This is a genomic window from Vreelandella songnenensis, assembly GCF_003002925.1.
Taxonomy (GTDB): Bacteria; Pseudomonadota; Gammaproteobacteria; order Pseudomonadales; family Halomonadaceae; genus Vreelandella; species Vreelandella songnenensis.
In genome coordinates this window covers 56,904-113,429 of the sequence record NZ_PVTK01000001.1, presented here as the reverse complement: position 1 = coordinate 113,429, position 56,526 = coordinate 56,904, and the positions used below count along the sequence as shown (strand labels likewise).

The following is a 56,526-nucleotide window of genomic DNA, read 5'->3' as shown; positions in this document are numbered from 1 at the left end:
GGTATCTGGCGTCACCTTGAACCGCTTTTTTGCCCTGCATGTCATCGCGCTGCCGCTGGTGATTCTGCTGCTGGTGGTGCTGCATATCGTGGCGCTGCATGAGGTGGGGTCGAACAATCCAGAAGGTATCGAGATCCGCGAGCATACCGATGCCGAAGGCAGGCCGTTGGATGGTATTGCGTTTCACCCTTACTATACGCTCAAGGATTTAGTGGGTGTGGCAGTCTTTCTGTTCGTGTTCTGCGGCGTAGTCTTCTATTTTCCTGAAGGGGGCGGCTTCTTCATCGAAGCGCCGAATTACGCGCCGGCCGACCCGTTCACCACGCCCGAGCATATCGCGCCGGTGTGGTACTTCACGCCTTTTTACGCCATCTTGCGCGCCGTCAACTTTTCTCTTCTGGGGCTGGATGCGCGCTTTCTGGGCGTTGTGTTCATGGCGGGTGCCATTGCCGTACTGTTTGTCTTGCCCTGGCTTGATCGTAGCCCGGCCCGCTCCATGCGCTACAAGGGTTGGGCGTCAAAAGCCATGCTCGGGCTTTTCGTTGTAAGTTTCGTGGCGCTGGGTGTGTTGGGTATACTGCCATCGACGCCTGTTCGCACGCATTTGGCGCAGCTGTTTACCGCGACCTACTTTGCCTATTTCCTGCTGATGCCATTTTATACCCGCTGGGAGAAGACCAGGCCCGTGCCTGAAAGGGTGGTTGGCCGATGAAGCGTTGGATGCTGGTGCTCTGGCTTTTGTTGATGCCTTTGGTGGCGCTGGGGAGCGATGCGCGCTCGGTATCGCCGGACCTGAACGATAAGGCGTCGCTTCAGCGTGGGCTTAAATTTTATGTGAATTACTGCCTTGGCTGCCACACGCTTGAGTACCAGCGATATTCGCGCACAGCGGCAGATCTGGATATTCCTCAAGCGCTTATGGAAGAGCACCTCGTGTTCTCTTCGGCGCAGGCGTTCGATGACCCTATGGTCAATGCGCTGAAGGAGGAGGAGGCGCAGCAGTGGTGGGGCGTCCGCCCGCCGGACTTGACGCTTGCCACCAAGCATCGCGGCGTTGATTGGGTTTACGCCTATCTGCTGGGGTTTTATGAAGACCCAAGCCGGCCGCTTGGGGTCAACAATATCCTTGTCGAGTCGGTGGCCATGCCCAATGTGCTCGAGCCTCTTCAGGGTGTTCAGGTGATGGGCTGCCCGCAGGGTGCCTCTCGGGTGCTGAGCAGGCCCGAGGAGTGCCGTGAACTTGCATTGGCGCGCCCAGGCTTGCTGTCACCCGCCGAGTTTGAGCAGGCAGTCTTCGATATTACCAATTTTCTAGCCTATGTCAGCGAGCCCTCCAGGCTGAAGGCGCAGGGTGTGGCGCCTGGGGTGATGATATTTGTGTTTGTCTTTGGCGTGATGGCGTATCTGCTTAAACGTGAATACTGGCGGGATGTGCGTTAGTCCGGTGGTGATGAAACAAGCGGTAACCCTAAAACAGGCTGCCTTACCATAAGGTAGCTTTGGCGTGTTATTATCCATAATTGTTTTGATGCGAGGATGCTTTCATGGGTGTTGTGGCCAAGCGGTCGTCGATGATTTTTTACTCTGGTAGTGATGATCATTTCAGTCATCGTGTGCGCATTGTTCTGGCTGAGAAGGGGGTCGCTGTTGATATCGTTGATGTGAACGAGGAGCAGCCGCCGGAAGATCTGGCAGACCTCAACCCGTATAACAGCGTACCGACGCTGCTGGATCGTGATCTGGTGCTGTATGAATCCAAGGTCATGATGGAGTACCTGGATGAGCGTTTCCCGCATCCGCCGTTGCTGCCCGTTTACCCGGTCGCCCGGGCGCAGAGTCGTCTGTGGATGCACCGGATCGAGCGTGAGTGGTGCCCCATGGTGGATCTGATTCGCAGCGGTGGGAAGAAAGAGGCAGAGAAGGCGCGAAAAGAGCTGCGTGAAAGCCTGATCGGTATCTCGCCCATCTTTGAAGATATGCCTTTCTTCATGAGCGAAGAGTTTACGCTCGTGGACTGCTGTCTTGCGCCTATCCTCTGGCGCTTGCCGGAGCTTAATATCGAGCTGCCCGAAAAGCAGGTCAAGCCGCTTTTGAGCTACATGTCGCGGGTATTTGAGCGCGAAGCGTTCAAGGCGTCCCTGAACGAGCGTGAAAAAGAGATGCGTGCTTGAATTTACCTGACCCTGCCCTGGTGGCGGGGTCTAACTTGTCAGGAGGAGGGAGTCTTATGAAATCGAGTCGCCCCTATCTCGCCCGAGCGCTCTACGAGTGGTTGCTGGATAACGAATTGACGCCCTATCTGGTCGTGGATGCGACTCAGCCGGGAGTAGAAGTACCGCGCCAGTTTGTTCAGAACGGTCAGATTGTGCTGAACGTGGCGCCGACGGCCGTGCGCGATCTGTTCATGGAAAACCAGGCGATTGGTTTCAACGCGCGCTTTGGTGGTCAGCCCATGCAGGTGATGGTGCCAATACCGGCCTTGATTGCCATCTACGCTCGCGAAAATGGCGTGGGGATGGTATTTGGTCACGAGCCGGAACTCAGTGAAGAAGGCGATGACGAGGAGCTCTTTGAAGAGGTGAGTGATACACCTTCAAAGCCCGAGCTCTCGGTGACCGAGCCGGTGCCTGACGAGGAGTTGGGTGATGAGGCCAAGGCACCCAAGACCGCATCGAAATCGAAGAAAAAGCCTACGCTCCGCGTCGTCAAGTAACTCGGTGGCCAGCACGGCGCGCATTAAAAAACCTCGCACGGTAACGTGCGAGGTTTTTTTTACGGCGATTGATCGATCAATCGATATATTCAAACACCTTTACGATGCGCTGAATGCCGCCTACCGAAGAGGCGGCATTGACGATGCGGTCGGCTTCTTCGTGAGTGACCATGCCCATCAGGTAAACGCTGGCGTTTTCAGTGGTGACCTTGAGCTTCGATGAATCGATGCGGTCATTGGTGGCAAGTGTGCTGACCACGTTGGTGGTGAGCCAGGTATCGGTCAGGCGCTGGCTGGCCGGGAGTCGAGCGGCAATGGTCAGCTCGTTATGCACCTGATTGACGCCGCGCAGGTTGCGGGCCACATCGCCTGCCTTGGTGCGCAGCTCTTCACTCGGCACCTGGCCAACCAGCAGTAGCGCGCCATTGTAGCTGTGGGCGCGAATGCGGGCATCACCCAGGCGGGCGTCAGCGCGATCAAGGGCGCGCTCGGCTTCACGCTCGATGGTGGCATCCACTGCCTGAACATCGTCGCTGCGCTGGCCGTAATTGGAAGGGTTGGAGGCGGTGTTGGTTGCACAGCCGCTGATTAGCGCAGCGGTAAACAGCGTAGCCGCCACAAGCTTGCGAGAAGAAAAGCGCAGGGCCATGGTGAATGACTCCTTATCCGGTAAAAAGTAAAGACGCGTCTGCTTGATCAGGCGGCGCCAAACAGCTGTTCATCAATAAGATCGCACAGGCAGTGAATGACCAAAAGATGGACTTCCTGGATTCTGGCGGTCGAGGTGGCCGGCACACGAATTTCACAGTCGTCCTGGCCTAGCAGGGAGGCCATGTTACCGCCATCGCGTCCGGTCAGGGCAACTACCGTCATTTCACGGTCGTGAGCGGCTTGAATGGCCTGCACGATGTTGGCCGAGTTGCCGCTGGTCGAGATCGCCAGCAGTATGTCGCCCGGCTGTCCCAGCGCGCGGATCTGCTTGGAAAACACTTCATTGTAGCTGTAGTCGTTGGCAATCGAGGTCAGCGTCGAGGTGTCGGTGGTCAAGGCAAGCGCTGGGAGGCTTGGCCGCTCGCGCTCGAACCGGTTGAGCAGCTCCGATGAAAAGTGCTGGCTGTCGCCGGCACTACCGCCATTGCCGCAGGCAAGGATCTTGCCTTCGCTGACCAGGCACTGAACCATCATCTGGCTGGCAACTTCAATGAACGGTGGCAGTACTTCGCTGGCGTAGGTCTTGGTGTCAATGCTTGCGTTGAAGTGGTCGAGAATGCGTGCTTGAAAGTCCATCAGGGCTTCCTGGTTGAAATAGAATCAATAGGCGTCAAAAGCCGCTTTCTCCCACTGGAAGACGAGATCAGGCGGCGTGCCGGTAATGGCAAGAATATCAAAGCGGCAGGGAGATGTAAGGCCGTATCTTCCAATATACAGCGTGGCGGCTCGCACCAGGCGCTTTCGCTTCGTAGGTGTGACGGTTTCCAGCGGGTGGCCGTACTGGGTGGTCACGCGGTGTTTGACTTCGACAAACACCAGCGTTGCCCCGTCACGCATTACCAGGTCAAGCTCGCCACCTTTTACGTGGTGGTTCTGGGTGACGAGCATCAATCCTTGCGCTTGCAGCCACCTTGCAGCTAGCTGCTCGATGGCTGCGCCGCGCTTGCGTGCTGTCTGGGCGTTATTCGTCACTGTCACTCTGGCCGGGGATCAGAATGGGGGTCGGCGTACCGTTCTGGAATTTGGCCCAGGGCAGTTCGCGGTAGATGCGACCATCGCCGGTCAGGTAGAGCGTCCCGGTGCTGCCGCGCATGCCGTCAAGCGAGGCAATGTCGGACAGGTGCGTGGCGATTTCGTAGGCATCTACGCCCATGGCCATGAGGCGGAACATGGAGGCGTCGGACTCTTCGCGCAGGCGCTGGTAAGTGGGGTAGAACGGCAATACCTCTTCACCACCCACGGCGGCATCCGGGATCTGCCAGGGAATATCTACGAACATGACATCGTTGAGGTCCTGGTCGCGACGGGTCTGCAGTCGGCCTTCATGCAGATGCGAGGTCGCGTAGATCGGCAGGTTGGGCGCGTAGTAGTAATCCATGGTGGGCGGTACCTGACGCGCGTAGTCAGGCAGGGCCAGCAGGAAGAGCGCATCGATATTGCCTAGCTGTGCACGCTCGCCACTCACGTTCAGGGCCGTCTTGACGGCGTTGGAAACCGAGCTTTCGGGGTTGTAGCGTACGGCGTTGGTAATCTCGCCGCCCTGACGGTGCCACTCGTTCCAGAACGCTTCGCCTACACGGCGACCCCAGTCGTTGTCAGGTACCATCATCGACATCTGGCGATGGCCGTCCTGATAGGCGCGGCGTGCGGCCTGGCGGGCTTCATCTTCTGCAGAGAGGCCGTACTGGAACAGACGTGCGGCGTTGTTCTGCTCACTGCTGCCGTAATTGAGCGCAAGCGTGGGCAGCGGTACGCTGTCGCGCTGCTCGAGCTGGGTTACCTGGTCCTTGGCCAGCGGGCCAATGATCAACTGGGCATTCATCTGCTCGGCGCGCTGGTAAAGCTCATCCATGGAGTACTGAGAGGCGTCCAGGAAGCTTAGCTCCACGTTATCGCCGCTGACTTCATGGTGGCGGCGCATGGCGGTGGCCAGTGTGTTGGCCACGCTGCTGAGCGGGCCGGATTCCGGCAGGGCAACGACGATGCGGCGTATTTCCTGGCCTTCCAGGCTTGGCAGCGCCAGAAGCTCCGGGTCGCCTTCGTTCAAGGCATTACGCGCCCAGCGCTGGCGCTCTTCCAGCGTTTCGCGCTGGTCGTCCTGCATGGGCAGGTCATCGTTCAACACCTGGGTTGCTCGCAGCACGGCGCGAGGGTCGTCCATGGCGCGTGCAAGCTCCGAGAACAACAGCGCCCAGCGAACGCGGTCGGCTTCGGAGAGAAGCGCAACGTCGATATTGCCTGCCGCTTCGAAAGCGTTATCCCGCTGGCCTTGCTGGGCCAGGATGCTGGCAGCTTCCAGGCGTGTCTTGGCGGCTTGATCCGGGGCCTGCTGCTCTGCCTGGCTCAGCAGGCGGCCGGCATCGCGGTCATCGGCGCGGTCGACCACGCTGGGCGACTGCATCGCACAGCCGGTTATCAGAAGTGCTGTGAGGGCAGTGGCGAATACGCCACGCAGAGAGTGTTTCATGTATCCTTCCTTAGTTTTCATTTGCGCTGTCGCCGCTGGTCAGCGTTTCGTTGTCCTGGCACAAGCATAGCGCACCGTCAGAGCAAGCCATTAACAAATCGGGAGTCACGATGACACACCATAATCCGGGCACATTGTACGTGGTTGCCACCCCAATTGGGAATTTGGACGATCTCACGCCGCGTGCAGCCCGGGTATTAGCCGAAGTATCGCGCATTGCCGCCGAAGATACGCGCCATAGCGGGCGTCTTCTGGCCCATCTAGGGGTCAGTACGCCGATGCTTTCGCTGCATGAGCATAACGAGGCACGCCGTGTGGATACTCTGGATGGCTACCTGGCCGCAGGCGAGAGTATCGCACTGATCAGCGATGCCGGCACGCCGCTGATCAGCGACCCGGGCTTCGTGCTGGTGCGCGAGCTTCGCGCGCGCGGGCGCCATATCGTACCGATCCCCGGCGCCTGTGCGCTGATCGCGGCGCTCTCGGGTGCGGGGCTTCCCACTGATCGGTTCGTCTTTGGCGGCTTTCTGCCGGCCAAGCCCGGCGCGCGGCGCCAGGTGCTGGAAGACTGGAGCACGCGGGAAGAGACGCTGGTGTTCTACGAATCTCCGCACCGCATCATGCATACCCTTGACGCCCTGAAAGAGAGTTTCCCCGAGCGCGCGGTGGTGCTGGCCCGGGAGCTCACCAAGACCTTTGAAACATTTTTACAGGGCACGCCCGAGGCGCTTATCACCCAGCTGACGGAAGATCCCAACCAGGCGCGCGGGGAATTCGTGGTCATGGTCGCTGGCGCGCCGCCGGTCACCGAGCGCGAGCATCAGGATATAAGTGCCGATGAGCTGATGAAAACGCTGCTGGATGAAGGGGTGGGTGTCAAGCAGGGCGCGGCGATAGTGGCCCGAATGCTGGGTGGGCGCAAGCAGGAGTGGTACGCGCGGCTGCAAGCAATTAAAACCGAGCATTGAGGCAAAGCAAGGGCGCTGGTATGCTTGCCGCCGGAGTTGGCCAGACAGTCGCCGCTTGCCCATCTTTGGATGGGCGAGGGGAGGAAAGTCCGGGCTCCATAGGGCAGAGTGCCAGGTAACGCCTGGGCGGCGTAAGCCGACGGAAAGTGCAGCAGAGAGTAGACCGCCTAAGCCCCTTGAAATAAACCTCAAAGGGCCGGTAAGGGTGAAAGGGTGCGGTAAGAGCGCACCGCGCGCCTGGCAACAGTGCGTGGCATGGTAAACCCCACTCGGAGCAAGACCAAATAGGGACCCAATGGCGTGGCCCGCGCTGGGTCCGGGTAGGTTGCTTGAGCGCTTTGGTGACAACGCGCCTAGAGGAATGACTGTCCACGACAGAACCCGGCTTATCGGCCGACTCCCCATTTCCATGAAGGGGCTCGCATCAGCGCGCCCCTCTAATTTTTGTGTGAGAGTACCATGCCTTCTCCTGACGCTGACCAGGTCGTTTCCCCGTTTCACCACACCAGCGTATTACTGGAAGGGGCTGTCGATACCCTTGTACACGACAAAAGCGGCATCTACCTGGACGGCACCTTTGGCCGGGGCGGTCATTCGCGGCTGATTCTTTCCCGCCTGGATGAGCAAGGCCAGTTGATGGCCATGGACCGTGACCCTCAGGCGATTGCAGCCTCGGCTGGCATCGACGACGCCCGTTTTCAGATTACCCAGCGTGAATTTGCCCATCTGGCAGACTACGCCCGCGAGCAGGGTGTCTACGGCAAGCTTTCCGGCGTGCTGCTGGATGTCGGCGTCTCCTCTCCGCAGTTGGATGATCCCGAGCGCGGTTTCAGCTTCATGCGCAACGGCCCGCTGGATATGCGCATGGACCCGACGCAGGGCGAAAGCGCGGCGGAATTTCTGGCCCGTGCCAAAGAGGCCGATATTGCTCACGTCTTCAAGGCCTACGGTGAAGAGCGCTATGCCAAACGCCTGGCGCGTGCAGTGGTCGAGCGGCGCGCAGAAACACCATTTACCCATACGGTGGACCTGGCCGAGGTGTTGAAAGCCGCGCACCCCGCCTGGGAAAAAGGCCGTCATCCGGCAACCAAGGCGTTCCAGGGACTACGAATTTACCTCAACGGCGAACTTGATCAGCTTGACGCTGCCTTAGACGCAGCGCTTGAGGCGCTGGCGCCCGGCGGTCATCTGGTGATCATCAGCTTTCACTCCCTGGAAGACCGGCGCGTAAAACGCTTTATTCGTCACCACGTGCGCGGCGATACCCATCTTCCCCGCGGTGTGCCCATTCGTGATGATCAGTTAAACCGTCGTCTTGAGGCCCTGGGCAAAGGCGTACGTCCAAGTGATGAAGAGGTGGCTGGCAACCCGCGGGCGCGGAGCGCCGTTATGCGAGCTGCCCGTAAACGGGTATAACCATGAGCATGGATCGGATTGAACGTTGGGCTTCAACGTTACGCGCCGAATGGCCTTTCAAGCTGCGCCTGCGGGCGTGGCCTATCGCTATTTGCCTGCTGTTTCTGGCCTGTATTGCAAGCGGTCTGGCGATCGTCATCATTACGCACACGACACGAGTCCAGTATGCCCAGCTCCAGCAGCTCGAGCAGGAAAAAAACCAGCTGCAAACCGAATGGGGGCAGCTGCTTTTGGAAGAGGGCGCCTGGTCGACTCCGGCCCGTATCGAACAGATTTCCACTGAACGCCTGGATATGCGTATTCCCGATGTTCATGATGTCGAGGTAATCCGGCCATGAGAAGCGAGCGTCGGGGAGGGATGTCCCGTCAGGCACCCGTGGCGCCACCGCTGGGTGGCGGCCGCTTTCTGTTCATTCTGATTATAGTGGGCCTTGCCTCAATTACCTTGATGGGGCGAATCACCCTGCTCCAGGTGATTGATCGTCCGTTTCTGCAAAGTCAGGGCGACGCGCGCACCCTGCGTCACGAGGCCATTCCTGCCCACCGTGGCATGATTACCGACCGCAACGGCGAGCCGCTGGCGATCTCGACGCCAGTCGTTACCCTATGGGCCAACCCGCAGGAACTACCCACCGACGGCATTCAGCTTTTCATGCTGGCCCAGGCGCTGGGCATGACGCCAGACGACTTCGCTGCGCGTATCGAACGCTACAGCGGGCGCGAGTTCATGTATCTACGTCGCCAGATGACTCCGGAAGCCGCTCAGCGCATTCTTGATCTGCGCACGCCGGGCGTTTATCCCCAGCGTGAGTACAAACGCTACTATCCGGCCGGCGAAGTGGCCGCTCAGCTGTTGGGCGTGACCAACGTCGATGACGTCGGGCAGGAAGGACTCGAACTCTCCTACCAGCCTTATCTGGCAGGCCACCCGGGTCAGCGTCGGGTCATCAAGGACCGCCGTGGGCGGCTGGTGCGCGAACTTGGCATCATGCGCGATGCTCAGCCCGGCGGCGATCTGGTGCTGTCGATCGATCAGCGCATTCAGTACATGGCGTACCGCGAGCTGCGGGCGGCCGTAGCGGAAAACGAAGCCGATGGCGGCGTGCTGGTCATGATGGATGCACGCACCGGTGAGGTGCTCGCCATGGCCAATCTACCCTCCTATAACCCCAACAACCGCACCGGACTTGATCCCCGCGGCCTGCGTAACCAGGCACTGGTAGATGTGTTCGAACCGGGCTCGGTCATGAAGCCATTGGCCATGGCGGCGATCCTGGAAAGCGGCATCGTGAACCGTGATGCTGTGGTGGATACCTCGCCGGGTTGGATGCGCATCGATCAGTTCACCATTCGTGATATCCGCAACTATGGTCAGCTCGACCTGCCGGGCATCCTTGAAAAATCCTCGAACATCGGTATGTCGCGCCTGGCGCTTCAACTGAGCGACACGGCGATCTGGGAAAAGTATAACCAGCTGGGCTTTGGTCAGTCACCGGGTACGGGCTTTCCTGGAGAGTCGACCGGCAGCCTGCCGGCTCCCGTGCGCTGGTCGCGCAGTGAACGCGCCGCGCTCTCCTATGGCTACGGGCTATCGGTGTCGGCGATTCAACTGGCAAGCGCCTACACAGCACTTGCCAACAACGGCGAGCGGTTGCCGCCCTCATTGCTGCGCCTGCCTCAAGCGCCAGCGGGTATTCCCGCCATTTCGCCAAGCGTGGCCAATGACCTGTTGGACATTCTGGAAACGTCGGTCGGGCCAACCTCCGGCGGCAGGCGTGCGCGCGTGGAAGGCTACCGCGTGGGCGGCAAAACCGGTACGGTGCGTAAATCAGGCCAGGGCGGCTATGCCACGGACGCCTATCGCAGTGTGTTTGCCGGGATTGCGCCCATCTCGGACCCGCGTATCGTGACCGTGGTGATGATCGATCATCCCAAGGCAGGCCAGTTCTACGGTGGCGCCGTTGCCGCCCCGGTGTTTTCAAGCGTCACGGGCAACGCCTTGCGCTTGCTTGATGTGCCGCCAGACCATGAGGTCGACGACGAATAGCATGACTAAGGAGATGGCATGACGTTGACGCCCACCCAATTGTGGGACGCGCTTGGCAAGGTATGGCCGAGCACTTCCCTTGATCAGATGCCGGCGTTGCCCGACTCGCTGCGCTTGGTGAGCGACTCGCGCACGTTGAAGACTGGCGATGTTTTCGTGGCCGTTCCCGGTAGCCAGCGCGATGGCGGCGAATTTATCAAGACCGCGCTTGAACAGGGCGCCTCACTGGTACTGGCGCAGGCACGCGACAGCGACGCCGCCTTGAAAGAGCGGGTGCTTTACCTGCCTCACCTGGGCATGCGCCTGGGCGAGCTGGGTAAACGGCTTTATGACGTGCCGGATGATCTGGACGTTATCGGCGTTACGGGCACCAACGGAAAGAGTTCGGTGACTCATTATATCGCGGCGCTGAGCGAGGCGCTGGGAACGGCCGCTGGCATCGTAGGGACGCTGGGTGTGGGGCGCCCCGGCCAGCTTACGGATACTGGCCTGACCACCCCCGGGCCGCTGGCGCTACAGGCGGCGCTTGGCGAGCTTGCGGCCCAGGGCATTCGACGCGTGGCGCTCGAGGCCTCTTCTCATGCGCTGGATCAGCAACGTCTGAACGCCGTGAATATCACGACCGGCGTATTTACCAATCTTACCCGCGACCATCTGGATTACCACGGCAGCATGGCCGCCTACGCGGCGTCCAAGGCCAAGCTTTTCAGGCGTGGAGAGCTTGAGCTTGCGGTCGTCAATGCCGACGACCCGCTGGCACGACTGATGCTGGCAGGTATTGATGCCCGTGTGCGCGTACTGGCGTCCGGCCAGGATGAGGCGGTCACGCTGCGCGTGATGGATGTTCAGTCGAGCGAGACGGGGCAGCAGGCGATGATTGCCACGCCGGACGGCGAGCGGATGCTCACGCTTGGCCTGGTAGGGCGTTTCAACCTCGACAACGTGCTGCTGGCCATGGCCGTGCTGTACGGATTGGGAGAATCCCTGGATGCCCTGTTCGAGGCCGCCGCCGCGCTTGATCCCGTGCCGGGACGCATGGCGCTTTATCATTCGCCTGCCGCCCCCAGCGTTGTCATCGACTACGCGCACACTCCGGATGCGCTCAATAACGCGCTTGAAGCGCTGCGCGCCCATGTAAGCGACGCCGGAAAGCTGTGGTGCGTGTTTGGCTGCGGCGGCGATCGGGATACCGGCAAGCGGCCCGAGATGGCCAAGGCCGCCGAGCAGTGGGCGGACGTCGTGGTAGTGACTGATGACAACCCGCGCAGCGAGTCTGCCGAGCTGATTCGCCAGCAGATCATTGAAGGGCTGTCTGCCGACGCCGCGCCGCTGGATATCGGCGATCGCCGCCGCGCAATCGATCATGTCATCCGTCAGGCCAGCGAGAGCGATATTGTGCTGATTGCCGGCAAGGGTCACGAGGCCTACCAGGAAATCAGCGGCGTGCGCCATGCCTATAACGATGAAGATGAAGTTCTCAAGGCGTTTGCCGTGCGGAGAAGCGGCCAATGACCTGGACACTTGCAGAGGCGGCATGCGCGCTGACTATCGAAGTGCCTGAAACAAACGCCGCTCTTGAACTGAGTGCGGTGGTCACCGACACGCGCAATATCGTTCCTGGCTGTCTGTTCGTGGCGCTCAAGGGGCCGCGATTCGATGGCCATGATTTTGTCGAACAGGCGCGGCGCGAGGGCGCCGTTGCCGCCCTGGTCGAGCGCCCCGTCGAGAGCGTGCTGCCACAGCTGGTGTGCCCGGATACCCGCCTGGGACTCGGGCTTCTTGCCGGTGTCTGGCGTCAAAAGCACCAGCTGCCGCTGGTGGCCGTCACCGGCAATAGCGGCAAGACTACGGTCAAGGAGATGACCGCGGCGTTGCTGGCGCCGCTGGGCAGCGTGCTGGCCACGACCGGCAATCTGAACAACGATATTGGCGTGCCGCTCACCCTTTTACGCCTCACGCCCGAGCATCAGGCTGGGGTTATCGAGGTAGGGGCCAACCACCTGGGTGAAATTGCCTGGTCAGCCCGGCTGACACGGCCGGATGTAGCGGTCATCACCAACGTCACCGGCGCTCACGTTGGCGAGTTCGGCGGTATGGGCCACATAGCCCAGGCCAAGAGCGAGCTGCTTGAAGGGCTTGGTGCTGACGGTATGGCGGTACTCAACCGCGACGACCGTTACTATTCGCTATGGGCCGCCTGTGCCGCGCCGCGTCGCGTGATCAGCTTCGGATTTGATAGCCGAGCGGATGTCCACGCCGCGGCACTTTCCTGCGACTCCCAGGGGCGGTATGCTTTCACGCTTGTCGAAAATGGCCGGGCGCTGGGACGCGTGCAGCTTGCCATGCTTGGCAAGCATAACGTCAGCAACGCGCTTGCCGCAGCGGCTGCCGCGCTTGCCGCGGGCGTTGCTCCTGATGCTGTGGTCAACGGCTTGCAAACTATGGCGGCGCTCAAGGGACGGCTAAGCGTGGTGCCTGGATTGAACGGTGCCACGCTGCTGGACGATACGTACAACGCCAACCCTGGGGCGGTGAAAGCGGCCCTTGAGACGCTGATGCAGTTTCCAGCACCGCGCTGGTGCGCGCTGGGCGCGATGGGGGAGCTTGGCGCTGACTCGCACGCCCTGCACGCCGAAGTGGGCCGCCACGCGGCCGAGCTTGGCATCGACCAGCTGCTCACACTGGGTGATGCAGCGCGGCCCGCCGGTGATGCCTTTGGTTGCGGGCAGCACTTTGACAACCACGAGACGCTCGCGCGTCATATCATTAATACTTTGCCGCCCGGCACCACGCTATTGGTGAAAGGGTCGCGCAGCGCCGGCATGGAGAACGTCATTGCCGCGCTACGCTCGGATGAAATAAGGTAAACGCCGTTCATGTTACTTTACTTGGCGAACTTCCTGGCCCAGTACCAAACGGGCTTTCAGGTCTTCAACTATCTGACCCTGCGCGTCATTCTGGCTGCGCTTACCTCATTGATGCTCTGCCTGTGGCTGGGGCCGTGGGTCATCCGCCGCCTGGTAGACGGCCAGATCGGTCAGGCCGTGCGCGACGACGGCCCACAGTCGCATCTTTCCAAGGCGGGTACCCCCACCATGGGGGGCGTGATGATTCTGCTGGCCATCGCCATCAGTACCTTCATCTGGGGTGATCTTTCCAATCATTACGTCTGGGTAGTGCTGGCCGTCACGTTAGGGTTTGGTGCCATTGGTTGGGTGGATGACTATCGCAAGGTGGTCGAGAAGAATCCCCGAGGCCTGCCCGCCCGCTGGAAGTACTTCTGGCAGTCCGTTGTCGGGCTTGGCGCGGCGCTGGTGCTCTACTTCACGGCAGCGACGCCTGCGGAAACCAGTCTGCTGGTGCCGCTGTTCAAGGATATCGCGCTGCCGCTTGGGGTGTTCTACATCGTGCTGACCTACTTCGTGATCGTGGGCAGCTCGAACGCGGTCAACCTGACCGATGGCTTGGATGGTCTGGCCATCATGCCTACGGTACTGGTCGCCATGGGGCTTTCGGTATTTGCCTACGCAAGCGGCAATGCCGTATTTGCCAACTATCTGCATATTCCGTTCATCCATGGTACCGGCGAGCTTGCCATCTTCTGCGCTACCATCGCCGGTGCGGGGCTTGGCTTTCTGTGGTTCAACACTTACCCCGCTCAAGTATTCATGGGCGATGTGGGGGCGCTTGCCCTGGGCGCAGCGCTTGGCGTGGTAGCGGTAATCGTGCGCCAGGAAATCGTGCTGTTCATCATGGGCGGCATCTTCGTGCTCGAAACCGTGTCGGTCATCCTGCAGGTCGGTTCGTACAAGTTGACCGGGCGGCGCATCTTTCGCATGGCGCCGCTGCATCACCATTTTGAATTGAAGGGCTGGCCCGAGCCGCGCGTGATCGTGCGCTTCTGGATCATTACCGTTGTCTTGGTGTTGCTGGGGCTTGCGACACTCAAGGTTCGTTAACCGGCGCAGTGACGATGGCCGTTGCAGCCTTGAGCGTAGAACGCAAAGGAGCCAGACATGGGGCAAGTGCCTATTCAAGTACCTAGCGGCGTGACCGTGGTTGTCGGTCTGGGCGTTTCCGGGCTTGCCATCTGCCGCCATCTGACGCGTATCGGGCGGCCGTTCATGGTGGCGGATACCCGCGCCGTTCCGCCGGGCCTTGATGCGTTTTATCACGCCTACCCCGGTGTTGACGTGCACTGCGGCCCGCTTCACGCGCTGGACTTCACTCGTGCCTTTGAAGTAGTGGTAAGCCCGGGCGTCGATCCTCGCTCGCCCGGCCTTGAAGGCTTGATCGATACGCTGAACCCAGAAACCGGCGAGCCCCGGCTTGTGGGCGAAACCGCGCTGTTTGTGCGCGCCAAGCGCGCCGGGGGCAATGCCGCACCGATTGCCGCCATAACGGGTTCGAATGCCAAATCCACGGTAACCACGCTGCTTGGCGAGATGGCGAAAGCCGCTGGCGTGAGCGTTGCGGTGGGCGGAAATCTGGGCACGCCCGCACTCGATCTGCTGGCCGATGAGCCGGATGCCGAGCTATACGTGCTGGAGCTTTCAAGCTTTCAGCTGGAAACCACGCCGACTCTAGGCGCAACCGCGGCGGCATTTTTGAACCTGAGCGATGATCACCTGGATCGGCATGGCGACATGCAGGATTATCGCCTGGCCAAGCAGCGCATTTTCAGTCAGGCGCAATACGCCATCGTCAATCGTGATGATCCGCTGACCTGGCCCGTTCAAGACGGGCCGAAGGTCGTTTACTTTTCGGTGACTCCGCCGGGTGAACACGAGTGGGGCCTGGTATGGCAGGGTACCGAACTATTGTTGATGCAGGGGCAGACCCGCTGGGTAGCGGCCAGCGAGCTACAGCTTGCCGGGCAGCACAACTACGCCAACGCCTTGGCCGCGCTTGCCCTGGGGCAGGCGCTGGGGCTTCCGGCCTCTGCCATGGTCGAGGCGCTCAAGGCATTTACCGGCCTTGCCCATCGTAGTGAAACCATTGCAACCCTTGGCGGTGTTACCTGGGTCAACGACTCGAAGGGTACCAACGTCGGGGCAACGCTTGCCGCGATCAGCGGTCTGGGCGCCACTCTTGAAGGGCGACTGATCTGGCTGGCAGGCGGGGTAGGCAAGGGGGCGGATTTCACACCGCTTGCCGAACCTTTAGCCAGGTGCGCTCGCCTGGCGCTGCTGTTCGGAGAGGATCGTGGGCGGATTGTCAAGGCACTTTCGCCGAAGGTGACGGTGCGTGAGGTGGAGAATCTTGTCCAGGCAATGGAGGCAGCGTTTGCAATTGCCAAGCCCGGTGACTGCGTGCTGCTGTCGCCGGCGTGTGCGAGTTTTGATCAGTTTTCTGGCTATCAGGCCCGCGGTGAGGCGTTTCGTCACTGGGTTGAGCATAAGGCAGCGGAGGCATCGCCATGAGCCGTCTACAGCGTTTTCACCAGGCTGTTACCACGCGTAATTTTCCCTGCGATATCTGGCTGATCGTTGCGGCCGTATCCCTTGCCGGGCTTGGCTGGGTCATGGTCAGCTCGGCCTCCGTTGGCCTTCTGGACAACAGCTTTTACTACTTTCGCCAACACGGCATATTTCTGCTGCTCTCCTTTGTAGGCTGTATTTTCATGATGAGCGTGCCGCTGGAAGTATGGCGGCAGAATGCGGCGCTTATCCTTTTGATCAGTATCGTGCTGCTGGTTGCGGTACTGTTGTTTGGGCAGGAGATCAACGGCAGTAAGCGCTGGATCAGGCTCCCTGGTCCGTTACCCAGCCTCCAGGTCTCCGAGCTTGGCAAGGTCGGGCTGATTTTGTACATGGCCATGTTCATGTCGCGTTTTGCCTACGAGTTACGTCAGCGCGCCTTTACACTATGGCGGCCGATTGCGGTGCTTGCGGTGCCTGCAGGGCTTCTGTTTCTGGCACCGGATTTTGGCGGCATGGTGGTGTATACCACCTGCGTGATCGGCATGCTGATGATGAGCGGGGCGTCACTGGTGCTACTGATCGGCAGCGGCGGGCTGCTTGCCTCGGGTGCTGTCATGCTGGTGGTGCTGGAGCCTTACCGCCTGGCGCGTTGGACCAGCTTTCTCGACCCCTGGGCCGATCAGTTTGCGACCGGCTATCAGCTGACCCAGGCGTTGATTGCCTTTGGCCGCGGCCATGTGACCGGCACAGGGCTTGGCAACAGCGTGCAGAAGCTTCACTACCTGCCCGAAGCGCACACCGATTTCATCTTTGCGGTCATTGCCGAAGAGCTTGGCATGATCGGCGCCATCGCCGTCATTTTGATGTTTACGCTGTTGATCGGCCGAGCCATGTGGATCGGGCGCAAGGCCGAGCTTGCCGGCCACCTGTTCGGCGCCTACGTAAGCTACGGCATCGGCTTTGTTATCGCCTCGCAGGCGTTTATCAACATGGCGGTAAGCTCGGGGCTTTTGCCCACCAAGGGGCTGACTCTGCCGCTGATCAGCTATGGTGGATCGAGCCTGCTGGTCATCGGCATGATGATCGGGCTCTTGCTGCGCGTCGATGCAGAGACGCGGCATCGTCCGCGCCGCGCGCCGACCCCCTACAAGTCACGTCGCGAACCGCGATTATCGTAAAGCATAAGGAGTCGTGTGTGACCACGATCGCACCTCAACGCGTTTTAATCATGGCGGGCGGAACCGGGGGACACGTGATTCCCGCGCTTTCACTGGCGCGCGCGCTGAACGCCCAAGGCGTTGAAGTGGAATGGCTGGGTAGCCCCCGCGGCATTGAAAACCGCCTGGTGCCCGAGGCGGGCATCAAGCTGCACACGATTGCGGTAAGCGGGCTGCGCGGCAACGGTGCGGCCGGCTGGCTGAAAGCGCCGGTAAATCTGAGCCGCGCCGTGCTCCAGGCGCGGCGCGTCATCAAGCGCTTCAAGCCGCAGCTGGTGGTGGGTCTTGGCGGCTTCGCCAGCGGCCCGGGCGGGCTTGCCGCCTGGCTTTCGCGAATCCCGCTGGTCGTTCACGAGCAAAACGCGGTGGCCGGACTGACCAACCGCGTGCTGTCTCGGCTTGCAACCCGCAGCTACGCCGCGTTTGTCGAGGCCTTTGGCGAGCGAGCGGAGGTGATCGGCAATCCGGTGCGCGAAGAGATCGCTGCGATCGGGGATGCACCACGCTGTGCCGAAGAGCTGGCAGGGCGTCCGCTGCGTCTGCTGGTGGTGGGTGGCTCGCTCGGGGCGGTGGCGCTTAATGAGCGCCTGCCCCAGGCGGTGGCTGCGTTGCCGTTGGAAAAACGCCCGGAAATACGCCATCAGGCGGGAAAATCGCGCGAGACGCAGACGCTTGAAGGCTATAGCCGGTACGGGGTGCCTGCAGAGGTGACCCCGTTTATTGATGACATGGCGGCCGCCTACGCCTGGGCGGATCTGGTGGTTTGCCGGGCAGGGGCCTTGACGGTCGCCGAGCTTGCCGCTGCGGCAAAACCATCCCTTTTGGTGCCTTTTCCGTTTGCCGTTGATGATCATCAGCGGGTCAACGCCGATGTGCTGGTCAAGGCGGGGGCGGCACTTTGTGTTGTCCAGTCGGCGCTTACCCCTGAGCGGTTGACCCACTATTTAAGCGATCTACTAGAGCCCGCAACGCTTGCGCTGATGGCTTCCAGGGCGCGCCAAGCGGCCCATCTGGATGCCACGGAGCGACTAGCCGAAGGATGCCTGGCGATACTCAATAAAGGAGAAGCAGTGTGACCGACTCAGTAACCCAACCCCGAGCGCCGCGCCTGAGCCCGAGCGGCCCGGGTATGCGTCGTATTCAACGTATTCATTTCGTGGGGATTGGCGGCGCGGGTATGTGCGGTATTGCCGAAGTGCTGGCAAATCAGGGTTACAGCGTCAGCGGGAGCGACATGAAGGCTTCATCCGTCGTTGAGCGGTTACGCCAGTGCGGTATTCGAGTGGAGATCGGCCATGCCGAGTCAAACGTTACAGGCTCTGATGTGGTGGTGGTTTCAAGCGCCGTGGATGAGACCAATCCGGAAATTCGCTGGGCGCACGAGCACCGCGTACCGGTGGTACGGCGTGCAGAAATGCTTGCCGAGCTGATGCGTTTTCGCCACGGTATCGCCGTAGCCGGTACGCACGGCAAGACCACGACCACCAGCCTGACCGCAACGCTTCTGGCCGAAGGCGGCCTGGACCCGACCTTCGTGATTGGCGGTCGCTTGACCAGTGCCGGTGCCAACGCCCGCCTGGGCGAGGGCGACTACCTGGTGGCCGAAGCCGATGAGTCTGACGCCTCGTTCTTGCATCTTCAGCCCATGGTGTCGATCGTCACCAATATCGACGCTGATCATATGGCGACTTACGGCGGCGACTTCGAACGACTGAAAAGCACTTTCATCGAGTTTCTGCACAACCTGCCGTTCTACGGACTGGCCGTGCTGTGTATCGACGACCCCCACGTACGCGTGCTGTGCGAACAGGTCAAGCGCCAGTTCGTGACCTACGGATTTGATGCCGATGCCGACTACCGTATCGTCGACTTTACCCAGCAGGGCGGCGAAGTGAGCTTTACCGCTCTGCGTCCGGCCGGTGCGGCACCCCTTGACGTTCGCCTGGCCATGCCGGGGCGTCACAACGCCTTGAATGCCATGGCGGCGATCGTGGTGGCAACCGATGCTGGCGTCAGCGATGACGCTATCCTTCGAGGGCTTGCAAGCTTTGCCGGGGTCGGGCGGCGCTTTCAGGTGCATGGCCATTTTCCGGCACCCAAGGCCCCCGGTGAGATCATGCTGGTGGATGACTATGGCCACCACCCGCGGGAAGTGGACATGGTGATTCGTGCGGTGCGTGCTGGCTGGCCGGAGCGTCGGCTGGTCATGCTTTATCAGCCTCACCGCTATAGCCGCACCCGCGATCTGTATGAAGACTTTGTCCGGGTGCTGTCCCAGGTTGATACGCTGGTGCTGCTGGATGTGTACAGTGCCGGCGAAGCGCTGATTCCCGGTGCAGATGGCCGGGCGCTGGCAGGCTCGATCCGCCAGCGCGGCGAGGTCGACCCGTTATTTGTCGAGCACAAGCAGGAGCTCCCTGCGCTGCTGGCCAATGTCCTTAGGCCCGACGATATTCTGATTACCCAGGGCGCAGGCGATATCGGCGGTATATCCCTTTCCCTCGCGCAGGCAAAACTGGCATTGAGCGAGGTGGCGCTATGAGCACCGATTACGCCTCTAAAGGTCACGTGGTCGTGGTGTACGGTGGCTCATCCGCCGAGCGTGAGGTGTCGTTGAAAAGCGGTGCGGCGGTTCTCGAGGCGCTCAAGCGTCAAGGCGTCGATGCCCAGGGCTACGATCTGCGCGACAAGGGGTTGGCCGGGCTTGAGGCGCTGGCGCCGTCAGCAGTGTTCATCGCCCTGCATGGCCGGGGCGGTGAAGATGGCACGCTGCAAGGTGCGCTCGAGCTTTTGAACATACCCTACACCGGCAGCGGTGTGCTTGCCTCGGCGCTGGGCATGGACAAGCAGCGCACCAAGCAGGTGTGGCAGGCCTCTGGACTGCCTACGCCGCAAAGCATCATGCTCGATGATGATGCAGATTGGGACGGTGTCGTGGCAACGCTTGGTCTGCCGATGATGGTCAAGCCAGTGCACGAAGGCTCCACCCTCGGTATCAGTATTGTCAAAACTCGTGAGGCGCTAAAAGCCGCTTACCACGAAGCTGCCCAGTTTGATGCCCGGGTCATGGCCGAGCGGTTTGTGGTTGGCGATGAGTACACGGTGGCATTGCTCAATGGACAGGTGCTGCCGGCCATTCGTGTGGAGGTGCCCGGTGGCTTTTACGATTATGAAGCCAAATATATCTCCAACACGACCCAGTACCACTTGCCCTGCGGGCTTTCAGCATTGGATGAAGCCGAGCTTGCCAAGCTCTGCCGTGAAGCGTTTGCGGCGATCGGCTGTGAGGGCTGGGGGCGGGTAGACGTCATGCGCGATGCAAATGGCCAGTTCTGGCTGATTGAAGTCAATACGGTGCCGGGCATGACCGACCATAGTCTCGTTCCCCAGGCGGCTGCCCATGCGGGCATTACGTTTGATGAACTGGTAGTGCAGATACTTGAGACGGCTGGAAAGCAGGGCGTGTCATGACGAGGCCGTATGAAAAAGCGTAATGCCTGGTTCGGCATCATTTTACTGGTGCTGCTGGTAGGTGCCGGAGGGCGCGCACTCTGGCTCTGGCTTGATCGGCCCATCGAACGTGTCTCCATTCGTGGTGAGTGGGAGTACGTGAGTGCCGATTACCTGCGTACCCAGCTTGCACCGCTGGTACAGGGGGCAACCTGGCTGTCGGCGGATCTGGGCGTGTTGCGTAACCGGGCCATGCAGATAGGCTGGCTGCACGAAGTGCGTATCTCGCGCGAGTGGCCGAACGCTTTAGTGTTTGAGCTGGTAGAGCAAGAGCCGGTAGCCCGCTGGAACGACGACTTTCTACTTAACCCTGAAGGCGAGCCGTTTCCTTTCGCTCCGCTCGACGTGCCCACTGGGCTACCGGACCTTGCCGGCCCCGAAGGGAGCAGCGAAGAGGTGCTGGCCTACTATTACCGGTTGACGCCACATTTTGAAAGTCTGGCACTGGGGCTTTCGCAGCTTCGCCTGGAGCCACGCGGCGCGTGGCGCTTGCAGTTGAATAACGGCACTTGGGTAATGCTGGGAAGGCGTGAGCATGAAGTTCGCTTAGCGCGCTTATCGGCTTCCTGGCAGCGCGAACTGGCGCGGTTTGGCGAACATATTCGCTATATTGACTTGCGTTACCCCAACGGCGTTGCGGTTGCCTGGCATGGAGAGAGCGATTTCGAAACGCCCGAAGAGTAAGGGGCGGTCTGGCCGCTCTCTTTTTGTCGATGTGAGTAGTCGCCAACGCTGAAAAACCCGTATCCGGGGTTTAAATTACTCGCTAAGCCCATTATTGTGGGCTTGAACTAGTCGTATTCGAGCGATTGTTTCTATACTATGGGCGTTTGAAGATTTGCCCTGGATTTAAACTTTTTCAGCGGTGTTTAATGATAGTTAGCCGTTAACGCTAATTGGCTGCTAAGTTGTATCCCGAGTGATGGGTTAGTTTACGTTTATATACCCCTGTTTATTTAATTATTAAGAAGATTACAAGGAGAATTCCCGACTCATGGCAGGCTCACCCAATGCATCTAATATGGTGGTCGGGCTGGACATCGGAACGTCCAAGGTCGTCGCAATTGTCGGGCAACCTACTGACGATGGCGGCATAGAGATTGCCGGTATCGGCTCGCACCCTTCACGTGGCATGAAACGTGGTGTGGTGATCAATATTGAGTCAACGGTTCAGTCCATTCAGCGGGCCGTCGAAGAGGCCGAGCTGATGGCCGGCTGTGATATTCACTCGGTCTATGTAGGTGTGGCCGGTAGTCATATCAGTTCGATGAACTCCGATGGTGTAGTCGCCATCAAAGAGCGCGAAGTGACCCCCTCCGACATAGACCGCGTGATCGATTCCGCCAGAGCGCGGGCCATTTCCGAAGGCCAGCGCGTGCTGCACGTACTGCCGCAGGAATTCTCGATCGACGCTCAGGGCGGCATTCGCGAACCCTTGGGCATGTCCGGGGTGCGTCTGGAAGCTCAGGTTCACCTGGTAACGGCGGCACTCAATGCCGTGCAGAACATAGAAAAATGTGTGCGGCGCTGCGGGCTGGATGTCGATGCCATCATTCTGGAGCAACTGGCGTCCAGCATGGCCGTGTTGACAGAAGACGAGCGCGAACTCGGCGTCTGCATGGTAGATATCGGTGGCGGCACGACGGATATGGCAATCTTCACCGAAGGCGCGATTCGCCATACGGCAGTCATCCCGATTGCCGGTGATCAAGTCACCAATGATATCGCCATGGCGCTGCGTACACCGACCCAGCACGCTGAAGAAATCAAGGTCAAGTACGCCTGCGCGCTGACCCAGTTGGCTGCAAGCGATGAAATGATCAAGGTTCCCAGTGTGGGCGATCGTCCGGCGCGCGATCTTTCGCGTCAAGCGCTGGCTGAGGTGGTCGAGCCACGCTATGAAGAACTGTTCACACTGGTAAGAGACGAATTACGCCGTAGTGGTTATGAAGACATGGTTGCCGCGGGTGTGGTGCTCACCGGCGGCACCTCACGTATGGAGGGTGTAAGCGAGTTGGCAGAGGAGATTTTCCACATGCCCGTTCGTATTGCCTGTCCGCAAAACGTTAGAGGTTTGGCGGACGTAGTGCGTAACCCCATCTATGCGACAGGTGTCGGCTTATTGCATTATGCGTTGCAAGAAGTGCGGCATGGGCAAGGTCTAGAAAGCCACGGGGGAGTGGTTGCCGCTCATAAAGGGCGCAACGAGCTTGCCCGGCGTGATATCAAGGAAGGCCATTCGGCGCTGGCGAGAATCAAAGGCTGGTTCAAAGGAAATTTCTGACAGGGCCGCAAATGCGGTTCAGGAGACGGGGCTTATGTTCGAATTAGTAGATAACGCACCCTCGAGTAGTGCGGTCATAAAAGTAGTCGGGGTTGGTGGCGGCGGCGGTAATGCGGTCAACCACATGGTGGAAAGCAACATCGAAGGCGTCGAGTTCATCTGCGCCAACACCGATGCCCAGGCGCTCAAGCGCGTATCCGCAAAAACGGTTCTACAGCTGGGTGGTGAAATCACCAAAGGGCTGGGCGCTGGTGCCAACCCCGAAGTGGGGCGCCAGGCCGCCATGGAAGATCGCGACCGGATCGCCGAGCTGCTGGAAGGCGCCGATATGGTCTTCATTACCGCCGGTATGGGCGGTGGTACCGGTACAGGCGGTGCGCCGGTTGTCGCGCAGGTAGCCAAGGAGCTGGGGATTCTGACGGTGGCGGTCGTGACACGTCCCTTCCCGTTTGAAGGCCCCAAGCGTATGCGCGCCGCTGAAGAGGGCATGAAAGAACTCTCCCAGCACGTTGACTCGTTGATCACCATTCCCAACGAGAAGCTTTTATCCGTGCTGGGTAAAAACGCCACTCTGCTTACCGCTTTCAGCGCTGCCAACGATGTGCTTCTGGGCGCGGTTCAGGGTATTGCCGAGCTGATCACGAGCCCCGGTATCATCAACGTCGACTTTGCCGATGTACGCACCGTCATGTCTGAAATGGGTATGGCCATGATGGGTACCGGCGGCGCCACCGGCGAGAACCGCGCTCGGGAAGCCGCTGAGAAGGCTATTCGCAGCCCGCTGCTCGAAGATATCGATCTGCATGGCGCGCGCGGCATTCTGGTCAACATCACCGCTGGCCCTGATCTGTCGATTGGCGAATTCAACGACGTAGGCGCCACGGTTCAGGAATTTGCTTCTCAGGAAGCGACCATCGTTGTCGGAACTTCCATCGATATGGAAATGTCCGATGAGCTGCGTGTTACTGTCGTCGCCGCTGGTCTTGACGGTAATAAGGCCAAAGTGGCTGCTCGCGAGCCGGCGCGCCGTTCAGCCGCCGAGTCATCGGATTACCGAAAGCTGCAGCAGCCTACCGTAATGCGCCAACAGGCCACCGCCCGTGCTGAAGCGCCGGAGCATGCGCCCAAACCGCGTCAAGAGAAGAGTCGCGCGGCTGACGCCGACGATTATCTGGACATTCCTGCATTCTTGCGCCGTCAGGCGGATTGAAGCATCCAGCGGGTTCACGCGGCCAGCAAACGAGTGTTTTATTGATTAAAACGCTCGTTTGCTGTTAAAGTGAACGCTGTTCGATAACTTCTTTTCTTCCTTGCGGTACTTCCGTTATTAGAGTTCGACCACTGCCCATGATCAGACAACGCACCCTACAAAATGTTATCCGCGCCACTGGAGTGGGTCTGCACTCCGGCAAAAAAGTCCATCTGGCTTTGCGCCCGGCGCCGGCAAACACCGGGATTGTGTTTGTAAGAACCGATCTGGATCCTGTGGTTCACGTACCCGCCCGTGCTGAACTCGTTGAAGACACCAAGCTTTGCACAGCGCTCTCCTATGAAGGTGTTAAGGTAGCGACCGTTGAGCATCTGATGTCCGCCTTTGCAGGCCTTGGCATCGATAATGCCTACGTTGATCTGAGCGCACCTGAAGTACCCATCATGGATGGCAGCGCCAGCCCGTTTGTCTTCTTGATTCAGTCCGCGGGTATTCTCGAGCAGGATGCGCCGAAGAAGTTCATTCGTATCAAGCGGCGCGTATCGGTAACGGATGGCGATAAAGAGGCGGTCTTTCTGCCTCACCAGGGCTTTAAAGTCTCGTTTGCCATTGATTTCGATCACCCGGTATTCGAGCAGCAGAAGCAGACGGCGCAGATCGATTTTTCGACCACTTCGTTCGTCAAGGAAGTCTCCCGAGCGCGGACCTTCGGATTCATGAAGGACCTGGAATTCTTGCGCTCCAATAATCTGGCGCTGGGGGGTAGCCTGGACAACGCCGTCGTGGTGGATGATTACCGTATCGTCAACGAAGGTGGCCTGCGTTACGAAGATGAATTCGTCAAGCACAAGGTGCTGGATGCGATCGGCGATCTATATCAGCTGGGTCACAGCTTGATTGGCGAGTTTCATGGCATAAAATCTGGTCATGCGCTCAACAATCAGCTGTGCCGTGAGCTGATGGCGCAGCCGGATGCTTATGAAATCGTTACCTTCGAGGGCGAAAAAGCGGTTGCTCCGATCTCTTACGCGGCATCAGCAATGGCGTAACGGATGGTTTGACTTGCCTGTCCTGAATAAAAAAAGCACCGCTTAGCGGTGCTTTTTGCGTTTAGGGCAGCCAATTGGCTTATTGGCTAGGCGCGTGGGAAGCGAGCCGCTCCAGGGCCTTGCGTAATGACGGGTTTTGAGTGTCGCTGGCGCATTCTGCCAGGGTCTTTCCGGCATCGGCTGAAAGGCTGCGCGTATTGCGCAGCGGCACTTGAACCGGGCGCACCGGGCGTACCTTGAAGCTAAACCCGCTGACTGACTCAAAGCCAGGCAGTTGATGAAGCAGTGTCAAGAGTCGGCGCTGTTCGAAGCGCAGCCAGGTCAGCCAGCTTGCCTGGCCGCTGATCAGCGTCAGCCGACCCTCCTTGAAGCCGCCCACAAAGATGTAGCTGCGCATTTCTTCGGGCAGATGGGCCCTCAAGTGAGACTGGGCCTGATCGATCAAGCGGGATTGGCGCATAAGATTGCCGATATCCCCGGACTTGTTGAGCAGTCGGGAGATGGGCTGTGCGTGAGAACGCTTAACCTTTATACTCATACGCTTGATTCCTAAGATAACCCTTTTAATTTCTTGATCAGTAACCATATACATCGGATCGCGTTACTGGATGCAGAGCCTAACATGCCAAGGAGCCAACCCACAGTATGTCATCAACGCTTAATGAATTTTCAGCCATGCCGCGGCGTCAGCGTCGTCATGGCCTAGCGCGTTGGTGGCTGGCCGGGCTTCTGGTGAGCTGCCTGCTACCCAGCAGTTTAGTTCCTTCCGATGCCTTTCGCGGTGCCGAGCGCGGCGCCTGTGTCTGTTTCTGGGTACCCGCCATCCTGCGCGCCAAGTCACTCTGGATCGCCAGGCGCAAGCGCGCGCTTAAGCGCTGGTCCCGTCGCATCAAGCGCATCGCGGCATTACGCCTTGATCTGCCTGAATCCCGGGTTGCCCATCGCCGGGTAGCCGCCCGGGATGTGCTGACCCAGCGTGGGCCGCCCAGTACCTATCCGATTTTCTGATACCTCCCTCTTTTGCCTAATACGGAACAGGGCGAAACCCTTCGGGTCGCTCGTGATGATGTGGAAATTTCATGATTAATAATTTGTTACGCAAAGTTGTCGGCTCCAAGAACGACCGTGAAGTAAAACGCATGCACAAGAACGTGCAGAGCGTGAACGTGCTGGAAGCCGAGCTTGAAGGGCTGTCGGACGGTGATCTGCAGGGCAAGACGTTTGAGCTACGCAAGCGCCTGAAAGAGGGCGAGGCGCTGGACAATTTATTGCCTACCGCCTTTGCCATCGTGCGCGAGGCCAGCAAGCGCGTAATGGGCATGCGCCATTTCGATGTTCAGATGGTTGGCGGCATGACGTTACACCGCGGTCGCATTGCCGAAATGAAGACCGGTGAAGGCAAGACCCTGGTGGCAACGCTTGCTGTCTATCTCAACGCGCTGCCCGAGAAGGGCGTTCACGTGGTAACCGTGAATGACTATCTGGCCCGCCGTGATGCCGAGTGGATGCGCCCGCTGTACGAATTTCTGGGCCTTAGCGTCGGGGTCATCTTTGCAGGCCAGACCGGTGAAGAGAAGCGTCACGCTTACAAGTGCGATATTACCTACGGCACCAATAACGAGTTCGGGTTCGACTACCTGCGCGACAACATGGCGTTCTCGCTGGATGACAAGGTACAGCGCGGCCTGCACTATGCCATTGTCGATGAGGTGGACTCCATCCTGATCGATGAGGCCCGCACGCCGCTGATCATCTCCGGTGCGGTGGATGAAAACACCCATCTTTATAACGTCGTCAACGGCCTTGCCCAGAAGCTGGAGAAAGGCGAAGTCTCGGAAGATGAAGACGTGCCCGCCACTGGCGACTTTCTGCTCGACGAGAAGCAAAAGCAGGTTGAGCTGACCGAGCAGGGGCATAATCGGGTCGAGGAGCTGATGCAGGCCGAAGGGTTGCTGAAAGAGGGCGAGTCGCTCTACGCTGCTCAGAACCTTAACCTGCTTCAGCATGTTCACTCTGCATTGCGTGCCCGTTACCTTTATCAGATTGATGTCGATTACATCGTATCGGAAGGCCAGGTGGTCATCGTCGATGAGCATACCGGCCGCACCATGCCCGGGCGGCGCTGGTCGGAAGGCCTGCACCAGGCGGTGGAGGCGAAAGAAGGCGTTACCGTTCAGCGCGAAAGCCAGACCCTGGCTTCGACCACCTTCCAGAACTACTTCCGTCTATATGAAAAGCTGGCCGGCATGACCGGTACGGCAGACACGGAAGCCTTCGAATTCCGTCAGATTTACGGTCTCGACGTTATCGTCATTCCGACCAACCGGGCGCTGGCACGTAAGGATCTCAACGATCTGGTCTACCTGAGCGCGGAAGAGAAGTACGAGGCGATCATCAAGGATGTGCGTACTGAAACCGAAGCCGGGCGCCCCGTGCTGGTCGGTACGGCCTCCATCGAGACTTCTGAATACCTGGCGCGCCTGATGCGCGATGCGGGCCTCAAGTTCAACGTCCTCAACGCCAAACAGCACCAGAGCGAAGCGGAGATCATTGCTCAGGCCGGGCGCCCCGGCGCGGTTACCATTGCAACCAACATGGCCGGCCGGGGTACCGATATCATGCTGGGCGGTAACTGGGAAGCGGAAGCCGCCAAGCTTTCCAACCCGTCTCAAGCGCAGATCGATGCCCTGAAAGCCGAGTGGCAGAAGCGTCACGATGACGTTCTGGAAGCGGGCGGTTTGCACGTGATTGGCTCGGAGCGCCACGAATCGCGGCGTATCGATAACCAGCTGCGCGGCCGCGCCGGCCGCCAGGGTGACCCGGGCTCCACCCGTTTCTTCCTGTCGCTGGAAGATAGCCTGATGCGCCTGTTTGGTTCAGACCGCGTGAAGCGTCTCATGCAGGCATTAGGCCTTGAGCGCGGTGAGGCTATCGAGCACAAGATGGTCTCCAACGCCGTCGAGCGGGCGCAGAAGAAGGTCGAAGGGCGCAACTTCGATATCCGCAAGCAGTTGCTTGAGTATGATGATGTGGCCAATGACCAGCGCCGCGTGATCTATGAACAGCGCAACGAAGTGCTCGCATCTGACGATATTTCCGAAGCGATTATCGGTATCCGCGAAGAAGTGATGGAAGACTCCATCAGCGACTACGTGCCGCCTCAGAGCCTGGCCGAACAGTGGGATCTGCCGGGGCTGGAAGCGCATCTTAAAACCGAGTTCAACCTGGACGCGCCGGTTACCCAGTGGGCCGCGGAAGATGAGCGTTTCAGCGAGGAGAAGCTGCGCGAACGCCTGCAGTCCATGCATCGCGAAGCGTATGCCGCCAAGGTCAATGCCGCTGGGCCTACGCTGATTCGCCGTTTTGAAAAGCAGGTCATGCTTCAGGTGCTGGATACCCGCTGGAAAGAGCATCTCCAGTCGATGGACCATCTGCGCCGCGGTATTCACCTGCGCGGTTACGCGCAGAAAAATCCCAAGCAGGAGTACAAGCGCGAATCCTTCGAACTGTTCCAGCATCTACTGACCAACATCAAGGCGGACGTGACACGCATTCTCAGCCACGTTCAGGTGCGTCAGCCAGAAGAGGTCGACGCCCTGGAGCAGAAGCGTCGTGAAGAGCTGACCCGCGAGAAGGAGACTGCCGATAATCGCCATGATCAAGCGCCTGCCGAGCCGCTGGGTAATGCAGGGGGCGAGACGCAAGCCGAGCAGGACGCGCGCCCGGCACGCCGCGAAGGCCCCAAGGTCGGCCGCAACGACCCTTGCTCCTGCGGTTCTGGAAAGAAGTACAAGCAGTGCTGCGGTAAATTAAGCTAATCAGCCCTGCAACCTGCAGGTAAAGGAGACGATCATGGCGGTGGGAAACAGTCCTTTTCCAGTGATGCCCCCTCTCGCGGGGGTGCGCCTGGGAAGTGCAATGGCGGGTATCAAGAAGCCGGGTCGTCGTGACATGGTGGTGATCGCGCTGCCCGAGTCGGCCACAGTGGCCGGCGTATTTACGCAAAATGCGTTCTGCGCGGCGCCGGTAGCCGTGGCCAAGGCGCATATCGAGCGCTGCCGCGAGGTGCACTCGGCGCCGCGCTACTGGTTGATCAACACCGGCAATGCCAATGCGGGTACCGGCAAGCGTGGCCTGGATGATGCATACGCCAGCTGCAAGGCGCTGGCTGAAGAGGCTGGAGTCGAGGAGCACCAGGTGCTGCCTTTCTCCACCGGTGTTATTGGCGAGCCGCTACCCATGGAGCGTCTGCTGGCAGGTCTTGCGCCTGCCTGCAAGACGCTGTCTGACGAAAGCCAGGCCTGGCAGTACGCCGGTGAAGGCATTCTGACCACTGACACCCGCGCCAAGGGCGCCACCGTGAGTGTGGCGCTCAGCGGTGGAACCGTCACCATCAACGGTATTACCAAAGGCTCGGGCATGATCAAGCCCAACATGGCGACCATGCTGGGCTTCGTGGTGACCGATGCAACCGTCGAGCAGGCGCTATTAGACCGCCTGCTGCGCGAGACCGTTGATGCCTCCTTCAACTGCATTACCGTGGATAGCGATACCTCGACCAACGACGCCTGCATGCTCGCCGCGACGGGCGTCGGGGCGGTGGTAGAAAGTGACGCCGATATCGCCACTTTTCGTGAAGCGCTGCAGCAGGTCATGACGGCGTTGGCCCAGGCGATCATTCGCGATGGCGAAGGTGCCACCAAGTTTGTCACACTGCAGGTGGATGGCGCTCAGAGCCGCCAGGAAGCGCTGGACGTTGCCTTTACCGTGGCCCATTCACCGCTGGTGAAAACCGCGCTGTACGCCTCGGATGCCAACTGGGGCCGCATTCTGGCCGCTGTAGGCCGAGCACCTGTCGAGAATTTCGACGTCAACCGGGTAGTGATTGATCTGGGCGACGTGCGGCTTGTGGAAGATGGCGGACGTGCCAGCGGCTATACTGAAGCTGCGGGCAGCGCGGTCATGGCGCAGGAAGAGATTACTGTCAGGATTGACCTGGGGCGTGGCGAGCACAGTGCGACGGTCTGGACCTCGGATCTCTCCCATGACTATGTGACGATCAACGCGGACTATCGAAGCTAGCTGATAAACCCGCCGTTTATCAGCGGCCATTAAACGAGCTCACGCAGCAAGTTAGCACCGGCGTCGAGCAGCCGGTGCGCACACAGTGGAAAAGACGTAATGAATGTAATGGTAAAACGACGGGTTCATGTTGCAGCAGCGGCCATGGTGAGTGCGGATAAAAAGAAGGTTTTTATCGCACGTCGGCCTTCAAATGTGGACCAGGGCGGCCTTTGGGAATTTCCGGGCGGCAAGCTGGCACCTTATGAAACCGGGCTTGAAGGCCTCAAGCGTGAGCTGCATGAGGAACTGGGTGTCGAGATCATTCGCGCTCAGCCCTTGATCCGGGTGCATCACGAATATCCGGACAAGCATATCCTGCTGGACGTATGGCAGGTGCATGAGTTTGCCGGGGAGCCCTTTGGTCGTGAAGGTCAGGCGGTGCGCTGGGTGCCCATGGAAGAGCTGGTCAACTATCCCTTCCCGGCGGCCAATCTGCCTATTCTGCGTGCGGTCATGCTGCCCACCGAATACCTGATTACCATGGAAGAGCCTGATGAGGCGCGCTTCGATGCGTTTCTGGAGCGGGCGCTCAAGGAAGACAATATTCGACTGGTACAGCTGCGCGCCAAGGAGCTTGATGAGGCGAGCTACCTGGCTCGCGCCGAGCGCGCCCTGGCACTTTGCCGTCAGTACGGTGCCAGCCTGCTGCTCAATGGCGAGCCTTCGCTTCTGGATCAGATAGATGCCGACGGCATTCACCTGACCAGCGAGCGCTTGATGCAGCTTGATCGACGCCCGATCGCCGAAAACAAGTGGCTGTCCGCCTCTACGCACGATCAGACCCAGCTCTCTCAGGCGACCGTGCTGGGCTGTGATTTCGTGACGCTTTCACCGCTACGTACCACGCCTTCGCATCCGGAAGTCGCGCCCATCGGCTGGCACGATTTCCAGCAGCTGGTCGAGCGCGCCGGCATGCCGGTATTTGCGCTTGGCGGCATGACGCGCTTTGATGCCAACCATGCCCGCGCCGTGGGTGCTCAGGGCATCGCGTCGATTCGCGATTTCTGGAAGTAAAGTACGCTCGGAAAAGCACTGAAAGCGGTAAGAAAACGCCTGCCGGAACGCAAAAGTGCGCCCGGCAGGCTTTTTTGTGCGCCGTCAGGCGCTACCGAGCGCGGCGGCCAGGTATTTTTTCAGACAGGGCCTAGTCGCGAAAGCGCCGGGTAAGGTCGCCGTAGGCATCCACGCGGCGGTCGCGCAGGTAGGGCCAGATCCGGCGGGTGTTTTCGCTGCGCGCCATGTCGATGGTGACCACCAGCTGTTCGGCCGTTTCACCGCCGTGGGCCAGCAGCTCCCCTTGAGGGCCACACACAAAGCTTCCGCCCCAGAATTGAATGCCGTCGCCTACGCCGGAGTGGTCGGCCTCGAAGCCTACCCGGTTGGCTACGATGACCGGCAGGCCGTTGGCCACGCCGTGGGCGCGCTGAATCAGCGTCCAGGCCTCTTTCTGACGGGTCTTTTCGGCATCATCGTCGCTTGGGTCCCAGCCGATGGCCGTGGGGTAGAGCAGCAGATCGGCACCGGCCAGCGCCATCAGGCGTGCGGCTTCCGGGTACCACTGATCCCAGCAGACCAGCACGCCCAGCCGGCCAAGCGACGTATCAATCGGCGTGAAGCCTTCGTTACGTGCCGCATCGTGGTCGCCCGGAGTGAAGTAGAATTTCTCGTAGAACGCCGGGTCGTCCGGAATATGCATCTTGCGATACTGGCCTACGCGGCCCTTGTCACGGTCGTACACCACCGCCGTGTTGTGATAAAGCCCGGGTGCGCGCCGCTCAAACAGTGACCCCACCAGCACAATATCAAGCTCGCGGGCCAGTGCCTCCAGGCGCTGACCGGTTGGCCCATCCAGCGGCTCGGCCAGATCAAACAGGGCCGGGTCTTCAAACTGACAGAAGTAATGGGTGGCGTGCAGCTCTTGGAGCATGACCAGTTGGGCGCCGCGGCTGACCGCCTCGCGAATGCCTGCTTCGCTGGCCGCCAGGCTCTGGGCCTTGTCGGGCCATGCGGGCTGCTGGACAACGCCAACCGTAAGATCAGTTTTCAAGGACGTAGACATGGTGGCTCCTTAGCGTCGAGAGGCCGCAAGCGTGCCGCAGGGCAACTGCATGGTCAGACAGTGCAGGCTGCCGTGCTGGCGAATGACGCTTGAGCATTCGATAGGGATCAGTGTATGAGCGGGAAAGGCCTCGGCCAGCGCGTTCAGCGCGGCCATATCCGCCGGGTCGCCATAGGTGGGGACCAGCACCGCCTGGTTGATGATCAGGAAGTTGGCGTAGGTGGCCGGTAGCCGGTGACCATCTTCCGGGTCATGGCACGCCTTGGGCCAGGGCAGGGGTATCAGGCGATAGGCTTCACCGCTGCGCTGGCGAAACGCCTTGAGTTCCTGCTCCATGGCGCTCAGCGCCGGGTAATGCGGGTCAGCTGGATCATCGCAGCGGATATAGGCGATGGTCTCGGGGTCGCAAAAGCGCGCCAGCGTATCGACGTGGCTATCGGTGTCGTCGCCTTCCAGGTGCCCATTGGCTAGCCACAGTACGCGGTCAACGCCAAAATCTTCGGCCAGCTGGGCCTCCACGTCCGCCCGGGAAAGATCCGGGTTGCGATTGGGGTTGAGCAGGCAGGCTTCTGTGGTCAGCAGCGTGCCTTCGCCGTCGGTTTCGATCGCACCGCCTTCCAGCACCATCTTGCGTGAGGAGATCGGGCACGCCCAGACGCCAGCATCGGCCAGTGCCTGAGTCAAGCGGTTGTCGTGCTCGGCGGGAAACTTGCCGCCCCAGCCGGTAAAGGTGTAGTCCAGCAGCAGCGGCTTTCCATCCTCATCCAGTACGGTGATCGGGCCGTGGTCGCGCGCCCAGGTATCGTCGGTGGGGGCAACCACCAGAGTGAGTTTTTCGGCGGGTACGCCATACGCCTCAAACGTTGCCTTCACGCGGGCGCAGGTGGCGTCATCGGGCACGCCAATGACCACCTGCTGATAATCGACGGTTGCCAGCACGATGCGCTCAAGCACGGCTTCGATACGCGCAAGCAGCGCTTCCCAGTCGCCGTCCGGGCGTGGCCAGGTCAGCTGGAGGCCATCCTGGGGGTGCCACTCGGGCAGCAGGCGATAAGTCATGTTAGCCAACGTCGCAACGTCTCCTGGTAGTGAAAATGGAAAAATGAAGCAGGAAAATGGCGCTTGCCGGGGCAAGCGACATAAATGGGCGCAATGTAGGGCGTCAAGGGGTAACTTGCAAGCCTTACATGGCTTGGCAAAGCGCCGACAATGCTCCGTTTCACTGGCCGTTTTGCATGCAGTATGCTGAAAAAAACCGTACCATGAGCGGCTTATTACTAAGGAATGACGCCATGCTTGATCGTTTGCCTTTTCTGGTGGGGCTGCGCTACGTGCGCGCCAAACGCCGAAACCACTTTATCTCGTTTATCTCGTTGACCTCCATGCTCGGGCTGATGCTGGGTGTCGCGGTACTGATCCTGGTGCTCTCCGTGATGAACGGCTTCGACCACGAGCTGCGCACGCGCATTCTGGGAATGGTGCCGCATACCAAGATTGAATCCACCGAAGGGCTTGTCGAGTGGGAAGCGCTGGCGGACCGCCTGATCCAGCGTGAACGCGTGATTGGCGCCGCACCCTATGTCGAGCAGCAGGGTATGTTCTCGGCGGCCGGGCGTAATCAGGGCGCGATGGTCAACGGCATCAACCCTGATTGGGAAGACCAGGTATCGATTATTGGGAAGCATATGCGCCAAGGCAGCCTGGATGACCTGGTGCCGGGCGGGTGGAACGTGGTGCTGGGCTCCATGCTGGCACGCCAACTCGGCGTGGGTGTAGGCGATTACGTGACGCTCTTGGTGCCTGAGGCATCGATTACACCGGCCGGTGTCTTTCCGCGCCTGAAACGTTTTACCGTCAGCGGTATCTTTAGCGTTGGTGCTGACCTTGATGCCAATCTGGCCTACGCCAATATCGAAGACATGCAGACCCTGGCGCGTCTGGGCGAAGCGGTAGGCGGTCTGCGCCTTGAGCTAAGCGACTTGTTTATCGCGGGCAGCGAGACCCAGGATATCGTCAATGAACTGGGCCCCGGTTACCGGGGAACGGACTGGACGTCCTCCCACGGCAACCTGTTCCAGGCCATTCAGATGGAAAAGCGCATGATCGCGCTACTGCTGACCGTGATCATCGCCGTAGCGGCGTTCAATATCGTGTCGACGCTGGTCATGGTCGTGACCGACAAGCGCGCCGATATCGCCATTCTGCGCACCATTGGCGCAACGCCGCGCTCGATCATGGGAATCTTTATCGTTCAGGGGCTGGCCATCGGTCTGATTGGCATCGCGATTGGCGTGGCGGTAGGTATCCTGCTGGCGCTGACCGTGTCCGATCTGATCGGCTGGTTCGAGGCGACCTTTGGTATCCAGTTCCTGGATGCGGGCGTCTACTTCATCAGCGATCTGCCGTCTCAGTTGCAGTGGGATGACGTGCGCAACATCGTTCTGGCAGCCTTTGGCCTGACGTTTTTGTCGACGCTGTACCCAGCCTGGCGTGCCGCACGCGTTCAGCCAGCGGATGTCTTGCGCTATGAATAAGGATTCATCTATGTCTTACAGTACGTCTTCAAGTGCGTCTACAAGTACGTCATCAAGTGCGCCGCAGCGTCCTGTCATGCTCGACTGTCAGGGGCTTACTCGAGTGTATAGCGAAGGGCCTCAGGACCTGACCGTGCTCGACAAGCTCGACCTTTCGGTGCGCGCTGGTGAGCGGGTCGCCATCGTGGGCAGCTCCGGTTCGGGCAAGACCACGCTGCTCAATCTGCTGGGCGGGCTGGACCGGCCAAGCGATGGCCGGGTGGTCATCGCGGGTGAGCCGCTTTCCACCCTCAATGAAGCTGCACTGGGCAAGTTCCGCAATCGCTACATCGGCTTTGTCTACCAGTTCCACCATCTGCTGGCGGAGTTTACCGCGGTCGAGAACGCGGCACTCCCGCTGATCATTCGCGGGCAGTCGAAAAAGACGGCCGAAAAGCGGGCCATGCAGATCCTTGAGCGGGTAGGTATGAAGGCGCGGGCAGATCACAAGCCCGGCGAGCTTTCCGGCGGCGAGCGTCAGCGTGTGGCGATTGCCCGTGCGCTGGTCACCGACCCGAGCCTGGTGCTGATGGATGAGCCTACCGGTAACCTTGACCAGACCACGGCGGCCACGATCCTTGCGCTGATGGACGAGCTGGCCAAGGAGAGCGCCTGTGCCTTTGTCATCGTGACCCACGACGTCGGCTTGGCCGCGCATCAGGACCGCGTATTGAAGCTGGATGCGGGCAAACTGGTAGAGCAACTCCCCGCCGTTTAATCGTCGAATTCAGATTCGATGCGTGCCCGACGCCGTCGCCTGTTAAGGCGGCGGCGTTTCCAGTTATAGGAGACGTGCCAGCGCCAGATCAGGCGAATGGCGATATTGGCGACCAGCGCGAGCATAATCGCGGTGACCAGTGAACCCACCAGCAGCGGTGGCAGCATGTCGTGCATCTGCTCGGCGATCCAGCGGGTTGAAATACGCGAGGGCGCCTCGCGCACCGGCGCGCCCATCAGGAAAGTACCCAGGCGGTAGTTGCCGTAAAAAATCAGCGGCATGGTCAGCGGGTTGGTGATCCAGACAAGGCTGACCGATAGCGCCAGATTGCATCTGCTCAGCCGTGCACCTACTGCGGCAACCACCATCTGAAAGGGAATCGGCAGCATGGCGCAGAACAGCCCGACGCTAAACGCATTGGCAACGCTTCGACGAGTTAAAAGCCACAACCCGGGGTCGGCAATCAGCGGCGCCATGAAGCGCAGGGACCGCTGCCGCCTTAACGTGTCGGGTTTAGGCATGTAGCGCTGCAGGAAACGGCGCGGCATGTCAGGTACTCTTGACCATAAGTGCCGCCTATTATCCATATAGCGCAGCGCTTCGGCTATGCCGAGTAGGTGAAGTTCTCATGCCAAGGAGAGTCGTATGCCGTTGGGCGTTGCGATACCGGCGGCGCTGGCAACGCTTGCAGGCGCTGTAGCGGCCGGTTGGAGCGGTAGTGTCGGTGCGTTGAATGCGTTTCTGAGTGTTGGCGTTATAGCCGCGCTACTGGTCGTGATCCGTCGCCCCGGCGCGGCACTCTGGCTGATAGTCGCCAGCTGGGTATTTGCAGGCATTCACCAGCAGTGGGCCAGCCAGTTGCCGGATGGGCTGAACGGTGAAGACGTTATCGTTGAAGCGGTACTTCTTGGCGTCACCCCCCTGGCCGGTTCAAAACGCCTGCTTTTGAGTATTGACCAGTGTGAATCTCCCGAGCAGCGGCCCAAGTGCCGAATGCTCAACAAAGTGCGGGTCACTGCTTACGCTGGCGGTGACTATCAGGCGGGCGAGCGGTGGCGCATGACATTGCGCCTGCGGCCCCCGGGCGGTTTTGCCAATCCTGAAAGCTTCGACTTTGAACAGTGGCTGTGGCGCGAAGGCATTCACGCCACGGGGTATGTGCGCAGTGAGCCCGCACCCGAGCGAATAGCGCCTGCCGGCTTTTCGCTGCGTCGCAAAGCGCTTGAGGTACTGGAGGCTTCACCGCTTGAAGAGCGGACCCGGCGCTGGCTTTCCGCCTTGACGCTGGGCGAGGGCGACCGGCTGACCCAGGAGGACTGGACGCTCCTCAATGCCACCGGGACTACCCACCTGGTCGTGATTTCAGGTTTGCACGTCGGCCTGGTCGCCGGCTTTGCGCTGCTGCTTGCGCGCACTGCGGCGCGGGTTTTAACTCCCTTGAACTGGCGAATGAGGACATGGCCCTGGTGGGTGGCCGCTGCGGCAGCGGTTGGCTACGCGTGGCTTGCCGGGCTGGCGCCGCCAGCGCTGCGCGCCATGGTCATGACGCTCGTTGGGCTTTGGGTGCTTAGCGGGCGGCACGCGCCGAGCGCCTGGCAGGCCTGGTGGCTGGCGCTTGGGCTGGTGGTGCTGGCAGACCCGCTTTCATTGTGGCGCCCGGGCTCTTGGCTATCGTTTATCGCCGTTGCCTGGTTGATCATCATCTGGCAGGGGCGCGCGCGCCCGCAAGGCATCCAAGGCTGGCTCCATGCTCTGGTGCGTTCGCAGCTTTTATTGGCGCCCTTGATGGCTGCCGCTGTGCTGATGGCCTTCGGGCGGATTGCTCCGGCTGCGCCTCTTATCAATCTCGTGGCGGTACCCTGGGTCAGCTCCATCATGGTGCCGCTGGCGCTGCTGGGGTGGCTATTCACCCCCATCCCTTTTTTAGGTACGGGGGTGTGGTGGCTGTTTGAGCAGGCGCTGGCCATCTTCTACACCCTGCTGGCGCTTGCGGTTGATCTATGGCCGCTCTGGGAGCCGGATCGTTCGCTGGTCTATCCGCTGAGCGCTGCACTGTTGCTTCTGGCGCTTAGCTGGGGGCTCCCGGGGATTTATCTCTGGATAAGAGCGGGTGCTGCGCTGCTGCTGGCGCTTTTACCCTGGTGGCTGCCAGGCACTGCGCCTGAAGGCGCGCTGCGCGTTACGGTTCACGATGTAGGGCAGGGGCAACTGATCGAGCTGCGTAGCGCACACTATCGCCTGCTCTATGATACCGGGCCGCGCTTTCAGTCGGGCTTCATGCCTTTGCAAACGCTCTGGGCGCCGGGTCAGCGGTTCGATGAGGTGATTGTCAGTCATGCCGATAGTGATCATGCCGGCGGTATTGGTGCGCTTTTGGAAGATCATCATGTCGAGCGCTGGTATGCCCCGCTGGGGGAAGCGCTGCCGGTGAACGCCACGCCCTGTCAGCGTGGGCAAACCTGGCAGCAAGATGGCATTACCTACCGTTTCTTGTGGCCGCCGGCCGGGCCAACGAACTACTCCGCCAATGATCGCTCCTGCGTGCTGGAGGTGAGCCAGGGCGCGCATCGCCTGCTGATTACCGGCGATGTGAGCCGGGATATCGAGCGACGCTTTCTTCAGGATATTGACTCGCCTGCGAGCGTACTGGTGGCCGGCCACCACGGCAGCCTGACCAGTTCCGGCGCTCAGTTTGTCCAGCATGTCTCGCCACGCCACGTGATATTCAGCGCCGGGCGTAATAACGCCTTCCAGCATCCGGTGGATAGCGTGGTGCGCCGCTTCAGTCGTCAGCAGAGCTGCCTGTGGAGTACCGGGCACGACGGCGCGCTGCGTTTCTGGTTTCAGAAAGGCCGGCAGCTGCACGTCAAACCGACCCGGAAGCTACCGGTAAGCGCTAAGCGGTGTTGAAGCGCCTCGCCTTGAGGTAGAATCCAGCGCATTGCACACTATTGCCAGGAGCGCGTGTGACTGATTCAGGTTGGGTTCTATATAAAAGATTGCTGGGTTATGTAAGGCCGCACTGGCGGGCGTTTGCCATGGCGGTTGCCGGTTTTGTGGTGTATGCCGCCTCCAGCACGGCGCTTGCGGAAATGATGAAGCGCCTGATTGACGGGATTCAGAACCCGGACGCCTCATTTCGCCTGTTCTTGCCCTTGTTCGTCGTGCTGATGTTCGCCGCACGCGGATTGGGCACCTTTTTAAGCACTTATTTCATGGCTTACGTGGGGCGCTATGTGGTTCATACCCTGCGCTGCGATGTGTTCGGCCATCTGCTGCACCTGCCGGGGCGCTTTTTCGATCACCACTCAAGCGGGCATCTCGTCTCGCGCGTCACCTACCATGTGGAGCAGGTTGCCGGGGCTGCGACCAACGCGGTTACGGTCATCTTGCGTGAAGGGCTGTTCGTGGTCGGGCTGATCGGCTATCTGTTCTGGACCAACTGGATGCTGACGCTGCTGTTTCTGGGCGTGACGCCGATTATTGCCGCTGTGGTGAGCTACGTCAGCAAGCGCTTCCGGCGTATTTCCAAGCGTATTCAGAGCTCCATGGGTGATGTAACCCACGTGGCATCCGAGGCGCTGTCGGGGTATCGGGTAGTGCGCACCCACGGTGCCGAGGCGTATGAGTCAAGGCGCTTTGAGCGCGTCAGCGAAGAGAACCGCAAGCAGAGCATGAAAGAGGCCATGACGCGGGCCATCAGCTCGCCGGTCATTCTCATGCTGGTGGCCATTTCCATGGCGCTACTGGTGTGGCTGGCCATGGCCCCCTCGCTGATGGCCAACATGACGCCGGGCGAGTTCGTGGCCTTTATTACCGCCGCCGCCCTGATGATCAAGCCGGTGCGCCAGCTCACTGAAATCAATAGCGATATCCAGAAAGGCATTGCCGCCGCTTCCGAGCTGTTCGGCCTGATGGATACAGCGCCCGAGCAGGATACCGGCACGCATGCGCCGCAACGTCTGCACGGCGAGCTGGTGATCGATAACGTCAGCTTTCGCTACGCCGATGACCAGCCCGAAGTGCTGCATGGCATTGACCTCAAGGTTGCCCCGGGCGAGCTCATTGCCATCGTGGGCCGCTCGGGTAGCGGAAAGTCCACGCTGGTCAGTTTGCTGCCGCGTTTCTACCGGGCAAGTGAAGGGCGCATTCTGATTGATGGCGTAAGCATCGATGAGTATGCGCTGGGGCCGCTGCGCCAGCAGATTGGCCTGGTATCCCAGCAGGTGACGCTATTCAACGCAAGCATTGCCGACAACATTGCCTACGGCACTGCCAATCCAGACCGTCAGGCTGTTGAAGCTGCGGCTCAGGCGGCCTATGCCAGCGAGTTTATCGAAAAGCTCCCCCAGGGTTATGAGACCGTGGTGGGTGAAAACGGGGTCATGCTTTCCGGTGGCCAACGTCAGCGTCTGGCCATTGCCCGGGCGATCTTCAAGGACAGCCCGGTGCTGATTCTGGATGAGGCCACCTCGGCCCTGGATACCGAGTCCGAGCGCTATATTCAAAAAGCGCTCGAGCGCGTATGCGAAGGGCGCACCACGCTGGTCATTGCCCATCGGCTATCGACCATCGAGCGCGCCGACCGGATTCTGGTGATGGATCAGGGGCGGATTATCGAGCAGGGCACGCACCAGACATTGCTGGAAGCCAAGGGTGCCTACGCGGCGCTGCATCAACTGCAGTTTCAGGAAACGCCATGACGCTGGCCGAGCGCTGGCTGAAAGGGGCCTATCAGGATAGCCGCTGGCTTTGGCCGCTGCGCCCGCTGGGTGCGCTTTACCAACGGGTCATGGCACGGCGCGAAGCGGCGTATCGGCGTGGTGCAAAATCGGCATGGCAGGCCCCGGTGCCGGTCATCGTGGTAGGTAATATTACCCTTGGCGGTACGGGCAAGTCGCCGCTGGTGGCCTGGCTTGGGCGCTGGCTGGTGGATAAGGGCTGGTCGCCGGGCATCGTAACTCGCGGTTATGGCGGCGAGAGCGGGCGCTACCCGCTGCACGTGACAGCCCGCACTGACCCCGCGCACAGCGGCGATGAGCCGGTGATGCTGGCCCAGCAAACCGGCCTGCCCGTAGTGGCCGACCCTGACCGCCCCCGCGGCGTCAAGGCGCTGGTAGACGCCGGGTGCGATATCATTTTAAGTGACGACGGGCTACAGCATCTGGCGCTGGGGCGCGACATCGAGCTTGTAGTGATCGATGGCAAGCGCGGGCTTGGCAATCGGCGCTGCCTGCCGGCCGGACCGTTACGCGAGTCGCCCGAGCGGCTTCTGCGCGTTGATGCGGTGATTGCCAATGGCACGCTTGAGCGTACCCTTGATCTTGACCGGCCGGTCAGCATTACGCCCATGCGGCTTCAGCCCGTGAGCTGGCGCCGGTTAAGTGACGCCGAGCGTTTCCCGCTTGCGCCATTGCCGTTTAGCCTGCCGATCCTTGGCGTGGCCGGCATTGGAAATCCCCAACGCTTTTTTGCCACGTTAAGCGATTTAGGGGTGAAGGGCGAAATGCAGCCGCTGGCCGACCATCAGTCTTTCAGCGCCGAAACCTTTACCGCCGCCCACGGGCGGCCCGTGGTAATGACAGCCAAAGATGCGGTCAAATGCCTGGACATTGCCCCGCCGGATAGCTGGGTATTGGAAGTGGAAGCCGTGCTTCCGCTAGACTTTGAACACTGGCTGACAGCCAAACTGTCGGCTTTATCCTGAAGGGGATCTACGCATGGATAAGGAATTGCTGGCAATGCTGGTCTGCCCGTTGTGTAACGGTAAACTCAAATATGACCGCGAGGCGCAGGAGCTGCGCTGCCATTACGATGGACTGGCCTACCCCATTCAGGAGGGGATTCCCGTCATGCTGCCGGGCGAGGCGCGGGTGATGGATGCCGATGAAAAGCTGCCGCCATCGCCGGGGCGCGCGGGGGGCATCTAATGGCATTTCCTGGCTTTACTGCGATTGTACCGGCCCGCTTCGGCTCTTCAAGACTGCCCGGCAAGCCACTTCTGGACATAGCCGGCGAGCCCATGGTGGCACACGTATGGCGCCAAGCCTGTCAGAGCCAGGCAAGTCGAGTGGTGGTTGCCACCGACGATACGCGTATTCGCGATGCGCTCATGCCCTATGGGGCCGAGGTCGTCATGACTCGCCCGGAGCACCCCTCCGGTACCGACAGGCTCGCCGAGGTTGCCCAGCTCCTCGGGCTTGATGACCATGAGCTGGTGGTCAACGTGCAGGGCGATGAGCCGCTGATCCCGCCGGCGTTGATCGACCAGGTAGCGCTGCGCCTTGCCGAAGACGAAGGCGCATCGATTGCCACCCTCGCTGAACCGATCAGTGACGTGGAAACGCTGTTCAATCCCAACGTGGTCAAGGTAGTGCGCTCCTTGCAGGGGCGGGCGCTATATTTTTCCCGCGCGCCTATTCCCTGGGACCGCGAGCAGTTCAAGGCCAAGCCTGCGTTGCTTGAAACCGATGCCTGGCTGCGCCACATCGGTATCTACGCTTATCGAGCGAGCTTTCTGGCCGCGTATCTTGACTGGCCGGCGTCAACGCTTGAGCAGCTCGAACAGCTCGAACAGTTGCGTGCCCTGCAGCACGGCCACCACATTCAAGTGGCGCTGGCGTGCGAGGTCAACCCGGCCGGAGTCGATACCCAGGAAGATCTTGACCGGGTGCGCGCACTGCTGGCGCCTGCCGGTTAGCGGCATCCCTTTAACTACTCACTTTCCATAAACAAGGAAGCCTTTGTGACGCGGGTACTTTTCGCCTTTATGGGCAATATCTGCCGCTCGCCCGGCCTGATTCAACATCTGCAAAGTGGCCGCGCGTGAAAGCTTTTGACTTCCAAGGCACACCGCTTATCAAGACGCACGCTGATCTGTCTGCTGCCAATACCCTGCGCTTGCCGTGTATCGCCGCGCGCTATGCCGAGCCCGCAACGCTTGGTGCCCTGCGTCAAATACTGGGCGAGGCAAGCCGCCAGCAGTGGCCGATAACCCTGCTGGGCGGCGGCAGTAACGTTCTGCTGCCGCCTGCACTTAACGGGCTTGCCCTGCGCCCCAGGCTTCGCCAGTTATGGTTGACCCGTGAAGGCGATGAGGTGCTGGTCCATGTGGGTGCCGGGGTCAACTGGCATGCGCTGGTGCAGGACGTGGCGGCGCGGGGGTTATGGGGCATCGAGAACCTTGCGCTGATCCCGGGCGACTGCGGTGCGGCCCCGGTACAGAATATCGGTGCCTACGGGGTCGAACTCTCCGATAGCCTCTGCGCAGTACAGGTCATGGAGCTCAATACCGGCAAGGTGCGCTGGCTGAACCAGGCCGACTGTGCATTTGGCTATCGCGACAGCGTTTTCAAGCGTGAGCTGAGCGGCCGCGTTGTCATCACCCGGCTGGTGCTGCGTCTGTCAAGACAGCCGACGCCCAAGCTCCATTACGGAGATCTTGCCGCGCGGTTGAGCAAGACGCCCACCCCTATGGACGTTGCTCGCGCCGTCTCGGCGATTCGTCAGGAGAAACTGCCGGACCCTGACCTGCTGGCCAATGCCGGGAGCTTTTTCAAGAATCCCCTGGTTCCCGACCAGCAGGCACATGCGCTTTTATCGCGTTATCCAGCTATGCCGAACTTTCCTCAAGGGAGTGGGCAGACCAAGCTGGCAGCGGGGTGGCTGATTGACCAGTGTGGCTTGAAAGGGGTGCAAGAAGGTGCGTTTGGCGTACACGACCGTCAGGCGCTGGTGCTGGTGCATCAGGGCGGCGGTAATCGTGAAGGGCTTTTACATTTTGCCGAGCGCATCGTCGAGCAGGTGCGCGAGCGCTTTGGTGTTGTGCTTGAACCTGAGCCGCGCATCATCCAGCCTTAGCGTAACCATAAAAACGCAGCCATAAAAAAACCCCGCCGAAGCGGGGTTTTTTTGTGCCGGAAAAGCAATTACTCTTTGCCGGCTTCCTGCTGTTTGCGCAGCTCGCGCGGGTCGTTATGCGCCCGGCGGCGGCGACGGCGGCGGGCAGCCGGTGTCTCTTCTGCGACGGGCTCATCGGCTTTTGCGGCTGAGTCTTCTATCTTGACCGCCTCCGGCAGCGTCTCGTCCTGCGCGACGGCTGCAGGTTCTGCGCTTGCTTCAGGCTCAGCAGAGGCGTCTTCACGGCGGGAAGTTTCAGCAGGCAGCGACTCGTTCACCGTTTCAGCAGCGGATGCCTTCTCGGCTGGCGCGATAGCCTCCGGCGCCTGAGCGGTTTCACGGCCGGTGGCTTCATCGGTTGCCGCTTCGCTTGCAGTAGTGCTTTCTGCAAACTCGGTGGGCGAGGGCGCAAGCGCTTTATCCGTCTCGCTGTCCGCTTCCGTGATCTGCTGAGGCATGATGTCGGCATCACCCGTAGCCGGAATGGCTTCGGCCGGGGACTTCTCCCCGAGGTGCTGCTCGCTTTCCTCAAGCGCTGATGCTTGCACGGTTTCTGGCGTCTCGACCTTGGCCGAGCGAGGCGGTAACGCCTCATTATCCGAGTCAGTTGTGGCTTCCTGAGTCGGTACCGTTTCTGCCGCTTCGCTTATCTCCGTTGCGGGTTTTTGATCCGCGACGGATTCGTCAGCCGCTTTGGCAGGCTCGAGTTCCGGCGTTGTCGTAGCTTCAGAAACCGTCTCATGCTCAGAGCTGCTGTCGTCGGCTGGGCGTGTAGCTTCCGGCGTTTTCACCCGCTCGATAGGCGACTCGTCCGGCTGGGTATCGGTGGCCTGGGTGTCGCTATCCTGGGGCGCTTCTGCCTTGGCTTGCGCCACCGGCAGCTCTTCTGCGTGCTGCTGGTTCGCTGCATGCGCCTTTTCGACGTTTTCAGGCTGCGCCGGCGCTTCGCGCTGGTCGGCTTTTGCCTCGGCCGCTTGCGCTTGCTGCGCTGCGTCGGCGCCTTGCACCTCGGCAGGTGCTTCGGCCTGAAGTTTCAGCTGCTCGGCTTCAGCCTGCGGGTTGACCGCCTGTTTGCGCGAACGGTTACGCGGGTTGTTGCGCGTACGCTTTGGCTTGCCGTCGTCTTTGGCAGCGGGCTGTTCTTCGCTGGCTGCGGCTTCCCGGGTTGGCTTGGCGTCAGCCGGCTTTTCCTGGTTGCGCTGGTTATCCCGGTTGGCATCGCGGCGCGACTCCTTCTGGGGGGCTTTGGCCGGGGCGTCGCGGTTGTCGTCCTTGGCTGTCGGCGCATCCTTCTGGCGGCTGCCCTTGGCCGCTGTATCCGGTGCTTTCGCGTCATCCTGCTGCGGATTACGGCGGCGGTTGCGTGTCCGGGTCGGGCCACTGCGCTTGTCGCTAGCGTCGTCACTCGTAGCAGCGCTGCGCGACTGGCTGGCGCGCGGCTCGCCCTTGGCTGAGTCGCTTTTGGCAGAGTCATTCTTGGTAGAATCACTGCGCTCGCTACGCGGGGGGCGCTGCTTTTCGCCATTCGGCTGGGTAACGCGCTGGCCGCTACGCTCGGAGGGCTTGCGCGGCGCAGCGGGCTTGGTCTCGCTGGGCGCAGGAGCTGTGCTTGCCTCATCGCCGCCAAGCAGCTTGGCAAACCCGCGGATGAAGCGGCCGATCACGCTGGGCTGCTCGGCAGAGGGTGCCGCTGGGGCGGCTGCCGGTGCGGCGGCCTTGGGCGCAGGCTCTTCGGTTTGCAGCGAAGCAGGTGCCGGGGCATTGTGAGCCACGCTTTTAACGGCGGCTTCGGCACGCTGTGCAGGCGCTGCAAAGCTTGGGTCGGGCTCCTTGCCGACTTCGGTGTCGGTAGACAGCTCGAAGCTTGAGAGCGTCTGGCTGTCATCTTCATCGAGATGGTCATCGCGCAGGCGCTGAACGTCGTAGTGCGGTGTGTCCATGTCCGGGTTGGGCAGCAGCACCACGCGCACGCCTTGGCGCGACTCGATATCCGATAGCACGCTGCGCTTTTCGTTGAGCAGATAGGTGGCTACCGGTACCGGCAGGATCGCGCGGATCTGGGCGCTGCGCTCTTTCATCGCCTCTTCTTCGATAAGACGCATGATGGAGAGCGACAGCGAGCGCACGTCGCGGATGGTGCCCTGGCCGTTACAGCGCGGGCAGACCACGCCGCTGGTTTCGCCCAGCGAAGGCCGCAGACGCTGGCGGGACATTTCCATCAGGCCAAAGCGTGAAATGCGGCCGATCTGTACGCGGGCGCGATCCAGCTTGAGCGCATCGCGCATGCGGTTTTCCACTTCGCGCTGATTGCGCGCCGGGCCCATGTCGATAAAATCGATCACCACCAGGCCGCCGATATCGCGCAGACGCAGCTGACGGGCAATTTCGTCCGCCGCCTCGGAGTTGGTCTGCAGAGCGGTTTCCTCGATATCACTGCCGCGGGTAGCGCGGGCCGAGTTGATGTCGATGGAAACCAGCGCTTCGGTATGGTCGATGACGATCGAGCCGCCGGAGGGAAGCTTCACTTCACGCTGGTAGGCGGTCTCGATCTGGGATTCGATCTGAAAGCGCGAAAACAGCGGCACTTCATCGGTATAAAGCTTGATCTTCTGCTGATAGGAGGGCATTACCTGACGGATAAAGCCCAGCGCTTCGGCGTGAATCTCGGGGCTGTCGATCAGCACTTCGCCGATATCCTGACGCAGGTAATCGCGCATGGCGCGAATGATGACGTTGGATTCGCGGTAGATCAAAAACGGCGCCGGGCGCTTGGCCGATTCGGTGGTGATCGATTCCCACACCTGAACCAGGTAGTCGAGATCCCACTGAAGCTCTTCAGGGTTGCGACCGATACCTGCGGTGCGCACGATCAGGCCCATCTTGTCGGGCACGGTCAGCTGGCCCATGGCGTCCTTGAGCTGGCTGCGCTCTTCGCCTTCGATGCGCCGTGAAATGCCGCCGGCTCTTGGATTGTTGGGCATCAATACCAGAAAGCGGCCCGCCAGGCTGATAAAGGTGGTGAGTGCGGCACCCTTGTTGCCGCGCTCCTCTTTGTCCACCTGAACGATGACTTCCTGACCTTCCTTGAGCACTTCCTTGATATTAGGGCGTCCGGAAACGTCCTTGACGAAGTATTCGCGGGCAATTTCCTTGAGCGGCAGAAAACCGTGGCGCTCGGCGCCAAAGTCGACAAAAGCCGCTTCAAGGGAGGGTTCTACGCGGGTGATCTTGCCACGATAGATATTGGCTTTTTTCTGCTCGCGGGCTCCGGATTCGATATCCAGATCGTAAAGGCGTTGTCCATCAACCAGCGCGACCCGAAGCTCTTCGGGTTGGGTCGCATTGATAAGCATCCGTTTCATGTTGTCTCGCATGGCGTTGCGTACCGGCAAACCGTCTAAGGTTAACGTAGACGAATCGCGGGTGCTGCGTGCTTGTGCTCGGCGCATGATTATGCTGACACGGCAAGCCGGGAGGGCGTGATCGCCCACCCGGCTGACAGGTTGAGTACGTGGCGGAGGCAGGACGTGTTTCGGTGGCTGTCACGTCCATCCGGCCCTGCTGACACCGCCTACACCTAGCATTCTTCGATTCGTCCACGCTGGCCGCCGGCACAGCGTTGAACTGAGTCGCCCAGCGCAAGCCAGTATCCTGTGACAACAGGAAAGGGGTTGCGCTGGGCGTAGCGTTTTTTTAAGCATTTGCCTGCCGGTATCGGCGAGGCATTCGCAAATCTGTCGTCGTCATGCCGCGACAGAGTGACTGCATTTTAATACGTTCGGAAACGGCCAATGCGTACACTGGCACCGTTTCTCATGTTCAGGCCTGCGTGTTGGTCGGGCAGGCGCTTTGGCTAAACGCGGTATTGACGCTTGTAAAAACAGTGATACGTAACAAGCTGCCGCGTCTTGCAAGTGAACGCTCTGGAATATAACAGTAAAGACAACCACCAGCAATTGACGCAATGCCCTTTGGTCTACGCTAGAATGCGCTTTTTGGCGTAATGGCAGGAGTACGCGGTAATGGCCGAAGGGCGTGAAGTACAGTGGGTGGATATCGCCCCGGAGCAGGCGGGTCAGCGAATCGACAATTTTCTGATGACGCGCCTGAAGGGGGCTCCTCGAGCATTGATATACCGCATCGTGCGTAAAGGCGAAGTCCGGGTTAACAAAAAGCGCGTCAAGGTCGACTACCGCTTGCAGGCCGGCGACCTGGTGCGCGTGCCGCCGCTGCGCCTGGCGCCCCGCGAAGCGGTGAAGGAAGTCAGCGATAACCTGCGCGATGTGCTGGTAGGCAGCGTGATCATGGAAGGCCCTGACTGGATGGTGCTCAACAAGCCCTCGGGACTTGCAGTGCACGGCGGCAGCGGCGTCAAGATCGGCCTGATCGAGGCCCTGCGCCAGGTGCGTGACGACTTGAGCTTTCTCGAACTGGTCCATCGCCTTGATCGTGATACCTCGGGCTGCCTGCTGCTGGCCAAATCCCGCGAGGCGCTGGTGACGCTCAACGAGTCGCTCAAGAAACATGGCATGGATAAGCGCTATCTGGCGCTGGTGAACGGTCGCTGGCCGGCGCGCAAGACCTATGAAAGTGCCCGACTGGATCGTTTCGACGCAGGTAACGGCGAACGCCGCGTACGCGTTGACCCTAATGGCAAGGTGTCGCGCACCCATTTTGCGGTAGTGGAAACCTTCGAGAAGGCCACCCTGGTAGAAGCCGAGCCCGTGACCGGGCGCACGCATCAGATTCGCGTTCACGCCGCCCATGCCGGTCATGCGCTGCTGGGCGATGACAAGTACTCCACCCGCGAGAGCGCCAAGCTGACGCAGCAGTTGGGTGTGAGCCGTCTGTTTCTGCATGCGCGTTCACTGACGTTCCCTGAGCCCACCAACGGTCGTCCGGTAACCGTCAAGGCGCCGCTGCCGGAAGTATTGGAAGACATACTCAAGCGGGCGCGGGGCTAACGCAAACGGGCAGAAGAGGAGGCGACCATGCGCTACGAGCTGATCATTTTTGATTGGGACGGCACTCTGATGAATTCGGTGCCCAAGATTGTTGCCTGCATGCAGGCGGCTGCCCTTGAGGCTGAGTGGGGCGAGCTTGAGGCCGCGGCGGTTGAAGATATCATCGGCCTGGGTTTGCCCGAGGCGATTGCCAAACTGTGCCCTGGCATTGGTCCGGCACAGGCTGAGCGGCTGCGCGAGCGCTACTCGCACCATTTTGTTTCTGGAAATACGACGCCCATGCCGTTTTTTGCAGGCGTCGAGGCACAGGTGGCGCGCCTGCGGGAGCGCCCGCATCAGCGCCTGGCGGTCGCCACCGGTAAAAGCCGCCGGGGCCTTGATCGGGTGTTTGCCGAAACGGGCAGCGGCGCCTGGTTTCACGCCAGCCGCACCGCTGACGAGACGCGCTCCAAGCCGCACCCGCAAATGCTCGAGGAGATTCTTCAAGAGCTTGATGTGCCGGTCGAGCGAGCGGTCATGGTGGGGGATACGGAGTATGATCTGGAAATGGCGCGAGCCATTGGCATGGACCGTGTTGCGGTCACCTACGGCGTGCACGCGCCGGCAAGGCTTGCCGCCAGCCAGCCCCGATGGGTGGCTCATAACGTAGCAGACCTGTTTGACTGGCTTTATGGCTAAACGGTGCGAGTGGCATGACTATTCGCGCTGGCTCACATGGAAAGGATAAGACATGAGCGATGATTCACGCCGTGATGAAACGGATGCACACCTAAACGATACCGGCGACCAATCCCGGGATCGCTGGACTCAGGGGCCGGAGGTGGCCGCCCATCAGAATGACTCTGCAGCATCCGGGGCGGTGGGTGACAGTGCTGAAACGCTTCGGGAGCGCCAGCGGCTGGCGCAGATCGAGATGATGGATCGCTGGGTAGGCGGTGTGCTTACCGAGCAGCGTCGCTCGCGCCGCTGGAAACTGTTTTTCCGCTTGCTGCTGCTGTTTGCCGTGCTGCTGCTGGTGGCGAGCGTGGTGTACAACCTGTACTGGTCTGACCCTGCCGACGCGCCGCCTGCGCAGCGTCACCTGGCGGTTATCGAAGTCAACGGGGTGATTGCCAGCGATTCACCGGCGAATGCCGAGCGTATCATCAATGGGCTTGAGCGTGCTTCGGCATCGGACAGCGCCGCTGCCATCGTGCTGCACATCGATAGCCCCGGCGGCAGCCCCGTCCAGTCCCAGCGCATCTATGCGGAAATCATGCGGCTGCGTGAGCAGAGCGACAAGCCCATTCTGGCAGTGATCGAGGATATCGGGGCCAGCGGGGCGTACTATATTGCCTCGGCCGCTGACCAGATCATCGCCTCCCGGGCAAGCCTGGTCGGCTCGATTGGCGTCATCTACGCAGGCTTTGGCTTTCAGGACGCCATCAGCCAGATTGGCGTTGAGCGTCGGGTAATGACGGCCGGTGATAACAAGGCATTTCTGGATCCCTTCCAGCCGCTCGACGAAGACGCCGCGGCGTTCTGGCAGGGCGTTCTGACTCAGACCCACCAGCAGTTCATCGACGATGTGCGCGCCGGGCGTGGTGATCGGCTGAGCACTCAGCCAGAGATTTTCTCGGGGCTTATCTGGAGTGGCGAGCAGGGGCTAGAGCTTGGCCTGGTGGATCGGCTGGCAAGTCTTGAGGAGATCGCCCGCGAAGAGGTGGGAGAGGCGAGCTGGGAGGACTATACGCCGCGTCTTGATCCGTTTGACCGGTTGACGCGGCGCTTTACCCAGATGGCCGCTGACGTGCTGGGCGTGAGTGCCGCAAGCTCGCCGCTGCGCTATCAGGCCGAGTAAGCTTGCACCGCTAAGCGTCGAGCGGGTCCATGCCTGCTTGACGCAGCATGTCGCAAAGGGCAATCAAGGGAAGGCCGATCAGTGCGTTGGGGTCGCGCCCTTCAAGCGCTTCAAACAGCGTGATGCCTAGCCCCTCCATGCGGAAACTGCCGGCGCTGTCCAGGGGCTGCTCGAGCGCTACGTAGCGCTCGATTTCCCGGTGGCTCAGCGTTCTAAAGACCACGTCGAAGGGCTCGATATGGGTGTAGTGGCGCTGAGTGCGCGTATCGAGCAGCGCAAGGCCGGTCAGGAAAGTAACGCGGTTGCCGGAAAACCGTGCGAGATTGGCGCAGGCGCGCTCGGGCGTATGAGGTTTGCCCAGAATGTCGCCCTCAAACAGCGCAATCTGATCTGACCCGATGATGCAGTGCTGCGGATAGTGCTCGGCCACGGCGTTGGCCTTGCCAAGCGCCAGCCTGTGGACCAGGGCTTCGGGCGTTTCATCGGCTTTTGGGGTTTCGTCGATATCCGGTGAGTGGCACTGATAGGGCAGTTGCAGGCGGTCAAGCAGCGCTTGGCGAAAGCGAGAGCTTGAAGCGAGTACCAGCGAAGCGTCTTGAGTAAGCGGCACGCGATGTCTCCTTGGCGGTTTGGAATCAGAACGAGTGTAGCGAAAGCCGGCAGTTGTGCCTATTCGACACCTTTTATGCGAGAAACCATGAAGAAATATGTCGACGGCTTTGACACCAGCGGGGGGAGTGCCTATCATTGCGCGCCTATGTTGACCTCACAACTCCCCAGCCGGGTTGAGCCTTATAAGCTTGCAGCCCGCCGCGAACGACTAGAAGGCCTAGTGGCGCTTGATAAGCTGCCACGCCTTGCCGAAGAGGCAGGGGACCAGACCGGCGACTGTCATGTCGTACTGGAATTTGGTGTAGATGCCCAAGGTCGTCGCGAAATTCGTGGCCATTTGCAAGCGACTCTGGCGTTGGCCTGTCGTCGCTGCCTGGTGCCGCTGAGCCAAGACGTGTCCAGTGAGTTCCTGCTCGGAATGATCAGTGACGAAGCCTTGGCTGCCGAGCTGCCTGCCAGCCATGAGCCGGTGCTGGTGGAAAATGAACAGCTGGACCTGCTGACGGTCGTCGAGGATGAACTTATCCTTAGCCTGCCGCAGGTGGTCTATCACGATGAGGCTGATTGTCATGTCTCGGCGGATCAGCTGGTCAGCAAAACAGACGGCGAGGCGCAAGAAGCGCCAGCCACGAACCCTTTCGCGGTGCTCAATGTCTTGAAAGGCAAAGACGCTTTGAAAGGCAAAAAGTAAGCACCATTACCTAACATACCCTGGAGTAAACACCCATGGCAGTTCAAAAGAACCGTAAAACCCGTTCCAAGCGCGGCATGCGTCGTAGCCACGATGCGCTGAGCGCTCCGACCCTGTCCCAGGATCAGGAAACCGGTACGACTCACCTGCGTCACCACGTGGCGTCTGATGGTTTCTACCGTGGTCGCAAGGTGGTTGAGGTATAAGCCTTAACTACCCGACAAAGCGGCCAGATAGAGTGGGTGCCTTGTGCGCCTAGCGATTGATGTGATGGGAGGCGACCAAGGCCCCCGTGCCGTTATCGAAGGCTCTGCAAGAGCAGTGATGGAACATCCTGATCTTGAGCTGACTCTGTTTGGTCCGCATCAGCAAGTTATTGCTGAGCTTTCACGCTTGCCGCAGCCTCTGGCTGCGGCAACGTCACGTTTGGTGGTAAGCGATGCGCCGTTGAGTATCGCGCAGACCTCCAGTGCGGCATGGGCGTTGCGCCACGGTCAAACGAGCAGCATGGCGTGCATGCTCAGGAGCCTGAAAGACGGTGAGGCGGCGGCAGGTGTCAGTGCGGGCAATACAGCAGCCCTGGTCGCGCTTTCCCGGCGATCTCTGGGAACACTGCCTGGCGTATCCCGTCCAGCCATCAGTACGGCCATTCCTGCGCGCCACGGGCGGCGCTGCTATCTGCTGGATCTGGGCGCCAACGTGGACTCGCCTGCCCATCGACTGGTCGATTTTGCCGTGATGGGCGCTGCCATGGCGCAGTGCGTTGATGAGGTGGCTTTACCCAAGGTTGCGCTACTTAACGTGGGCGCCGAGGCAACCAAGGGCAGTGCCAGCGTGCGCGAAGCGGACCGCTTGCTGCGTGAATATCCAGACGCTTCGGCATTTGCCTATCAGGGGTATGCCGAAGGCGGCGATCTGTTCGATGGCGGCCTTGATGTTGTGGTATGCGATGGATTTGTGGGTAATGCGGTTCTCAAGGCAAGCGAGGGTTTGACCCGTATGCTGGTCGAGCGTGTGCAGATGGCGTTTGAATCTCGCCTCAGCGGGCGCCTGGCAAGCCTACTGGCCAAACCTGTGTTGCGATATCTCAAGCAGGAGTTGAACCCTGTGCGTTATAACGGCGCGAGCCTGCTGGGCTTGCAGGGTATCGTGGTGAAAAGTCACGGCGGTACCCAGGCGGAAGGATTCTACTACGCCATTCAGCGTGCGCTGAGCGAAGTGGAGCACAACCTGCCTGCCCGAATGGCGGCCCGCTGGCAGCGCCGCTAGCGGTGGCTGCATTTATCTTTCACGGGGTCAGTATTCAGCTGGTGCCAGCGCAGGCGCCGGCAATTTTTGCGGGTTATGGAAGGCAGCAGGATGTGCTGATAACCGCGCCTATCGCTCAGACGAGCAAACGCCTACAAGAGCAAAGGTGAACGACATGTCTCAACCCCTTGCCCTCATTTTTCCCGGGCAAGGCTCTCAGCAGCTTGGAATGCTGCGAGAGCTGGCCGAGCGCTACAGTGTGGTGGGAACAACATTTGAGGAAGCGTCGGATGCACTCGGTTACGACTTGTGGAAAGTCGTGCAGGAGGGCCCTGAAGCGGCGCTAAATGCAACCGCTTGTACGCAGCCTGCGCTGCTTTCTGCTAGTGTTGCGATCTGGCGGGTATGGCAGGAGCTTGAAGGTCCACGCCCGACTGTCATGGCCGGCCATAGCCTGGGCGAATACAGTGCCATGGTGTGTGCTGGCGTCATGGGCTTTGCAGAAGGTGTGCAGCTGGTGCGCCTGCGTGGTGAGGCCATGCAGGAAGCGGTGCCGGCAGGCGAAGGCGCCATGGCGGCTATTCTGGGTCTTGAGGACGCCGCCGTCGAAGCGGCCTGTGCCAAGGCTGCCCAGGGCGACATCGTTTCCGCAGTCAACTACAATTCGCCAGGCCAGGTAGTGATTGCCGGCAGCAAGGCAGCGGTTGATCGCGCGATTGTTGCGTGTCAGGAAGCGGGCGCCAAGCGCGCCATGGCGCTGCCGGTGTCGGTGCCTTCGCACTGTGAGCTGATGCGCCCGGCGGCCGAGCGTCTTGCCTCGGCCATGCAGGGCATCGAGCTGCGTGCACCGCGCTATACGGTCATTCAGAACGTGGATGCCCAGGCCCATACCGACATTGATACGCTGCGCACTCGCTTGATCGAGCAGCTTTACAAACCGGTTCGCTGGTCTTCATGCGTTGAAGCCGTAGCGGCGCAATCTGTTAATGTGTTTATCGAGTGCGGCCCTGGCAAGGTGCTCACCGGGCTGAACAAGCGTATCGTTCGTTCAGCCAAAGGGCTGGCGGTGAATGATCCGGACAGTCTGGATGCGGCGCTGGAGCTGGCGCGAGAAGGGCAGGCGAACAACGCCTGATACGCTGATTTTTCGCTACGCTTGCTTATTGGTACAATCAAAAAAGCAAATGGTTAAAGGCTAAACATTATGACGCAGGAACGCAGGGTTGCACTGGTCACCGGTGCCAGTCGTGGCATTGGCAGAGCGATTGCCCATGAGCTGGGTCGACAGGGACGTGTCGTGGTAGGTACTGCGACCAGCGAGTCGGGCGCCGAAAAAATTGATGCCGACCTTAAGCAGCAGGGCATTGAAGGCGCAGGTCTCTGCCTCAACGTGACCGATCAGACGAGCATCGATGAGGTGCTCAAGGCGATCACGGAGCGCTTTGGCGCCCCGACGATTCTGGTCAACAATGCGGGTATTACCCGTGACAATCTGCTGATGCGCATGAAAGAGGATGAGTGGGATTCGGTGATGGATACCAATCTCAAGTCCGTCTATCGTGTCAGCAAGGCGTGTCTGCGCGGCATGACCAAGGCACGGTTCGGGCGTATCGTGTCGATCAGTTCGGTAGTGGCAACCATGGGTAACCTGGGCCAGACTAACTACGCCGCCGCAAAGGCAGGCATGGAAGGTTTCAGCCGCGCGCTGGCGCGGGAAGTGGCCTCCCGGGCAATTACCGTCAATGCGGTGGCGCCGGGCTTTATCGCCACCGACATGACCGAAGCGCTGCCCGAAGCCCAGCATGAAATGCTGATGAAACAGATTCCGCTGGCCCGTCTTGGCGGGCCGGAAGAGATCGCCGCCGCGGTGGGCTTTCTGACCAGTGATGCAGCAGGATACATCACCGGTGAGACGCTGCACGTGAACGGCGGCATGAATATGCGTTGATGGCCTTGGGCATAGCGGTTGCGTCTGCCTAAGGGCGTCTATAAACTACCCCGCAGCTTTTGGCTTGCGGTTTCCAAATAGCTGGTTATCAAAAACGGCTAATGTGAACGACTGGAGTACGTTGATGAGTACTATTGAAGAGCGCGTGAAGAAAGTTGTGGCCGAGCGCCTGAACGTTAAAGAAGAAGACATCCAGAACAGCTCTTCTTTCACTGAAGACCTGGGTGCCGACTCGCTTGACACCGTTGAGCTGGTAATGGCTTTGGAAGAGGAATTCGATACTGAGATTCCTGACGAAGAAGCTGAAAAAATTACCACGGTTCAAGAAGCCATCGACTACGTAAACGCCCACCAGTAAGGGCAAGTTGATGCATTGAACGAGGGTGTGGTGCTCGCACCCCCCTTAAAAGCCGCCCTTTTGAAGGGCGGCTTTTTTGCTTTGCGCTTACACAATGAACATGGCGTTCATTCTCCGTTATACTAGTCACCTAAATTTCAGCTGTAACTGACCCGGATGGGTCGAGTCACCATGGATGCCTGGAGGAAAGCTAATGGCGCGAAGAAGGGTAGTGGTAACTGGGTTAGGCCTGGTGACCCCAGTGGGCAATAGCGTGGATGAAACCTGGGCGAATATCACGGCGGGCAAGAGCGGTATCGCGCCCATCGAGCATTTCGATGCCAGCAGTTTCAATACACGGTTTGGCGGTTCGGTTAAGAATTTTGATATTAGCCCCTACCTGAACCCCAAAGAAGCCCGCAAGATGGACCTGTTTATCCAGTACGGCATGGCGGCGGGTGCCCAGGCGATTCAGGACGCCGGTATTATCTGCACCGAAGAGAACGCGCCGCGTATTGGTGTGGCCATGGGCTCCGGTATCGGTGGCCTGCCGATGATCGAGCATAACCATAACGCGCTGATCAAGGGCGGGGCGCGGCGCGTGTCGCCCTTCTTTGTGCCGGGCTCGATCATCAACATGATTTCAGGCAACCTGGCAATCCAGCACGGATTCCGGGGCCCCAATATTGCGATTACGACCGCCTGTACCAGCGGTACACACAATATCGGTTACAGCGCCCGCACCATTGCCTACGGCGATGCGGACGTGATGATCTGTGGTGGCGCAGAAATGGCTACCACGCCGCTGGGCCTGGGCGGTTTCTCTGCTGCCCGTGCGCTGTCGACGCGCAACGACAACCCCGAAGCGGCAAGCCGCCCCTGGGATGCCGACCGCGACGGCTTCGTGCTGTCAGACGGCGCCGGTGTGCTGGTACTCGAAGAGTACGAGCACGCCAAGGCCCGTGGCGCGCATATTTATGCCGAGCTTGCCGGGTTTGGCATGAGCGATGATGCCTATCACATGACGGCCCCGCCTGAAGATGGCCGGGGAGCGGCGCTCTCCATGAGCAATGCGATCAAGGATGCCCAGATGGATCCTTCCGAAGTGGACTATATCAATGCTCATGGAACGTCCACCGCTGCGGGTGACCTGGCGGAAAGTCGTGCGGTCGAGCATGTACTGGGCAGCGCGGCAAAAGACGTTGCCGTGAGCTCTACCAAGTCCATGATTGGCCACCTGCTGGGTGCTGCGGGTGCTGTGGAGGCGGTATTCTGCATCCTGGCCATTCGTGATCAGGTCGCACCGCCCACCATCAACCTGGATAACCCCCAGGAAGGCTGCAACCTGGATTACGTCCCGCATACCGCGCGCAACATGCGTATTGATATCGCGCTCTCCAACTCGTTTGGATTTGGCGGTACCAACGGCTCGCTGCTGTTCAAGAAGGTATAACGCTCGATGACGCAGCCCCAGGTGCCGTTTGATGATCGCGGGTTG

53 protein-coding genes and 1 other RNA gene (2 of these 54 running past the window's edge) are annotated in these 56,526 nt (G+C 60.2%); 44 read left to right on the top strand and 10 right to left on the bottom strand.

From position 1 onward, the window contains the following. From B0H98_RS00530 to B0H98_RS00515, 4 genes are all read left to right on the top strand, one after another. Positions 1 to 712, top strand: partial view of a cytochrome b gene (locus B0H98_RS00530; protein ID WP_106373122.1) — the 3' portion only. It extends 539 nt beyond the left edge of the window; 712 of the gene's 1,251 nt are visible here — the last part of the coding sequence; its start codon lies off the left edge, out of view; the stop codon is at positions 710 to 712. Then, entirely contained in the window at positions 709 to 1,440 is a 732-nt protein-coding gene (locus B0H98_RS00525) for a cytochrome c1 (RefSeq protein ID WP_106373121.1), read from the top strand. Before B0H98_RS00530 ends, B0H98_RS00525 begins: the two co-directional genes overlap by 4 nt. Positions 1,441 to 1,544: 104 nt before the next feature. Next, positions 1,545 to 2,171, top strand: coding sequence for a stringent starvation protein SspA (gene sspA / locus B0H98_RS00520; RefSeq protein WP_106373120.1), 627 nt, complete (start codon positions 1,545 to 1,547; stop codon positions 2,169 to 2,171). A 56-nt stretch (positions 2,172 to 2,227) separates the two neighbouring features. Beyond that, on the top strand, positions 2,228 to 2,713 hold the full coding sequence (locus B0H98_RS00515) for a ClpXP protease specificity-enhancing factor (RefSeq protein ID WP_106373119.1): 486 nt from the start codon (positions 2,228 to 2,230) through the stop codon (positions 2,711 to 2,713). 76 nt (positions 2,714 to 2,789) lie between these two features. Here the strand turns inward: B0H98_RS00515 and B0H98_RS00510 are convergent, their stop codons facing one another. Genes B0H98_RS00510 through B0H98_RS00495 form a run of 4 tightly spaced genes read right to left on the bottom strand, consistent with a single transcriptional unit; the run spans position 2,790 to position 5,891 of the window. After that, the gene (locus B0H98_RS00510; protein ID WP_106373118.1) at positions 2,790 to 3,362 is read right to left on the bottom strand and encodes a BON domain-containing protein; all 573 of its coding nucleotides are present in this window, start codon (positions 3,360 to 3,362) and stop codon (positions 2,790 to 2,792) included. Between the two features lie 47 nt (positions 3,363 to 3,409). After that, entirely contained in the window at positions 3,410 to 4,000 is a 591-nt protein-coding gene (locus B0H98_RS00505) for a phosphoheptose isomerase (protein WP_106373117.1), read from the bottom strand. A gap of 24 nt (positions 4,001 to 4,024) precedes the next feature. Beyond that, on the bottom strand, positions 4,025 to 4,396 hold the full coding sequence (locus B0H98_RS00500) for a YraN family protein (RefSeq protein ID WP_106373116.1): 372 nt from the start codon (positions 4,394 to 4,396) through the stop codon (positions 4,025 to 4,027). Then, positions 4,386 to 5,891: a penicillin-binding protein activator gene (locus B0H98_RS00495; RefSeq protein ID WP_106373115.1), complete on the bottom strand. Its 1,506-nt coding sequence runs from the start codon at positions 5,889 to 5,891 to the stop codon at positions 4,386 to 4,388. Before B0H98_RS00495 ends, B0H98_RS00500 begins: the two co-directional genes overlap by 11 nt. A gap of 110 nt (positions 5,892 to 6,001) precedes the next feature. Here B0H98_RS00495 and rsmI point away from each other — a divergent pair, with 110 nt between their 5' ends. From rsmI to lpxC, 17 genes are all read left to right on the top strand, one after another. Further along, the gene (rsmI, locus tag B0H98_RS00490) at positions 6,002 to 6,859 is read left to right on the top strand and encodes a 16S rRNA (cytidine(1402)-2'-O)-methyltransferase (RefSeq protein ID WP_106373114.1); all 858 of its coding nucleotides are present in this window, start codon (positions 6,002 to 6,004) and stop codon (positions 6,857 to 6,859) included. 32 nt (positions 6,860 to 6,891) lie between these two features. Then, positions 6,892 to 7,264, top strand: an RNA gene (rnpB, locus tag B0H98_RS00485) — RNase P RNA component class A. A gap of 54 nt (positions 7,265 to 7,318) precedes the next feature. Further along, positions 7,319 to 8,275, top strand: coding sequence for a 16S rRNA (cytosine(1402)-N(4))-methyltransferase RsmH (gene rsmH, locus B0H98_RS00480; protein WP_106373113.1), 957 nt, complete (start codon positions 7,319 to 7,321; stop codon positions 8,273 to 8,275). Positions 8,276 to 8,277: 2 nt separating this feature from the next. Continuing rightward, on the top strand, positions 8,278 to 8,613 hold the full coding sequence (gene ftsL, locus B0H98_RS00475; protein ID WP_106373112.1) for a cell division protein FtsL: 336 nt from the start codon (positions 8,278 to 8,280) through the stop codon (positions 8,611 to 8,613). Further along, positions 8,610 to 10,322, top strand: coding sequence for a peptidoglycan D,D-transpeptidase FtsI family protein (locus tag B0H98_RS00470; protein WP_106373111.1), 1,713 nt, complete (start codon positions 8,610 to 8,612; stop codon positions 10,320 to 10,322). The genes ftsL and B0H98_RS00470 overlap by 4 nt, the downstream gene beginning before the upstream one ends. Before the next feature lie 18 nt (positions 10,323 to 10,340). Next, the gene (locus B0H98_RS00465; protein ID WP_106373110.1) at positions 10,341 to 11,834 is read left to right on the top strand and encodes a UDP-N-acetylmuramoyl-L-alanyl-D-glutamate--2,6-diaminopimelate ligase; all 1,494 of its coding nucleotides are present in this window, start codon (positions 10,341 to 10,343) and stop codon (positions 11,832 to 11,834) included. Further along, the gene (locus tag B0H98_RS00460; protein ID WP_106373109.1) at positions 11,831 to 13,189 is read left to right on the top strand and encodes a UDP-N-acetylmuramoyl-tripeptide--D-alanyl-D-alanine ligase; all 1,359 of its coding nucleotides are present in this window, start codon (positions 11,831 to 11,833) and stop codon (positions 13,187 to 13,189) included. Before B0H98_RS00465 ends, B0H98_RS00460 begins: the two co-directional genes overlap by 4 nt. Positions 13,190 to 13,198: 9 nt before the next feature. Beyond that, positions 13,199 to 14,281, top strand: coding sequence for a phospho-N-acetylmuramoyl-pentapeptide-transferase (gene mraY / locus B0H98_RS00455; protein ID WP_106373108.1), 1,083 nt, complete (start codon positions 13,199 to 13,201; stop codon positions 14,279 to 14,281). Between the two features lie 57 nt (positions 14,282 to 14,338). Continuing rightward, entirely contained in the window at positions 14,339 to 15,745 is a 1,407-nt protein-coding gene (gene murD, locus B0H98_RS00450) for a UDP-N-acetylmuramoyl-L-alanine--D-glutamate ligase (protein ID WP_106373107.1), read from the top strand. Beyond that, entirely contained in the window at positions 15,742 to 16,923 is a 1,182-nt protein-coding gene (ftsW, locus tag B0H98_RS00445) for a putative lipid II flippase FtsW (RefSeq protein WP_106373106.1), read from the top strand. The genes murD and ftsW overlap by 4 nt, the downstream gene beginning before the upstream one ends. 17 nt (positions 16,924 to 16,940) lie before the next feature. Further along, positions 16,941 to 18,038 (top strand): undecaprenyldiphospho-muramoylpentapeptide beta-N-acetylglucosaminyltransferase, encoded by a 1,098-nt coding sequence (gene murG, locus B0H98_RS00440; protein WP_279628344.1) that lies wholly within the window; start codon positions 16,941 to 16,943, stop codon positions 18,036 to 18,038. A gap of 53 nt (positions 18,039 to 18,091) precedes the next feature. Further along, complete coding sequence (gene murC, locus B0H98_RS00435; protein ID WP_106373850.1) at positions 18,092 to 19,504, top strand: UDP-N-acetylmuramate--L-alanine ligase; 1,413 nt, start codon at positions 18,092 to 18,094, stop codon at positions 19,502 to 19,504. Next, the gene (locus B0H98_RS00430; protein ID WP_106373105.1) at positions 19,501 to 20,433 is read left to right on the top strand and encodes a D-alanine--D-alanine ligase; all 933 of its coding nucleotides are present in this window, start codon (positions 19,501 to 19,503) and stop codon (positions 20,431 to 20,433) included. The genes murC and B0H98_RS00430 overlap by 4 nt, the downstream gene beginning before the upstream one ends. A 9-nt stretch (positions 20,434 to 20,442) precedes the next feature. Further along, a complete protein-coding gene (locus B0H98_RS00425; protein ID WP_106373104.1) occupies positions 20,443 to 21,156 on the top strand; it encodes a cell division protein FtsQ/DivIB in 714 nt (237 codons plus the stop codon). 310 nt (positions 21,157 to 21,466) lie between these two features. Continuing rightward, the gene (gene ftsA / locus B0H98_RS00420) at positions 21,467 to 22,756 is read left to right on the top strand and encodes a cell division protein FtsA (RefSeq protein WP_106373103.1); all 1,290 of its coding nucleotides are present in this window, start codon (positions 21,467 to 21,469) and stop codon (positions 22,754 to 22,756) included. 34 nt (positions 22,757 to 22,790) lie between these two features. After that, positions 22,791 to 23,966, top strand: a complete 1,176-nt coding sequence (ftsZ, locus tag B0H98_RS00415; protein WP_106373102.1) for a cell division protein FtsZ — start codon at positions 22,791 to 22,793, stop codon at positions 23,964 to 23,966. Between the two features lie 137 nt (positions 23,967 to 24,103). Next, positions 24,104 to 25,015 (top strand): UDP-3-O-acyl-N-acetylglucosamine deacetylase, encoded by a 912-nt coding sequence (gene lpxC / locus B0H98_RS00410; protein ID WP_106373101.1) that lies wholly within the window; start codon positions 24,104 to 24,106, stop codon positions 25,013 to 25,015. A 79-nt stretch (positions 25,016 to 25,094) separates the two neighbouring features. On the opposite strand, the gene B0H98_RS00405 is transcribed toward lpxC, so the two are convergent. After that, complete coding sequence (locus B0H98_RS00405) at positions 25,095 to 25,553, bottom strand: DUF721 domain-containing protein (protein WP_106373100.1); 459 nt, start codon at positions 25,551 to 25,553, stop codon at positions 25,095 to 25,097. A 107-nt stretch (positions 25,554 to 25,660) separates the two neighbouring features. Here B0H98_RS00405 and B0H98_RS00400 point away from each other — a divergent pair, with 107 nt between their 5' ends. From B0H98_RS00400 to B0H98_RS00385, 4 genes are all read left to right on the top strand, one after another. Further along, positions 25,661 to 26,023: a hypothetical protein gene (locus tag B0H98_RS00400; RefSeq protein ID WP_106373099.1), complete on the top strand. Its 363-nt coding sequence runs from the start codon at positions 25,661 to 25,663 to the stop codon at positions 26,021 to 26,023. A 71-nt stretch (positions 26,024 to 26,094) separates the two neighbouring features. Next, positions 26,095 to 28,833, top strand: coding sequence for a preprotein translocase subunit SecA (gene secA, locus B0H98_RS00395; protein WP_106373098.1), 2,739 nt, complete (start codon positions 26,095 to 26,097; stop codon positions 28,831 to 28,833). A 34-nt stretch (positions 28,834 to 28,867) separates the two neighbouring features. Continuing rightward, positions 28,868 to 30,097, top strand: a complete 1,230-nt coding sequence (argJ, locus tag B0H98_RS00390) for a bifunctional glutamate N-acetyltransferase/amino-acid acetyltransferase ArgJ (protein ID WP_106373097.1) — start codon at positions 28,868 to 28,870, stop codon at positions 30,095 to 30,097. Between the two features lie 99 nt (positions 30,098 to 30,196). Then, positions 30,197 to 31,153 carry a Nudix family hydrolase gene (locus B0H98_RS00385; protein WP_244182938.1) on the top strand — a complete coding sequence of 319 codons (957 nt, stop codon included), beginning with the start codon at positions 30,197 to 30,199 and terminating at the stop codon, positions 31,151 to 31,153. Positions 31,154 to 31,283: 130 nt separating this feature from the next. Here the strand turns inward: B0H98_RS00385 and B0H98_RS00380 are convergent, their stop codons facing one another. Further along, a complete protein-coding gene (locus B0H98_RS00380; protein WP_106373095.1) occupies positions 31,284 to 32,198 on the bottom strand; it encodes a carbon-nitrogen hydrolase in 915 nt (304 codons plus the stop codon). A 9-nt stretch (positions 32,199 to 32,207) separates the two neighbouring features. Then, a complete protein-coding gene (locus B0H98_RS00375) occupies positions 32,208 to 33,257 on the bottom strand; it encodes an agmatine deiminase family protein (protein WP_106373094.1) in 1,050 nt (349 codons plus the stop codon). 233 nt (positions 33,258 to 33,490) lie between these two features. Here B0H98_RS00375 and B0H98_RS00370 point away from each other — a divergent pair, with 233 nt between their 5' ends. Continuing rightward, complete coding sequence (locus B0H98_RS00370; RefSeq protein ID WP_106373093.1) at positions 33,491 to 34,732, top strand: lipoprotein-releasing ABC transporter permease subunit; 1,242 nt, start codon at positions 33,491 to 33,493, stop codon at positions 34,730 to 34,732. 10 nt (positions 34,733 to 34,742) lie between these two features. Beyond that, entirely contained in the window at positions 34,743 to 35,489 is a 747-nt protein-coding gene (locus B0H98_RS00365; RefSeq protein WP_244182937.1) for an ABC transporter ATP-binding protein, read from the top strand. On the opposite strand, the gene B0H98_RS00360 is transcribed toward B0H98_RS00365, so the two are convergent. Further along, positions 35,486 to 36,037, bottom strand: a complete 552-nt coding sequence (locus B0H98_RS00360; protein ID WP_106373091.1) for a DUF2062 domain-containing protein — start codon at positions 36,035 to 36,037, stop codon at positions 35,486 to 35,488. The genes B0H98_RS00365 and B0H98_RS00360 overlap by 4 nt on opposite strands. 97 nt (positions 36,038 to 36,134) lie before the next feature. Here B0H98_RS00360 and B0H98_RS00355 point away from each other — a divergent pair, with 97 nt between their 5' ends. The 6 genes from B0H98_RS00355 to murB all read left to right on the top strand — a co-directional run bounded on the left by B0H98_RS00355 (position 36,135) and on the right by murB (position 43,349). Continuing rightward, positions 36,135 to 38,399, top strand: a complete 2,265-nt coding sequence (locus B0H98_RS00355) for a DNA internalization-related competence protein ComEC/Rec2 (RefSeq protein WP_106373090.1) — start codon at positions 36,135 to 36,137, stop codon at positions 38,397 to 38,399. A gap of 56 nt (positions 38,400 to 38,455) precedes the next feature. Beyond that, positions 38,456 to 40,192: a lipid A export permease/ATP-binding protein MsbA gene (gene msbA, locus B0H98_RS00350; RefSeq protein ID WP_106373089.1), complete on the top strand. Its 1,737-nt coding sequence runs from the start codon at positions 38,456 to 38,458 to the stop codon at positions 40,190 to 40,192. Continuing rightward, positions 40,189 to 41,196, top strand: coding sequence for a tetraacyldisaccharide 4'-kinase (lpxK, locus tag B0H98_RS00345; RefSeq protein ID WP_106373088.1), 1,008 nt, complete (start codon positions 40,189 to 40,191; stop codon positions 41,194 to 41,196). The genes msbA and lpxK overlap by 4 nt, the downstream gene beginning before the upstream one ends. A 13-nt stretch (positions 41,197 to 41,209) precedes the next feature. Further along, positions 41,210 to 41,419, top strand: a complete 210-nt coding sequence (locus B0H98_RS00340) for a Trm112 family protein (protein ID WP_106373087.1) — start codon at positions 41,210 to 41,212, stop codon at positions 41,417 to 41,419. Beyond that, positions 41,419 to 42,189: a 3-deoxy-manno-octulosonate cytidylyltransferase gene (gene kdsB, locus B0H98_RS00335; RefSeq protein ID WP_106373086.1), complete on the top strand. Its 771-nt coding sequence runs from the start codon at positions 41,419 to 41,421 to the stop codon at positions 42,187 to 42,189. Before B0H98_RS00340 ends, kdsB begins: the two co-directional genes overlap by 1 nt. Before the next feature lie 125 nt (positions 42,190 to 42,314). Beyond that, positions 42,315 to 43,349 carry a UDP-N-acetylmuramate dehydrogenase gene (murB, locus tag B0H98_RS00330; RefSeq protein WP_106373085.1) on the top strand — a complete coding sequence of 345 codons (1,035 nt, stop codon included), beginning with the start codon at positions 42,315 to 42,317 and terminating at the stop codon, positions 43,347 to 43,349. Positions 43,350 to 43,417: 68 nt separating this feature from the next. Here the strand turns inward: murB and rne are convergent, their stop codons facing one another. Further along, positions 43,418 to 46,750, bottom strand: coding sequence for a ribonuclease E (gene rne / locus B0H98_RS00325; RefSeq protein WP_106373084.1), 3,333 nt, complete (start codon positions 46,748 to 46,750; stop codon positions 43,418 to 43,420). A 660-nt stretch (positions 46,751 to 47,410) separates the two neighbouring features. Between rne and B0H98_RS00320 the strand changes: the two genes are divergently transcribed. From B0H98_RS00320 to sppA, 3 genes are read left to right on the top strand one after another with little or no spacing between them, the layout of a single operon-like run. After that, the gene (locus tag B0H98_RS00320) at positions 47,411 to 48,352 is read left to right on the top strand and encodes an RluA family pseudouridine synthase (protein WP_106373083.1); all 942 of its coding nucleotides are present in this window, start codon (positions 47,411 to 47,413) and stop codon (positions 48,350 to 48,352) included. A 27-nt stretch (positions 48,353 to 48,379) separates the two neighbouring features. After that, entirely contained in the window at positions 48,380 to 49,030 is a 651-nt protein-coding gene (locus tag B0H98_RS00315) for an HAD family hydrolase (RefSeq protein ID WP_106373082.1), read from the top strand. A gap of 52 nt (positions 49,031 to 49,082) precedes the next feature. Continuing rightward, positions 49,083 to 50,192, top strand: a complete 1,110-nt coding sequence (gene sppA / locus B0H98_RS00310) for a signal peptide peptidase SppA (protein WP_106373081.1) — start codon at positions 49,083 to 49,085, stop codon at positions 50,190 to 50,192. 10 nt (positions 50,193 to 50,202) lie between these two features. Here the strand turns inward: sppA and B0H98_RS00305 are convergent, their stop codons facing one another. Then, complete coding sequence (locus B0H98_RS00305) at positions 50,203 to 50,802, bottom strand: Maf family protein (protein WP_244182936.1); 600 nt, start codon at positions 50,800 to 50,802, stop codon at positions 50,203 to 50,205. Between the two features lie 147 nt (positions 50,803 to 50,949). On the opposite strand from B0H98_RS00305, the gene B0H98_RS00300 reads away from it, so the two are divergent. The 8 genes from B0H98_RS00300 to pabC form a co-directional block, all read left to right on the top strand. Next, entirely contained in the window at positions 50,950 to 51,495 is a 546-nt protein-coding gene (locus B0H98_RS00300) for a YceD family protein (RefSeq protein WP_106373079.1), read from the top strand. A gap of 35 nt (positions 51,496 to 51,530) precedes the next feature. Next, positions 51,531 to 51,701, top strand: coding sequence for a 50S ribosomal protein L32 (rpmF, locus tag B0H98_RS00295; RefSeq protein WP_106373078.1), 171 nt, complete (start codon positions 51,531 to 51,533; stop codon positions 51,699 to 51,701). Between the two features lie 43 nt (positions 51,702 to 51,744). Beyond that, on the top strand, positions 51,745 to 52,764 hold the full coding sequence (gene plsX, locus B0H98_RS00290; protein ID WP_106373077.1) for a phosphate acyltransferase PlsX: 1,020 nt from the start codon (positions 51,745 to 51,747) through the stop codon (positions 52,762 to 52,764). A 154-nt stretch (positions 52,765 to 52,918) separates the two neighbouring features. Next, positions 52,919 to 53,878, top strand: a complete 960-nt coding sequence (gene fabD, locus B0H98_RS00285) for an ACP S-malonyltransferase (protein WP_106373076.1) — start codon at positions 52,919 to 52,921, stop codon at positions 53,876 to 53,878. Positions 53,879 to 53,947: 69 nt separating this feature from the next. Further along, positions 53,948 to 54,691, top strand: coding sequence for a 3-oxoacyl-ACP reductase FabG (gene fabG / locus B0H98_RS00280; protein WP_106373075.1), 744 nt, complete (start codon positions 53,948 to 53,950; stop codon positions 54,689 to 54,691). A 124-nt stretch (positions 54,692 to 54,815) separates the two neighbouring features. Then, entirely contained in the window at positions 54,816 to 55,049 is a 234-nt protein-coding gene (acpP, locus tag B0H98_RS00275; protein WP_008956801.1) for an acyl carrier protein, read from the top strand. 193 nt (positions 55,050 to 55,242) lie between these two features. After that, positions 55,243 to 56,481 (top strand): beta-ketoacyl-ACP synthase II, encoded by a 1,239-nt coding sequence (gene fabF, locus B0H98_RS00270; RefSeq protein WP_106373074.1) that lies wholly within the window; start codon positions 55,243 to 55,245, stop codon positions 56,479 to 56,481. Positions 56,482 to 56,487: 6 nt separating this feature from the next. Then, positions 56,488 to 56,526, top strand: partial view of an aminodeoxychorismate lyase gene (gene pabC, locus B0H98_RS00265; protein WP_106373073.1) — the beginning only. The gene runs 762 nt beyond the window's last position; only the first 39 of its 801 coding nucleotides appear in the window; its start codon is at positions 56,488 to 56,490; its stop codon lies off the right edge, out of view.

Bases quoted from the DNA above. Each gene is read 5' to 3' on its own strand.
- B0H98_RS00385 (WP_244182938.1), top strand. From the start codon at position 30,197: ATGAATGTAATGGTAAAACGACGGGTTCATGTTGCAGCAGCGGCCATG.
- ftsW (WP_106373106.1), top strand. From the start codon at position 15,742: ATGAGCCGTCTACAGCGTTTTCACCAGGCTGTTACCACGCGTAATTTT.
- murC (WP_106373850.1), top strand. From the start codon at position 18,092: ATGCGTCGTATTCAACGTATTCATTTCGTGGGGATTGGCGGCGCGGGT.
- kdsB (WP_106373086.1), top strand. From the start codon at position 41,419: ATGGCATTTCCTGGCTTTACTGCGATTGTACCGGCCCGCTTCGGCTCT.
- acpP (WP_008956801.1), top strand. From the start codon at position 54,816: ATGAGTACTATTGAAGAGCGCGTGAAGAAAGTTGTGGCCGAGCGCCTG.
- sspA (WP_106373120.1), top strand. From the start codon at position 1,545: ATGGGTGTTGTGGCCAAGCGGTCGTCGATGATTTTTTACTCTGGTAGT.
- B0H98_RS00510 (WP_106373118.1), bottom strand. From the start codon at position 3,362: ATGGCCCTGCGCTTTTCTTCTCGCAAGCTTGTGGCGGCTACGCTGTTT.
- B0H98_RS00505 (WP_106373117.1), bottom strand. From the start codon at position 4,000: ATGGACTTTCAAGCACGCATTCTCGACCACTTCAACGCAAGCATTGAC.
- B0H98_RS00525 (WP_106373121.1), top strand. From the start codon at position 709: ATGAAGCGTTGGATGCTGGTGCTCTGGCTTTTGTTGATGCCTTTGGTG.
- rsmI (WP_106373114.1), top strand. From the start codon at position 6,002: ATGACACACCATAATCCGGGCACATTGTACGTGGTTGCCACCCCAATT.
- B0H98_RS00465 (WP_106373110.1), top strand. From the start codon at position 10,341: ATGACGTTGACGCCCACCCAATTGTGGGACGCGCTTGGCAAGGTATGG.
- secA (WP_106373098.1), top strand. From the start codon at position 26,095: ATGATTAATAATTTGTTACGCAAAGTTGTCGGCTCCAAGAACGACCGT.
- B0H98_RS00400 (WP_106373099.1), top strand. From the start codon at position 25,661: ATGTCATCAACGCTTAATGAATTTTCAGCCATGCCGCGGCGTCAGCGT.
- rsmH (WP_106373113.1), top strand. From the start codon at position 7,319: ATGCCTTCTCCTGACGCTGACCAGGTCGTTTCCCCGTTTCACCACACC.
- rne (WP_106373084.1), bottom strand. From the start codon at position 46,750: ATGAAACGGATGCTTATCAATGCGACCCAACCCGAAGAGCTTCGGGTC.
- B0H98_RS00365 (WP_244182937.1), top strand. From the start codon at position 34,743: ATGTCTTACAGTACGTCTTCAAGTGCGTCTACAAGTACGTCATCAAGT.
- fabG (WP_106373075.1), top strand. From the start codon at position 53,948: ATGACGCAGGAACGCAGGGTTGCACTGGTCACCGGTGCCAGTCGTGGC.
- B0H98_RS00360 (WP_106373091.1), bottom strand. From the start codon at position 36,037: ATGCCGCGCCGTTTCCTGCAGCGCTACATGCCTAAACCCGACACGTTA.
- B0H98_RS00460 (WP_106373109.1), top strand. From the start codon at position 11,831: ATGACCTGGACACTTGCAGAGGCGGCATGCGCGCTGACTATCGAAGTG.
- mraY (WP_106373108.1), top strand. From the start codon at position 13,199: ATGTTACTTTACTTGGCGAACTTCCTGGCCCAGTACCAAACGGGCTTT.
- ftsZ (WP_106373102.1), top strand. From the start codon at position 22,791: ATGTTCGAATTAGTAGATAACGCACCCTCGAGTAGTGCGGTCATAAAA.
- lpxC (WP_106373101.1), top strand. From the start codon at position 24,104: ATGATCAGACAACGCACCCTACAAAATGTTATCCGCGCCACTGGAGTG.
- B0H98_RS00355 (WP_106373090.1), top strand. From the start codon at position 36,135: ATGCCGTTGGGCGTTGCGATACCGGCGGCGCTGGCAACGCTTGCAGGC.
- B0H98_RS00430 (WP_106373105.1), top strand. From the start codon at position 19,501: ATGAGCACCGATTACGCCTCTAAAGGTCACGTGGTCGTGGTGTACGGT.
- fabF (WP_106373074.1), top strand. From the start codon at position 55,243: ATGGCGCGAAGAAGGGTAGTGGTAACTGGGTTAGGCCTGGTGACCCCA.
- murD (WP_106373107.1), top strand. From the start codon at position 14,339: ATGGGGCAAGTGCCTATTCAAGTACCTAGCGGCGTGACCGTGGTTGTC.
- ftsL (WP_106373112.1), top strand. From the start codon at position 8,278: ATGAGCATGGATCGGATTGAACGTTGGGCTTCAACGTTACGCGCCGAA.
- sppA (WP_106373081.1), top strand. From the start codon at position 49,083: ATGAGCGATGATTCACGCCGTGATGAAACGGATGCACACCTAAACGAT.
- B0H98_RS00370 (WP_106373093.1), top strand. From the start codon at position 33,491: ATGCTTGATCGTTTGCCTTTTCTGGTGGGGCTGCGCTACGTGCGCGCC.
- B0H98_RS00300 (WP_106373079.1), top strand. From the start codon at position 50,950: ATGTTGACCTCACAACTCCCCAGCCGGGTTGAGCCTTATAAGCTTGCA.
- argJ (WP_106373097.1), top strand. From the start codon at position 28,868: ATGGCGGTGGGAAACAGTCCTTTTCCAGTGATGCCCCCTCTCGCGGGG.
- B0H98_RS00495 (WP_106373115.1), bottom strand. From the start codon at position 5,891: ATGAAACACTCTCTGCGTGGCGTATTCGCCACTGCCCTCACAGCACTT.
- B0H98_RS00425 (WP_106373104.1), top strand. From the start codon at position 20,443: ATGAAAAAGCGTAATGCCTGGTTCGGCATCATTTTACTGGTGCTGCTG.
- fabD (WP_106373076.1), top strand. From the start codon at position 52,919: ATGTCTCAACCCCTTGCCCTCATTTTTCCCGGGCAAGGCTCTCAGCAG.
- B0H98_RS00320 (WP_106373083.1), top strand. From the start codon at position 47,411: ATGGCCGAAGGGCGTGAAGTACAGTGGGTGGATATCGCCCCGGAGCAG.
- B0H98_RS00405 (WP_106373100.1), bottom strand. From the start codon at position 25,553: ATGAGTATAAAGGTTAAGCGTTCTCACGCACAGCCCATCTCCCGACTG.
- B0H98_RS00315 (WP_106373082.1), top strand. From the start codon at position 48,380: ATGCGCTACGAGCTGATCATTTTTGATTGGGACGGCACTCTGATGAAT.
- B0H98_RS00380 (WP_106373095.1), bottom strand. From the start codon at position 32,198: ATGTCTACGTCCTTGAAAACTGATCTTACGGTTGGCGTTGTCCAGCAG.
- B0H98_RS00470 (WP_106373111.1), top strand. From the start codon at position 8,610: ATGAGAAGCGAGCGTCGGGGAGGGATGTCCCGTCAGGCACCCGTGGCG.
- ftsA (WP_106373103.1), top strand. From the start codon at position 21,467: ATGGCAGGCTCACCCAATGCATCTAATATGGTGGTCGGGCTGGACATC.
- lpxK (WP_106373088.1), top strand. From the start codon at position 40,189: ATGACGCTGGCCGAGCGCTGGCTGAAAGGGGCCTATCAGGATAGCCGC.
- B0H98_RS00515 (WP_106373119.1), top strand. From the start codon at position 2,228: ATGAAATCGAGTCGCCCCTATCTCGCCCGAGCGCTCTACGAGTGGTTG.
- rpmF (WP_106373078.1), top strand. From the start codon at position 51,531: ATGGCAGTTCAAAAGAACCGTAAAACCCGTTCCAAGCGCGGCATGCGT.
- B0H98_RS00375 (WP_106373094.1), bottom strand. From the start codon at position 33,257: ATGACTTATCGCCTGCTGCCCGAGTGGCACCCCCAGGATGGCCTCCAG.
- B0H98_RS00340 (WP_106373087.1), top strand. From the start codon at position 41,210: ATGGATAAGGAATTGCTGGCAATGCTGGTCTGCCCGTTGTGTAACGGT.